The sequence below is a fragment of the Paenibacillus glufosinatiresistens genome, assembly GCF_031470375.1.
Taxonomy (GTDB): domain Bacteria; phylum Bacillota; class Bacilli; order Paenibacillales; family Paenibacillaceae; genus Paenibacillus_AQ; species Paenibacillus_AQ glufosinatiresistens.
In genome coordinates this window covers 1-57,671 of record NZ_JAVFHT010000018.1, presented here as the reverse complement: position 1 = coordinate 57,671, position 57,671 = coordinate 1, and the positions used below count along the sequence as shown (strand labels likewise).

Annotated in this window: 40 protein-coding genes (1 of these 40 running past the window's edge); 31 read left to right on the top strand and 9 right to left on the bottom strand. The window is 57.4% G+C overall.

Features of this window, described 5'->3' with window-relative positions; genetic code table 11:
- From RBI05_RS16090 to RBI05_RS16065, 6 genes are all read left to right on the top strand, one after another.
- A protein-coding gene (locus RBI05_RS16090) for a non-ribosomal peptide synthetase (protein WP_310551835.1) crosses the window boundary here: on the top strand, positions 1-347 show its end. 3,385 nt of this gene lie to the left of the window's left edge; 347 of the gene's 3,732 nt are visible here — the last part of the coding sequence; the start codon falls outside the window, past its left edge; it ends in the stop codon at positions 345-347.
- 25 nt (positions 348-372) lie between these two features.
- On the top strand, positions 373-1,644 hold the full coding sequence (gene fabD, locus RBI05_RS16085) for an ACP S-malonyltransferase (protein WP_310551834.1): 1,272 nt from the start codon (positions 373-375) through the stop codon (positions 1,642-1,644).
- A gap of 14 nt (positions 1,645-1,658) precedes the next feature.
- Entirely contained in the window at positions 1,659-6,443 is a 4,785-nt protein-coding gene (locus tag RBI05_RS16080; RefSeq protein ID WP_310551833.1) for an SDR family NAD(P)-dependent oxidoreductase, read from the top strand.
- Between the two features lie 37 nt (positions 6,444-6,480).
- Entirely contained in the window at positions 6,481-11,343 is a 4,863-nt protein-coding gene (locus RBI05_RS16075; protein ID WP_310551832.1) for an SDR family NAD(P)-dependent oxidoreductase, read from the top strand.
- Positions 11,344-11,355: 12 nt separating this feature from the next.
- A complete protein-coding gene (locus RBI05_RS16070) occupies positions 11,356-22,503 on the top strand; it encodes a non-ribosomal peptide synthetase (RefSeq protein WP_310551831.1) in 11,148 nt (3,715 codons plus the stop codon).
- A gap of 83 nt (positions 22,504-22,586) precedes the next feature.
- Positions 22,587-23,303 carry a thioesterase II family protein gene (locus RBI05_RS16065; RefSeq protein WP_310551830.1) on the top strand — a complete coding sequence of 239 codons (717 nt, stop codon included), beginning with the start codon at positions 22,587-22,589 and terminating at the stop codon, positions 23,301-23,303.
- Positions 23,304-23,368: 65 nt separating this feature from the next.
- On the opposite strand, the gene RBI05_RS16060 is transcribed toward RBI05_RS16065, so the two are convergent.
- Entirely contained in the window at positions 23,369-24,802 is a 1,434-nt protein-coding gene (locus RBI05_RS16060) for a glycoside hydrolase family 1 protein (protein WP_310551829.1), read from the bottom strand.
- Between the two features lie 84 nt (positions 24,803-24,886).
- Positions 24,887-26,284 (bottom strand): aldehyde dehydrogenase, encoded by a 1,398-nt coding sequence (locus RBI05_RS16055; protein ID WP_150456303.1) that lies wholly within the window; start codon positions 26,282-26,284, stop codon positions 24,887-24,889.
- A 259-nt stretch (positions 26,285-26,543) separates the two neighbouring features.
- Between RBI05_RS16055 and RBI05_RS16050 the strand changes: the two genes are divergently transcribed.
- The 12 genes from RBI05_RS16050 to RBI05_RS15995 all read left to right on the top strand — a co-directional run bounded on the left by RBI05_RS16050 (position 26,544) and on the right by RBI05_RS15995 (position 38,180).
- The gene (locus tag RBI05_RS16050) at positions 26,544-26,846 is read left to right on the top strand and encodes a LiaF transmembrane domain-containing protein (protein ID WP_150456302.1); all 303 of its coding nucleotides are present in this window, start codon (positions 26,544-26,546) and stop codon (positions 26,844-26,846) included.
- Positions 26,847-26,912: 66 nt separating this feature from the next.
- On the top strand, positions 26,913-27,590 hold the full coding sequence (locus tag RBI05_RS16045) for a PspA/IM30 family protein (RefSeq protein ID WP_150456301.1): 678 nt from the start codon (positions 26,913-26,915) through the stop codon (positions 27,588-27,590).
- 4 nt (positions 27,591-27,594) lie between these two features.
- On the top strand, positions 27,595-28,080 hold the full coding sequence (locus tag RBI05_RS16040) for a PspC domain-containing protein (RefSeq protein ID WP_150456300.1): 486 nt from the start codon (positions 27,595-27,597) through the stop codon (positions 28,078-28,080).
- 2 nt (positions 28,081-28,082) lie between these two features.
- Positions 28,083-28,796, top strand: a complete 714-nt coding sequence (locus tag RBI05_RS16035) for a PspA/IM30 family protein (protein WP_150456299.1) — start codon at positions 28,083-28,085, stop codon at positions 28,794-28,796.
- Positions 28,797-29,023: 227 nt separating this feature from the next.
- Complete coding sequence (liaF, locus tag RBI05_RS16030; RefSeq protein WP_310551828.1) at positions 29,024-29,671, top strand: cell wall-active antibiotics response protein LiaF; 648 nt, start codon at positions 29,024-29,026, stop codon at positions 29,669-29,671.
- A gap of 32 nt (positions 29,672-29,703) precedes the next feature.
- Positions 29,704-30,801, top strand: a complete 1,098-nt coding sequence (locus tag RBI05_RS16025; RefSeq protein ID WP_310551827.1) for a sensor histidine kinase — start codon at positions 29,704-29,706, stop codon at positions 30,799-30,801.
- A gap of 55 nt (positions 30,802-30,856) precedes the next feature.
- The gene (locus tag RBI05_RS16020) at positions 30,857-31,510 is read left to right on the top strand and encodes a response regulator transcription factor (protein ID WP_150456324.1); all 654 of its coding nucleotides are present in this window, start codon (positions 30,857-30,859) and stop codon (positions 31,508-31,510) included.
- Between the two features lie 111 nt (positions 31,511-31,621).
- The gene (locus RBI05_RS16015; RefSeq protein ID WP_310551826.1) at positions 31,622-32,473 is read left to right on the top strand and encodes a YwmB family TATA-box binding protein; all 852 of its coding nucleotides are present in this window, start codon (positions 31,622-31,624) and stop codon (positions 32,471-32,473) included.
- Positions 32,474-32,668: 195 nt separating this feature from the next.
- Positions 32,669-34,219 carry a glucose-6-phosphate dehydrogenase gene (gene zwf, locus RBI05_RS16010; RefSeq protein ID WP_150456295.1) on the top strand — a complete coding sequence of 517 codons (1,551 nt, stop codon included), beginning with the start codon at positions 32,669-32,671 and terminating at the stop codon, positions 34,217-34,219.
- Between the two features lie 213 nt (positions 34,220-34,432).
- The gene (locus tag RBI05_RS16005; protein ID WP_310551825.1) at positions 34,433-35,353 is read left to right on the top strand and encodes a WD40/YVTN/BNR-like repeat-containing protein; all 921 of its coding nucleotides are present in this window, start codon (positions 34,433-34,435) and stop codon (positions 35,351-35,353) included.
- A 263-nt stretch (positions 35,354-35,616) separates the two neighbouring features.
- Positions 35,617-37,203: a peptide chain release factor 3 gene (locus RBI05_RS16000; RefSeq protein ID WP_310551824.1), complete on the top strand. Its 1,587-nt coding sequence runs from the start codon at positions 35,617-35,619 to the stop codon at positions 37,201-37,203.
- A gap of 86 nt (positions 37,204-37,289) precedes the next feature.
- Positions 37,290-38,180, top strand: a complete 891-nt coding sequence (locus tag RBI05_RS15995; protein WP_310551823.1) for a pentapeptide repeat-containing protein — start codon at positions 37,290-37,292, stop codon at positions 38,178-38,180.
- An 82-nt stretch (positions 38,181-38,262) separates the two neighbouring features.
- Here RBI05_RS15995 and sspI read toward each other — a convergent pair whose 3' ends face one another.
- Positions 38,263-38,499, bottom strand: coding sequence for a small acid-soluble spore protein SspI (gene sspI, locus RBI05_RS15990; protein WP_150456292.1), 237 nt, complete (start codon positions 38,497-38,499; stop codon positions 38,263-38,265).
- A gap of 193 nt (positions 38,500-38,692) precedes the next feature.
- On the opposite strand from sspI, the gene RBI05_RS15985 reads away from it, so the two are divergent.
- The 4 genes from RBI05_RS15985 to RBI05_RS15970 all read left to right on the top strand — a co-directional run bounded on the left by RBI05_RS15985 (position 38,693) and on the right by RBI05_RS15970 (position 42,203).
- Positions 38,693-39,391: a potassium channel family protein gene (locus tag RBI05_RS15985; RefSeq protein WP_150456291.1), complete on the top strand. Its 699-nt coding sequence runs from the start codon at positions 38,693-38,695 to the stop codon at positions 39,389-39,391.
- 68 nt (positions 39,392-39,459) lie between these two features.
- Positions 39,460-40,254: a TrmH family RNA methyltransferase gene (locus tag RBI05_RS15980; protein WP_310551843.1), complete on the top strand. Its 795-nt coding sequence runs from the start codon at positions 39,460-39,462 to the stop codon at positions 40,252-40,254.
- 334 nt (positions 40,255-40,588) lie between these two features.
- Positions 40,589-41,344, top strand: coding sequence for a WG repeat-containing protein (locus RBI05_RS15975; RefSeq protein WP_310551822.1), 756 nt, complete (start codon positions 40,589-40,591; stop codon positions 41,342-41,344).
- Between the two features lie 37 nt (positions 41,345-41,381).
- Positions 41,382-42,203: an acyltransferase domain-containing protein gene (locus RBI05_RS15970; RefSeq protein ID WP_310551821.1), complete on the top strand. Its 822-nt coding sequence runs from the start codon at positions 41,382-41,384 to the stop codon at positions 42,201-42,203.
- A 29-nt stretch (positions 42,204-42,232) separates the two neighbouring features.
- Here RBI05_RS15970 and RBI05_RS15965 read toward each other — a convergent pair whose 3' ends face one another.
- Positions 42,233-42,697 (bottom strand): hypothetical protein, encoded by a 465-nt coding sequence (locus RBI05_RS15965; RefSeq protein ID WP_310551820.1) that lies wholly within the window; start codon positions 42,695-42,697, stop codon positions 42,233-42,235.
- A gap of 145 nt (positions 42,698-42,842) precedes the next feature.
- Here RBI05_RS15965 and RBI05_RS15960 point away from each other — a divergent pair, with 145 nt between their 5' ends.
- Positions 42,843-43,667 carry an MBL fold metallo-hydrolase gene (locus RBI05_RS15960; RefSeq protein ID WP_310551819.1) on the top strand — a complete coding sequence of 275 codons (825 nt, stop codon included), beginning with the start codon at positions 42,843-42,845 and terminating at the stop codon, positions 43,665-43,667.
- Positions 43,668-43,754: 87 nt separating this feature from the next.
- Positions 43,755-46,247: an ATP-dependent helicase gene (locus RBI05_RS15955; RefSeq protein WP_310551818.1), complete on the top strand. Its 2,493-nt coding sequence runs from the start codon at positions 43,755-43,757 to the stop codon at positions 46,245-46,247.
- Positions 46,248-46,505: 258 nt separating this feature from the next.
- On the opposite strand, the gene RBI05_RS15950 is transcribed toward RBI05_RS15955, so the two are convergent.
- Positions 46,506-47,297 carry a class I SAM-dependent methyltransferase gene (locus RBI05_RS15950; protein WP_310551817.1) on the bottom strand — a complete coding sequence of 264 codons (792 nt, stop codon included), beginning with the start codon at positions 47,295-47,297 and terminating at the stop codon, positions 46,506-46,508.
- 131 nt (positions 47,298-47,428) lie between these two features.
- Positions 47,429-48,286 (bottom strand): SDR family oxidoreductase, encoded by an 858-nt coding sequence (locus tag RBI05_RS15945; RefSeq protein WP_310551816.1) that lies wholly within the window; start codon positions 48,284-48,286, stop codon positions 47,429-47,431.
- A 230-nt stretch (positions 48,287-48,516) separates the two neighbouring features.
- Between RBI05_RS15945 and RBI05_RS15940 the strand changes: the two genes are divergently transcribed.
- The 3 genes from RBI05_RS15940 (at position 48,517) to gtfA (ending at position 51,509) form a co-directional block, all read left to right on the top strand.
- Positions 48,517-49,065 carry a TetR/AcrR family transcriptional regulator gene (locus RBI05_RS15940; protein WP_310551815.1) on the top strand — a complete coding sequence of 183 codons (549 nt, stop codon included), beginning with the start codon at positions 48,517-48,519 and terminating at the stop codon, positions 49,063-49,065.
- On the top strand, positions 49,062-49,739 hold the full coding sequence (locus RBI05_RS15935) for a phosphotransferase family protein (RefSeq protein ID WP_310551814.1): 678 nt from the start codon (positions 49,062-49,064) through the stop codon (positions 49,737-49,739). Before RBI05_RS15940 ends, RBI05_RS15935 begins: the two co-directional genes overlap by 4 nt.
- Before the next feature lie 318 nt (positions 49,740-50,057).
- A complete protein-coding gene (gene gtfA / locus RBI05_RS15930) occupies positions 50,058-51,509 on the top strand; it encodes a sucrose phosphorylase (RefSeq protein WP_310551813.1) in 1,452 nt (483 codons plus the stop codon).
- 96 nt (positions 51,510-51,605) lie between these two features.
- On the opposite strand, the gene RBI05_RS15925 is transcribed toward gtfA, so the two are convergent.
- On the bottom strand, positions 51,606-52,184 hold the full coding sequence (locus tag RBI05_RS15925; RefSeq protein ID WP_310551812.1) for a guanylate kinase: 579 nt from the start codon (positions 52,182-52,184) through the stop codon (positions 51,606-51,608).
- Between the two features lie 155 nt (positions 52,185-52,339).
- On the opposite strand from RBI05_RS15925, the gene RBI05_RS15920 reads away from it, so the two are divergent.
- Together RBI05_RS15920 and yunB are read left to right on the top strand one after the other, a co-directional pair.
- Positions 52,340-52,951 carry a TVP38/TMEM64 family protein gene (locus RBI05_RS15920; protein WP_310551811.1) on the top strand — a complete coding sequence of 204 codons (612 nt, stop codon included), beginning with the start codon at positions 52,340-52,342 and terminating at the stop codon, positions 52,949-52,951.
- A 69-nt stretch (positions 52,952-53,020) separates the two neighbouring features.
- A complete protein-coding gene (gene yunB / locus RBI05_RS15915) occupies positions 53,021-54,178 on the top strand; it encodes a sporulation protein YunB (protein WP_310551810.1) in 1,158 nt (385 codons plus the stop codon).
- Between the two features lie 78 nt (positions 54,179-54,256).
- Here the strand turns inward: yunB and RBI05_RS15910 are convergent, their stop codons facing one another.
- Entirely contained in the window at positions 54,257-55,357 is a 1,101-nt protein-coding gene (locus RBI05_RS15910; RefSeq protein WP_150456276.1) for a M23 family metallopeptidase, read from the bottom strand.
- 189 nt (positions 55,358-55,546) lie between these two features.
- Between RBI05_RS15910 and lipA the strand changes: the two genes are divergently transcribed.
- Positions 55,547-56,476, top strand: a complete 930-nt coding sequence (gene lipA / locus RBI05_RS15905) for a lipoyl synthase (RefSeq protein WP_332843012.1) — start codon at positions 55,547-55,549, stop codon at positions 56,474-56,476.
- 39 nt (positions 56,477-56,515) lie between these two features.
- Positions 56,516-57,457 carry a YutD family protein gene (locus RBI05_RS15900; protein ID WP_310551809.1) on the top strand — a complete coding sequence of 314 codons (942 nt, stop codon included), beginning with the start codon at positions 56,516-56,518 and terminating at the stop codon, positions 57,455-57,457.
- A gap of 58 nt (positions 57,458-57,515) precedes the next feature.
- Here the strand turns inward: RBI05_RS15900 and RBI05_RS15895 are convergent.
- A partial coding sequence (locus RBI05_RS15895; protein ID WP_310550946.1) for an IS3 family transposase occupies positions 57,516-57,671 on the bottom strand: 156 nt, incomplete at its 5' end.

Sequence of the window (57,671 nt, the reverse complement as noted above, 5' to 3'; positions counted from 1 at the left end):
GCCAGCTTGAACTGGATTTGAATACATATGGCGAGATCGGAGAGCTGATCTCATCCGTGGGCCATGCCGCGGGCAAGGAAATGCAGGAGGGGGCGTATCCGCTGGCTTCCTTAAAACGACACGCTCACACCGTGGACCGACCGTTCGTGCTGCCTTTGTTTGTTGCAGGGGAAGATTGTCCATTCGCGGTCCGACAGCATTTTGAAATCATATTAAAGTTCCAGCCGCTTGCCGGAGGCTTTCGGTTTGATCTGTACTATCAGGCCGATAAAATCCGCAGGTCGTCCGCTGAGCATTTTTTTGAATTGTACGCTCAAGCCATGGAAATCGTGCTTCGTCCATCCTAAATGACTACAGAGAGGATCGATCAAAATGCAAAAAACCGCTTTATTGTTCCCGGGACAAGGGTCCCAGTATGTGGGGATGGGAAAATCCCTGCATGATCAATACGCTGTTGCAAGAGAGACCTTCGAAGAAGCCCAAGATGTTCTTGGATTCCATTTGGGCCAGCTATGCTTTGAAGGCGATTTGGCCGAACTGACGAAGACGGAGAATACCCAGCCGGCCATTCTGACGGCGAGCGTGGCGGCTTACCGGGTATGCATGCAGGTCTTTAATTTGAAGCCGGACTTCGGGGCGGGTCATAGTCTGGGAGAGTTCTCCGCGCTGGTATGTGCCGGAGCGGTGAGTTTTGCAGATGCCCTGCGATTGGTCAGGCAGCGCGGTCTGCTGATGCAGGAGGCTGCGATGCATGGAGCCGGAAGAATGGTCGCGGTAACCCGGATAAGCGGGGAATTAGCCGAGCAGGTATGCGCGTCGATATCAAGACCGGATCATATCGTAGTGGTATCGAATTACAACGAGAAGCAGCAGACGGTCATATCCGGCCATACGGACGCCGTATCCGAAGCATGCCAAATTTTACAGGCCTATGATGCTGCTCTGATTCCCCTGGAGGTCAGCGCCGCTTTTCACAGTCCGCTGATGGAGAATGCCGCGTCCTCGTTTGAACCATTGCTCCGTACCTTTGCATTTCAGCCGACCGGGTATCCGGTTATCTCCAATGTAACTGCGCAGCCTTATGCGGGTACGGAGAATATAGCGGATCAATTGGCCATGCAGATGACCCATGCTGTCCAGTGGACCCGAACTATGGAGTACCTGGATCATGAGAGGGTCGGACTGGCGCTGGAGCTTGGACCCAAGCAGGTGCTGAAGAAAATGATGCTGAAGCATTCTCCTCAGGTCACTGCTCTCTCTCTCGACTTAAAAACGGACTGGTCCATTCTGGAGAAGTATCTTGCTTCGCAGGAAAAGGCGGTACAAGCCGGTAAACCGTCTTTTCTGGGGAAATGCCTTGCCATTGCCGTAAGTACCCAGAACCGGAATTGGAATCAGGAAGAGTACCAGAAGGGCGTTGTGGAGCCGTACAATCGGATCAAATGGCTGCAGGAGCAGATCGAATCCGGTGCAAGGGAGCTTACGGCAGACGATATGAAGGCGGGAATCGACATGCTGCGATCAGTGTTTGCCACCAAGGGGGTTCCCTCCGCCGAGCAAAACGGCCGTTTTCAGCAGTTGATGGATCAAACAGGGACGAGGGCGGCAGTGGAACCTTTCCTTGCGCCTGTTGAGGCGTTGTAAGGAGGCGAAACCGATTGAAGCCATTATTGGATTTGCAAAAGTTCGAGCTGTCCGGCGGACGGATTAAGACGCATATCAATACCGTAGACCATTCTCTCAAGGATATCGCCATTATCGGAATTCACGGGCAATTTGCCTCGGCGGGGAGTATCCAGGAATTTTGGGAAATGCTGCGGGAGGGCCGGGACGGGATAACCGATTTCCCCATGGAGCGCCAAGCGTACCTAAGCGAATATTTACAGGGCCAGGGACTAAGTGAGCGGATGCTGGAAGATTTGGAGTATCACGCCGGCGGCTACCTGAAGGATATCTCCAGCTTTGATTATGAATTGTTCGGTATCTCTCCCAAGGAAGCCGGGTTAATGGATCCGAATCAAAGGTTATTTCTTCAAGCTGCCTGGGCCGCTCTCGAGGATGCGGGCTACGGGGGGGACAAATGCTCAGGCAGCCAAACCGGGGTGTATGCAGGTCATAATAACGACTTTGGCGAGGATTATAAATCCTTCATTCAGGTTCTGGACCGGGACGCTATGGAAATTTCGGCCATAGGCAATCTGAAATCCATTATTCCGAGCCGGATTTCCTATCTCCTGGATTTGAAGGGACCCAGTTGTGTCGTGGATACGGCCTGTTCCTCTGCACTGGTGGCGGTACATCTGGCTTGCCGGGCCCTCCGCAGCGGGGAGTGCGACATGGCTCTGGCTGGAGGCGTGAAGCTGCATCTGCTCCCTATAAAAAGAACCAACGCCCAGGGAATAGGACTTCATATTGTGAACAATGTCGAGGCCCATGACGGAAAGGCCAAAACCTTTGACGATACCTCGGACGGAACGGGACTGGGAGAAGGTGCGGCGGTGATTGTATTAAAGCCTTTGACCAAGGCGCTGGAAGACAAGGATCACATCTACGCCGTTATCAAAGGAAGCGCAATGAACCAGGACGGCCGCTCAATGGGCATTACTGCGCCGAATTCTTCGGCTCAGGAACAATTAATTATGGAAGCCTGGAAAGATGCCGGGATTGATCCGGAATCGGTCAGTTATATTGAAGCGCACGGGACCGGAACGAAACTGGGCGACCCGATCGAGATTCACGGTATTGAACGAGCCTTTGCCCATTTTACGGACAAGAAACAATTTTGCGCGGTGGGATCGGTCAAAACGAATATCGGGCATCTCGACAATGCCGCCGGTATGGCCGGCTTGCTTAAAGCCGTTCTTGCGCTTAAGCATCGGCAGATCCCCCCGACTTTGCGCTTCAACCAACCGAATCGAAATATTTCGTTCGTGGACTCTCCGGTCTTTGTTGCGGATCAATTGCTCGATTGGGACAGCAGGGAAGGGGCGCGGAGATGCGGCGTCAGTTCCTTCGGCTTGAGCGGGACCAACTGCCATATCGTTCTGGAAGAAGCTCCTGCAAGAGAAGAGAGGATGACAGATAGACGGCCTGTGCCGCCGGTCGTTACGTTTTCCGCGAAATCCCGGGAATCGCTCCGGGAATGGATGGAGAGGTACATAGAGTTCGCCCGGGAGAGATCGGATACGGAGGATTATTCGGATTTTGTGTATTCGGCGAATACGGGCAGAGGCCACTATCGCTGCCGACTGGCCGTTATGTCCCGCGATTGGAGCGAGCTGTGCAGCAGGCTTGAGCTGATCCGTGAACACGGTCTGGTAAGTCAACCGGAAGCCGGCTTGTTCTATGGTGAACACAAAGTGATTCCGGCGCAAAAGACGGAGGCGGCCTCCGGCGAAATTACCAGCAGCCAAGCCGAAGAGCTTAGCGCCAAAGCCAGCCGTGCAGTTGGGACGCTGGCAGCTGACTCCGCTGCCGGGCCGGGCATGCTGCTTGAATTATGCGAAGCCTACGTGCAAGGGGCAGAGGTGGACTGGGAAAGCTTATACCTTCATGGCAGGTATCATAAGATTCCGCTGCCGGTGTATCCCTTCAAGCGAGAATCCTGCTGGGTAAGAGCTTCCCGGCCAGCAGTCCCCGCCCCTCTCTCCAAATCCGCGCTGCTGGATGCGTATCCGCTGCTGGATCATTGTCTGGCAGAATCAAACGGAATGGATATTTATTCAACAACCATTCATGTCAGCGCGCATTGGGTGGTCCGCGATCACAAAATCAAGGGGAACTACGTGCTTCCCGGCACGGCCTATCTGGAGATGGTAAAAGAAATCTGGTCTTACAGGTTTGGTGAACGCCCCTTGTATCTCGCCAATCTCACCTTTGTGTCACCGCTCATTCTGGGAGAGAACGAAAGCAGAGAAGTTCACACCTTATGGAAGACGACGGAGCGGCATATCGAGGTTATAATCTCCAGCCGTGCTGATGAGGAATGGACCGTTCATGCTGAAGGGGTAATCGAGCTTGAACCTTGGTCGCAGGCTGACAAGGCAGAGATTATGGCGAGAGCGGATGCGCAACGGTGGTCTCTTATAGCCCCCAAAGATCAGGCATCGGGAGCAACCGGCGAAATCGCGGTGGGAGGAAGATGGAAGAATGTCCGGGAGCTACGGTCAGACGGACAAGCGCATAAGCTGAATATTGAACTTCCCTCTGAATTCGAGGGGGATATGAAGGCCTACCATCTGCATCCGGCTTTGATCGATTGCGCTGTCAACGGAGCGAATGCCTGGCAGAGCGATGACCTCTATTTGCCCTACCGGTACGGAGCCACGCTTATTCGCGGCAACGCGCCGCAACGGTTTCACAGTTATTTGGTGAGAAAGGACAAACCGTCGGCCCATTCGGAGACGATGGTATTTGATATCGTACTGGCGGACGAGTCCGGTGCCCCCTTTATGACGGTTCAGGATTATACGGTGAAAAAGGTTCATCCGAAGGGGTGGACGTCATCGTCTTTGAGGGAGCCTTCTATGTATTATCGCACGGGATGGGTGCCGGCCCAGTTGGACCGGACAGTGTCTGTCCCTGTTCAGACCGGATATCTCGTATTTCTGGATCATAACGGTTTAGGACGGCAACTGTCCTCCAGACTTCAAGCTGAAGGCGCAGAGATTGTTGAAGTCAGCATCGGCCAGGAGAATCGGGAGATTTCCCGGAACCAGTACTTGATTGACGGCAGCCGGGAGAGTTATGAGCAGCTGATGGCCCGGTTGAAGACCCGGGGACTGCAGGCTATCCTCCATTGTCTGACCTTGGATAAGCTTCCTTGGGCGGAAACTGCACAGGACCTGGAGAAAAAACAGCAGGCCGGTCCGTTCAGCCTGTTCTATATCGCCCGTTCCCTCATTCATAACAAATGGCCCGGGGAGCTGGATTTGTTCCTGATTTCAAATCACGTCAATAACGTTACGGGCGAAGAAGCGGTGCTGAATCCTGCGGGTAAAAGCCTCTTTGCTGCAGGTAAAGTTCTCCAGCAGGAGCATTCCCACTTGAATTGCCGTTGCCTCGATATCGAGCTGGATACCTCGCCGGAGTTGATTCTGGCGGAGCTGGCGCCCCGGCAAAGAGAGCGCGAGGCTGCCTACCGGAGCGGATGCCGCTATGCGGAAGAATTAAGGGAGGCACCGCTTCCCGAAGGAGAAGGTGAACCGCTTCGCTATCATTCCGAAGGGGTCTACGTAATTACCGGAGGCACGGGCGGACTCGGGCTTGAGATCGGCAAGCATATGGCCCGGCAAGCGAATGTTCAATTGGCGCTCATTCACCGATCCTTTTTGCCTGAACCTTCGGAGTGGGAGACCCTCCTTCAGGCAAACAGAGACCGCAGGCTGTGCCCCAAAATTGCTTCGCTTCTGGAAATCCGGCAATATGGCGCTTCGGTTACCTGCATTCAGGCGGATGTTAACGACGAGGAAGCCGTTCAAGCGGCTATAAAGGAAATCCGGCATACGCTGGGACCGATACGCGGAGTGATTCATGCGGCCGGCGTTGCAGGGGACGGATTTCTCTTCAGAAAAGAAGAGCATGCCTTCCGGAGCGTGCATGATACGAAGGTGCAGGGCGCCTGGAACCTGTATCAGGCCACTGTCGACGATGATCTGGACTTCTTTGTCATGTTCTCATCCATTTCTTCTTTGGTGGCGACGCCCGGTCAAGCGGACTATACCGCAGCAAATGCCTATCTGGATACGTTGGCGGCCAATCTGAGGAAGCGGGGCAGGAAGGCCCTCAGCATCAACTGGGGGCCGTGGAAGGAAGTCGGAATGGCAGCCGATCACGAGGTCGATACCGATCAGGGGGCTTTTCGAGGAATCGGTACAAGCTTGGGGGTGTCTGCCTTTGACAAAGCCTTGGACTCCGGGTTGGACCGTCTGGCCGCCGCGGAGCTGAATGACAACCCGCTTGAATCCCTAAGTCAGGATCTGCGGATATCCGAACGGCTAAGCAAAAGACTGACCCGAATGAGAAAGCCGGCTTCCGGCACAAATCCCGGTTCTTCCGGATCGGGTCCGGCTCAAACCGCCATCATCCTCCACGGCAGGGATGCCAGGGATATCAATGAGACGGAACGCGGAATAGCCGAAGCGTGGTCCCGTGTACTAGGCGTATACGAGATGGATTTGTACGACAGCTTCTACAACCTGGGCGGCGATTCCATCATGGCTACCAAGCTGCTGAAGGAGCTGAATGCGCGGTTCTCCGGTGCGATTGATATTTCGGACATCTTCACCTACCCGACGATTGCGGAGCTGGCCCAACTGGTGGATGGAAAGAAGGCTACCCAACCCGCTGCCGCCGGCACACTGGCAGAGATTCTGGACAGACTCTCCAAGGGGGAAATAACCGAGGCAGAGGCCGACGAGTACATGAATCAATTGAATTTCTGAAATAACCATGCACACGAGAGAAAGCGGGGAACAGGCTGTGTCCAAATTAAAAAGCTACATATTAAAGCAAGTTGCCGAGCAGCGGATTCCAAGCGCGGACGCCGAAGCTCTGTTGAAGGAAATCCAGGGAACGCCGCGAAAAGCGGAGGAGGACAGCATCGCTATTATCGGGATGTCCGGTCAGTTCCCGAAAGCAAAGAACCTCGGAGAATTCTGGGAGCATATCAAGGAGGGGGAGAATTGCATCGGCGATTTGTCCGATGAGCGAAAACGCGATATTGAGCATATTATCGGCAATCCTTCTTACTTTGAATTCATTTTGGGCGACGAACCTCCGAAACTGGAGCATCCGGACGACCTGTTTGCAAAAGGAGGGTATCTGGATGAGGTGGACAAGTTTGACGCCGCCTTCTTTGGCATACCGCCCCGTGAAGCCAAATTTATGGACCCCCTGCAGCGCCTCTTTCTAGAGACCGCCTGGGCAGCCATCGAAGACGCCGGTTACGGAGGCAGGAGAATCGTAGGGACGCGAACCGGCGTGTTTGTCGGTAAAGACAACACCAGTACTGCGCTGTATAAATATATTACGGCTCCCGATCCGATGCATCTCACCGGCACCTGGGAAGGGATTCTGGCAAGCCGGATCGCTTATATTTTTAATCTGCAGGGTCCGAGCATGGTCATTGACACGGCTTGTTCCTCTGGTTTGGTGAGCATACATACGGCCTGCCAGTCAATCTTGAACCGAGAGTGCGATATGGCGATCGCCGGAGGAATTGCCCAATCGTTTTTTTATGTGAAGAATGTCAAGGGGCCGATGGATCTGAGCTCGGTAGAGTCTACAGAGGGGCTGGTTCGGACTTTTGATAAAGATTCCAAGGGGACCTTGTGGGGCGAAGGCGTAGGGGCCGTGTTGCTGAAGCCGCTCAAGAAAGCGCTGAAGGATGGCGATCAGATTCATGCCGTGATTAAGGGGAGCGCCATTAACAATGATGGAGCTTCCAACGGTATAACCGCGCCCAGTGCTGCGGCTCAGGAGGACGTTATCGTTCGGGCCTGGCAGCGGGCGGATATCGACCCGGAGACCATCAGCTACGTGGAAGCACACGGAACCGGAACCACATTGGGAGACCCGATCGAGATTAAAGGGTTAACCAATGCCTTCAGTAAATATACGAATAAACGGCAATTTTGCGGGATCGGGTCCGTGAAGACGAATGTTGGACATTTAGTCGCGGCTTCCGGCGTGGCTTCGCTTATGAAGGTAGTTTTGGCGATGAAACATCGGCAAATGCCGCCGACCATCCATTTTGACGAGCCCAATCCGTTTATTAACTTTGCGGAGACGCCGGTCTATGTCAGCGACAGACTGAAAGACTGGGAGAGCGACGGCACGCCGAGAAGAGCCGGCGTAAGCTCCTTCGGATTCAGCGGCACCAACTGCCATCTGGTTCTGGAAGAGGCCCCTGCGGCTAAGCGGGAGCCGGAGTCCGAGGAGTGCGGGCTAACCCACTGCCTCACGATCTCCGCCAAAAGCCGGAATGTCCTGGAGGATTTCCTGCAGCGTTATCTCGATTTTGCACGGACGGAACCGGAGCTGGATCTAGGCGCTCTCTGCTATACGGCGAATACCGGCAGAGGACATTATGCTTACCGGATCGTGCTGATGTTCAAGGATCGTGAGGAATTGGAACAGATGCTCCAGGAACTTGTAGCCGACGGACTGGAGAGGGTCAGCAAAATAGGCGTTCTGTACGGTGCGCATAAGATCGTTCCGGAAATGAAGAAGAACAAACTGGCCCATGAAATCACCGAGGGGGAGAAGAACAAGCTCACCAAGCAGGCAGCCGCGCACCTGGAAGGCTTCATCCAGCTGAAAGATGCGATCAAAGAGCGGGCGCTGAGTGAGATTGGCCGCCTGTATGTGTCGGGAGCGGATGTGGATTGGGACAAGCTGTATGCGGACCTTAGCTGCCGCAGAATCAGTGTTCCCGTGTATCCGTTCGAACGGATCCGCTACTGGGCCGAGCCGAAATTGTCCAAGGTGAGTCTGTCCGCCGCTCCGGCCGGGAGGCTGCATCCGCTCATTCATACGCAGCTGGTGAACACCATGAATCAAAGCGTATACCAGACGCTGTTTACAACGGATACGCAGTGGGTGTTGTCCGACCATAGAATCAAGGGCAAATGCGTAATTCCGGGAACGACTTATCTCGAAATGGCCCGGGCTGTAGGCGAAATTCATTACCCGCAGTCGGCTCTGGAGCTTCGGGACGTCATCTATTTGACGCCGCTTATGGTCCAAGTGGAAGAGACCGCAGAAGTCCATACGATTGTGAGCAAAGAGAAGGGATACTTAGCATTTACTATTGCCAGCAAAACGACGGACGCTGTTCCCGCTTCCGGCGAGGCCCGCTGGTTGATCCATGCGGAAGGGAAGATCGCGTCTATCCGGTCTCAAACGCGTACCCGGAGCGGACTGGAGCAAATCGCCACCGAAGCCAACCGGATGAAAGACCCCGGGACGTTGAATTCTTCCGACAACGTATTTACGTTCGGACCAAGATGGGATAATGTACAGGCCATTTACGAGAGCGGCAACGAGGTTCTTGTCGCTCTGAAGCTGGAGGACTCTCTCCACGGCGATCTGAAGGAGTATGGACTGCATCCCGGGCTGATGGACAATGCGGCCAACATGACCAGTCAGAGCATCGGAGAGGGAACGTATCTTCCTCTGAATTATAAGCGGCTCTCCCTCTACGGCAGAATGCCCGCCGAGTTCTACAGCAGCATTCGCCGAAAAGGCAACGAGGCCGGAAGTCTGGAAACCATCACCTTTGACATCTCCCTGATGGATACAAGCGGAAAGGTATTTGCTGAAATTTCGGATTACACCATTAAAAAGGCGAAAGAATCCCAGCTTGTGTTCAAAGAGCCGACTGCCGAATCGCATTCTATGTACTGCATGGAATGGACCGAGGATTCGTCCCCTTCGATCGAACGGACCGGCCGGACCGGCGCTGTCGTCCTGCTTAAGGGAAATCAGCCGGTATGCGAAGAGCTTGCGGAGCAGTTCAGAAGCCGCCGTCAGCAACTAATTGAAGTGGAACCGGGATTGCGGTATGAGAAGGTAAGCGATAGCCATTACCGGGTCCCCTTCGATGCCGAGGAATTCGACAGGCTGATGAAGGAACTGGCAGATACGCCGGTAAGTCTGGTCGTTCATGCGTTCAGTCTGGACGGAAAAGAAAGCGGAACGGAGATCGAGGACCCCGACGAATGGCTGGGAAGGGAATTATACAGCCTGTTCCATATAACCAAGGGGATGTTGAAGCATAAATGGAAGGGACGGGTTGAGATCGCCCTTCTTGCCCGGCACGTCAACCCGGTTACCGGCAATGAAGACGGTCTTCATCCCACCGCCAAGGCGATGTTCGGATTGGGAACAACCCTCAATCAGGAGTATTCCAACCTGTCCTGCAGATGCATTGATTTCGACCAGGCGACTACGGCGGAAGGGTTGTTCCGCGAACTGTGCCGGAGCGAAGCTCCTTATGAGATCGCGTGCCGGAACGGCAAGAGATACCGGGAAGAGCTGCGCGATTGCCCGGCAGACCCGGACGGACTGGCGGATCTGGAAATCCGGAACAGCGGCGTATACCTCATTACAGGCGGAACGGGCGGGCTCGGCCTGCAGGCTGCCCAATACCTGGCGGGCAAAGGAACAGCCCATATTGCCTTGTTGGCCAGAAGTCCATTGCCTGAACGGAGTCAATGGCAGGCTGTTCTGGATAAGCCGGGAGACGACCCGGCGCGCGCCAAAATTGCGATGCTGCAACATATCGAACAGACAGGATCGACGGTTGAGTTGTGCCAGGCTGATGTCTCGGATTGCGGCGCTTTGTTCCGGACGGTGGCGGAGTTGCGGAGCAAATACGGCCGGATCAACGGGGTTATACATACGGCGGGCGTTGCCGGGGATGGCTTTATTCTGCGCAAAGACATGGACGTATTCCGCAATGTCATCAAACCTAAAATACATGGAACCGTCTACCTGGACCAAGCTTGTGAGCAGGATGATCCGGATTTCTTCGTGCTGTATTCGTCCATTACTTCCGTTACGGGCGGGGTCGGACAGGGAGATTACACGGCGGCGAACGCCTTTCTGAATGCGTATGCGTATGCGATGAGACGGCGGGGACGTAAAGCCCAGTCCATCCTTTGGCCGGCTTGGAGAGAAGTTGGAATGGCCGCAGACTATCAGGTGACCGACGATTATACCTGCTTCGTCTCCATCTCTCCGGAGACCGGAGCCGATCGGTTGGATAAGCTGTTGAGAACTTCCGCTTTGCCGGCCGTTATCCCGGCCGAACTGAACCTTCCCGTGCTTCAGGCAAGCTTGAGCAGCCTAGCGTTGGCCGTCTCTTCCGAGATCCGCTCCAGCATAGACCGAATCGCGAAGGGGGCAGAGGCTCGTGAGGTTGAAGAACAGCGGATGCTCGATTTTGCCGAAATTCACCTCGTTGGCAAGGACGCTGAGGAATACAGCCTGCTGGAACAGCAAGTGGGTCTGTTGTACGGCCAGGTTCTGGGGCTGAGCGAAGTGGATGTATACGAGACCTTCCATGCGCTTGGAGGAGATTCGATTCTTGCGACACAATTGTTGAAGGCCATTGAGCGGTCCTTCCCGGGCATTGTGGATATATCCGATATCTTCACCTATCCAACGGTCATTCAGCTTGCAGGGTTCATGGAGAGAAGAACGGGACAATCCAGCGAGGCGGGCAGGAAAATGCAAAAGGACGAGAATCTGTCCGACGATGAACTTCTGGATATGCTGGATGGTTTGGAGAAGGGGAGCATTTCAGTTCAGGGAGTTCTTAAAAATCTGAATGGGTGAGGATTGGTGACCGTGAGTACCCTATCAAATCTTAAAGAATACATTCTCGGCAGAGTAAAAGACGGCGGGATCGACAAACAGGCAGCTTTTCGCTTGCTGAAGGATTTACAGGGTCTGAATGCCAAGGGCGGGGAAATCGCGGTGATCGGGATGGCCTGCCGGTACCCGGATGCCGATTCCCCCGAGCAATTCTGGAGTAATTTGCGGGCGGGATTGGACAGTGTAGGGGCCTTCCCCGAGAAGAGGAAGAACCAAATAGAACCTTTCCTCCCCCCGCGGGGAGAAGAGGCAGGCTCGCCCTATTTCGAAGCCGGATTTCTGGAGCGAATCGATCAGTTCGATGCGGCTTTCTTTCGTATCGCACCACGCGAAGCTGAACGGATGGACCCTTATCAGAGATTGTTTCTCGAGACGGTGTATCACACTTTCGAGGATGCCGGTTACGGAGGGAACAAGCTGCACGGCTCCGATACGGGCATATTTGTTGGAACCGATCATACGAACAAGGTAAAAGCCGCCTATCTGAACTTCATTCCGCGCCATGACTTCAATGATCTGGTCGGGTCATGGACGAGCATTCTGGCCAGCCGGGTCTCTTATCTGTTGGATCTGAAAGGGCCGAGCATGGTCGTGGATACGGCCTGTTCGTCGGGACTCGTCTCGGTTCATCTGGCATGCAAGGCGTTGCAGAACAAGGAATGCTCCATGGCCGTTGCCGGAGGAATCAACCTGTTCCTGACTCCGATGAATTCGAATCTGGACGATGTCGAAGCGGGAGGAAGCGGTTCGGTTATCCGGGCCTTTGATAAGAGGGCGGAGGGAATCCTATGGGGAGAGGGGGTCAACGCCCTCTTGCTTAAGCCTCTTGAACAAGCGCTGGCCGACGGGGACCATATATACGCTGTCGTCAAGGGAAGCGCAATCAACAACAACGGGGCGACGAACGGGATTACCGCCCCGAGCGCAGAGGCTCAGGAGGAGGTCATCGTCAAAGCGTGGGAGGATGCCGGCATCAATCCGGAAACGCTGAATTATGTAGAGACTTTTGCGGCAGGCACCTTATTGGGCGATTCCATTGAGATCAAAGGACTCTCCAATGCTTTTGCCCGATATACGGATAAGCGGCAGTTCTGCGGAGTGGGCTCCGTTAAACCGAATATCGGACATAATGTAGGGGCTTCCGGCATCAGTTCCGTCATGAAGGTTATTATGGCGATGCAGCACCGGCAGCTTCCGCCGTCGATTCATTTTGATGAACCGAATCCGTTTATTCATTTCTGCGAGTCCCCCCTGTATTTGAACGACAATCTGATTCCGTGGGACGTAGGAGCAATTCCGCGGAGAGCAGGCGTCAGCGCCTTCGGTTTTAGCGGGACCAACTGTCATGTCGTTCTGGAAGAGGCCCCCGGGTTGGAGACGGTTCAGCAGGCGGATGAACCGCACTTATTTACGATGTCCGCCCAGAAGGGCTCGCTCCTGATGAAACTGGCCGATACTTATCTGGAATGGCTGGCCGATGGACAGGACACCCCGATCGGAGATATCTGCTATACGGTAAATACGGGCAGAAAGCACAATGAATGCCGGGCCGCTCTGCTGGTTCGCAATATCGGCGAATTGACGAACGGTCTGCGGGAGCTGCTGCGAGCCGGAAACTGTGCCGAAAGCCATACCCGGCAAGCCGACAAGGCGGCGCAGTACCGTATGGGCCAAGAAGCGGACAAGCTGATTGCAGAGTATGTGAAAGGCGGGAAGAGCGACTCCGATAGGCTGGCACGGCTCGGGACCCTCTACGAGTCGGGAGCCGGTATTGACTGGGAGGCCCTCTATCAGGGAGAGAGCAGAAGAAAGGTAAGTCTTCCCGGCTATCCGTATGAGTCCGTGTCCTATTGGCTGCAGGCTCCGCAGCGGGGGAATGCGGAAGCTGCCGCAGCAAGGCCGTCATTGGAGCTCACCCCGGACATCGGCATGCCGGAGCCCGTCCGGTTGTACGGGGAGCCGGATGAGGCCTTTACGGAGACCCAACATCTTGCCGCCGCCGTATGGGGACAAGTGCTCGGCTACCGCGAGCTGAACATCGATGCGAATTACTATGAGCTGGGGGGGAATTCAATCCAGGCGATGAAGATTACCAATATCGCCGGCACCCGATTGGAGACGGAAATTGCAGCCGCCGATCTTGTTCAATATCCGACGGTTCGCTTGTTCGCTTCTTTGCTGGAGAGCAGACGGGCGGACGGACGAGTCTATACCCCGATTGAACCGGCGCCGTTCCAGGCGGTGTATGAGGTCTCTTCGGCGCAAAAACGAATATATCTGCAAGAGCTTCAGGAGCCGGGGAACACCAGGTACAACCTTCCTCTGGCCTTTATATTGCGGGGCAGCCTCGACGAGAAACGGCTTGAGCGGGCCTTCTCGGACGTAATCCGGCGCCATGAAACGCTGAGGACCTCTTTCCATTTGGAGAATGAAAGGCCGATCCAGCGTATTCATGACGAAGTCGATTTCCGCATTCAGCGTCTTCACGCCGAACCCGGATACGGGCAACCGGATGAAATGATTCGTGCCTTTGTACAACCGTTTGATCTCTCCCAGGCGCCGTTGTTTCGGGCGGCGCTGGCTCCATGGGGTGAGGAGGAACATTTGCTCCTTCTCGATATGCACCATATCGTATCCGACGGAGCTTCTATGGAAATCCTCGTCCGGGAGTTTGCCGGCCGGTATATAGGGAAGTCGGCTTGGCCCGAGCTGCGAGCTCAGTACAAAGATTTTAGCGAATGGCAGAACCGCTATCTCTCCTCGCCGGGGATGCAGGAGAAGGAGGCCTATTGGCTAAGCAAATTCGACGGCGAGCTCCCCGTATTGAATCTGCCGCTCGATTATTCCCGGCCTAAGCGTTTTTCCTTCGAGGGGGATCGCGTCCGCTTCCATACGGACGGCAAGCTGGCCGGGAGGCTGAAACGTCTGGCCGCTGCGGAGAAGACGACTTTATACACGGTTTTGCTGACTGCATTCTATACCCTCCTTCACCGGTACACGGAGCAGGAAGATATCGTCGTCGGCTCTCCGACGGCGGGAAGGCAGCACCCGGATGCCGAGCATCTGATCGGGATGTTTGTCAATACCGTAGCCATTCGCAGCTATCCGTCTGCCCGGAAGACTTTCAGACAGCTGTTGGAGGAAGTAAAGACCAGCGTATGCGAGGCGTTTGAGCACCAGGACTACCAGTTTGAAGCCTTGGTCGATCGCCTGGGCCTCAAAAGGGAGCTGAGCCGCAGCCCTTTATTTGATGTTATGTTTGTTCAGCAGCAAGCGGAGAACCCGGCCTTTGAAGCGGAGAACCTGCGTTTTATCCCTTGTCCGGTTGACTCCCGCACGGCCAAATTCGACCTGGTTCTTCAGACATTAAGCGCGGCGGACGACATTAAGCTGGAACTGGAGTTCTGCAGTCAACTGTTCGCCAGAGAGACTGCCGAGAGAATGGCGGAACATTATATCCAAATCCTGGAGCACATCGCAGCTGACCCGGATGCTGTTCTGTCCGAGATCAGGCTGTTAAGCAGCGGGGAAGAGAAGCAATTGATGGAGGAATTCGCGGGTTCGGCAGCAGGATACGATGCCGGCTTAACGATTCAGCGGCTCTTCGAGCAGCAGGCCGGGCAGGATCCCGGCAGAATCGCGGTCGTCTTCGGGGAACAGCAAATTGCTTATGGGGAGTTGAACGGCAGAGCAAACCGCTTGGCCCGGAGACTGCGGGAGAGAGGCGTGGCCCCGGATCAGATTGTAGCCCTTATGGTCCGCCCATCTATCGAGATGATTGTTGCCATACTGGGGGTTCTGAAGGCGGGGGGCGCTTATCTGCCCATTGATCCCGATTATCCGGATGACCGAATCCGCTATCTGCTGGAGGACAGCCGGGCCCAATGGATGGTTGCGGACGATGAGAAAGCCGGCATTCCGTTCTTTGCGGGAGACCGGATTCTTCTGCAGGATGCTTCTCTCGAAGAACTCGATGAGAGCAACTTGGACAACCTCTCGCAAGCGGGGGATCTGGCTTATATCATCTATACTTCAGGTTCGACGGGCCGGCCGAAGGGCGTAATGATTGAGCACCGCAATCTGGTTCGCCTTCTCTTCAACGACACGCCCGCTTATGACTTCCATCCGGACGATACATGGACTTTATTCCATTCCTATTGCTTTGATTTTTCGGTATGGGAGATCTTCGGGGCCGTGCTGAACGGAGGGAAGTTGGTCATTGTTCCTAAGGGGACGGCAAGAGATCCGAACCGATTTCTCAAATTGTTAGTCGACCAGCAAGTAACGGTGCTGAATCAGACTCCTACCGCTTTCTATCAGTTGACGGAACGGGCTTGCTCCGAGAATCTGCCCTTGAAGCTGAGATATGTTATCTTCGGCGGGGAAGCGCTGGCGCCTGTTCATTTGAGAAAGTGGAAGCAGAGTTATCCCTCTGTCCGGTATATCAACATGTACGGCATTACGGAAACCACGGTACACGTTACATACAAGGAAATCACGCAAGCGGACATCGACAAGAATATCAGCAATATCGGCAGACCGATCCCTACCCTGCGCTGCTACTTGCTGGACCGCAACCGGAAGCCTGTTCCGATTGGCGTTCCCGGCGAAATGTTCGTGGCGGGGGCCGGATTGGCCAGAGGGTACTTGAACCAACCCGATCTGACGAGCGGGCGGTTCGTTGCCGTCGAGGGAATTCCCGAAGAATTGCTCTATGCTTCCGGGGATTTAGCCCGGTGGACACCGGAGGGCAATCTCGAATATCTGGGCCGAATCGATCATCAGGTGAAAATCCGGGGTTACCGGATCGAGCTCGAAGAAATCCAATCCTGTCTTCTTGAGTACGAAGCTGTCATAGAAGCTTATGTGATGGACAGAAGAACGGAGGCCGGGCATCCTTATCTGTGCGCGTACCTGGTCACCGCTCCGGCATTTGAATTGGGAGAGCTTCGCCAATTCGTCTCCGGCAAGCTGCCGGAATATATGATTCCTGCCTATTGGGTCCCCATGGACAAACTGCCGCTGACCTCCAACGGCAAGCTGGATCGCAGCGCGTTGCCCGAACCTGTGGTCCAACCTACGGCGGGCAAGAATGAGCTTCCTTTACAAAATGAGGCCGAACGTCAGCTCGCTGCCGTCTGGAAATCTATTCTGCGCGTAGGGGATGTGGGCCGCAGCGATCATTTCTTTGAGCTTGGCGGAGATTCCATTCAGGCCATTCAAGTTGTCGCCCGTATGAATCAGGCGGGCTACAAGCTGGATACGGGCGATTTGTTCGCCCATCCGACCATTGAAGCGCTGGCGCTCCGCGTTACCCGGCTGGATCAACTGGCAGATCAAGACGCCGCCGCCGGAGACGTAACGCTGACACCGATCCAGCACTGGTTCTTTGAACAGCAGTTTCAAGAGCAGCATCATTGGAACCAGTCGTTTATGCTCTACCGCAGAGAAGGGTTTGATGAGCATGCGCTGAAGAAGGTTCTGCAGCGGATTGCCGAGCATCATGATTCCCTGAGACTTGTGTTCTTCCGATCCGAGGGAGCTTGGAAGGCCCGATACCGGGAGATCACAGAAACGTTATTCGGGTGGACGGCGATGGACATTTCGGATGTGGAGGCGGACACAGGCGCAGACCGGATTCGGGCGGCGATTGAAGAGCAGGCCAACCGGATTCAGCGAAGCAACGATTTGGGCAAGGGGCCACTGCTGCAAGCGGGATTATTCAAAACAGCTTCAGGCGATCATTTGCTTCTGTCGGTCCATCATCTTGTCGTTGACGGAGTCTCCTGGCGGATCCTTTTGGAAGACCTGGAACACGGTTATGAGCAGGCCGCGGAGGGCAAGGCCATCATTTTGGCGCCGAAGACCGATTCCTTTCAGAAGTGGGCCGAAACGCTTCGGCGCTATTCGGCGGACGAAGAAGTCCGGACGCAGGCTGAGTATTGGCAGAGCGTCGAGCAAGCGGGTTGGGATTCCGTTCCTCTGGACAAGCCGGCCGCCGCTGCCGCCGTTCGGACCGGCGGAACAGTAAAGTGCGTACTCGATGAGATAATGACCGGTCAGCTGCTCAAGGAAATTCATCATGTCTACCGGACAGAAATCAACGATATCCTGCTCAGTGCGCTTGGTCTCGCCTTTCACCGGTGGGGCGGGATGAGTCGGATCGGGGTCTGCCTGGAGGGACACGGCAGAGAGGAGATCGGCGAAAGACTCAATATCAGCCGCACCGTAGGCTGGTTCACGACCTTGTATCCCGTAGTAATCGGGGTCGAAGAGGGCAGGGGGCTTCAGGATTATATCCTGGAGACCAGACGCACGCTGCGCAAGGTGCCGCAGCACGGAATCGGGTATGGCTTGTTAAAGTACTCCGGGCAAGATGCCGGTCCGAACGGCGAAGACCGGGGCCGGGAACTGCCGCCCATCGTTTTTAATTACTTGGGTCAGTTCGATGACGGGTCCGGGGATTATCAATTATCGCCGTATTCCACCGGAAATTGGACCAGTCCCGAATCCCAACGAACCGCTGTGCTTGATATTAATGCAAGGGTCACACAGGGGAGCTTGCAGCTTGAGTTCGGATACAGCCGTGAACAGTACGAGGATTCCACCGTGGAGAAGCTGGCGCGGAATTACGAGAACGCGATTCGAGAAATTGTGGAACACTGCCTGAGCCAAGAACCTTCGAAGCGGAGCAGCGCCGATTTATTATTCACGGGACTGACCGCGAGCGAGCTGGAGGACGTGAGCCGCCGGACTGCCGATCTAGGAGAGATCGAAAATATCTTTCCGCTGACTCCGATGCAGAAAGGCATTCTGTTCCATTCCCGTCTGAATCCCCGGAGCGCCGTTTATGTGGAACAGCTGACGTTTGATTTGTCCGGGCAGATCGACCCGGTTCTCCTGGAGCTTGCGGTCAATCACTTCATCTCCCGGCATGACGCGCTTCGAACAGTCTTTATGAACAGCAAGGGAGGGGATTTCCTCCAGGTCGTGCTGAAATCCAGAGAGCTGAAGCTGAACATTCAGGATATCCGGGCTTGTTCGGAGGAGGAGAGAACGAGACGGATCGAGGCATTCAAAGCAAAGGACCGGGAACGGGGATTCTCGCTGGAGTCAGGTCCGTTAATGCGGCTGACGGGTTTTGTGAAGGAAGACTCGCTGCTTCATATGGTGTGGAGTTTCCATCACATTATTATGGATGGCTGGTGCATGCCTCTTCTGTTTCAGGAGGTGTTCTCCATTCTGGAGGCTCAGTCCTCTGGACAGACTCTGGAGACAGAGCAGGGGGCCTCCTATGGGAAATACCTGGAGTGGCTGGGACATCAGCACCCGGAACAGTCCGGCCGGTTCTGGAACGAGTATTTAACCGGATTCGAACAGCCGACGCTCCTTCCGTACACGGCCGGCGGGTCGGGAAGCGGAGATTACCGGTTGGAGGAGCGAACCTTCCGGTTAGGTAAAGAGGAGTCAAGCCGGCTCTCACAATTCGCTTCAAGGAATCGTTCGACATTAAGCACCTTGATTCAGACGGCATGGGGGATCGTCCTGCAGAAGTACAACCAGACGGACGACTGCGTATTTGGGACTGTGGTATCGGGCAGAACGGCAGATGTAGCCGAAATCGGGAAAATGATCGGGTTATTCATCAATACGATTCCGGTTAGAGTTCAAGCGCGGCCGGAGGAGACTTTTGCCGAGTGCGTGGCCCGGCATCAGCAGCTTGCTCTGTCGGCGGTAGAACATCATCACTATCCGCTCTACGAAGTGCAGGCCGGCCACACGCTTAAGCAGGATTTGATTCAGCATCTGCTAGTGTTCGAGAACTATCCGATCAACGAGATGGAGGTGGGAGGCGAAGCCGGCTCGTTAAGACTCGGCAACGTTCACGTTCGGGAGCAGACGAATTACGACTTCAATCTGGTGATCTTCCCGGGTACCGAATTAACCGTGAAATTCTGTTATAACGGGAATGTGTATACGGATGAAGCGATTGCGAGGATTCAGGGGCATTTTGAACAGGTCCTTATGCAGCTGATTCGGAACCCGTCCGTTCGTGTTGCGGAGGTGGAGCTCGCTTCCGCCGATGAGAAGCGGACCCTGTTGCAAACGTTCAATCCCGCTCCTACAGCGTCGGGTCCGATTCAGACGCTTCACCGGCTATTTGAGAAGCAGGCGGAACAGTTCGCCGATAAGCCGGCCGTAGAAACCGGAGAGCAGCGGCTTACCTATGCGCAGCTGAACGCTCGGGCGAACCAGCTTGCCCGTGTGCTGCGGCATAAAGGCGTCGGTCAGGACCAGCTGGTAGGCCTGCTGGTGGAGAGATCGGTGGAGATGATGGTTGGCATCATGGCGATTCTCAAGGCTGGCGGAGCCTACCTGCCCATTGATCCGCACAATCCGGATGAACGGTTGTGTTATTTGCTGGAGGACAGCAAGACTCCAATTATACTGACCCAGACCCGCCACGTCCGGCGTCTGCAGAAGCTGTCATCCTTGAGCCTTATTGATCTGGAAGACGGAGGCCTTTATACCGGCGACAGCACGAACCTCCCGGGAGGAGCGGAACGTGAGAATCTGGCTTATGTGATCTACACCTCGGGTTCAACCGGAAATCCGAAGGGCGTCATGATTGAGCATCATTCCGTTATCAACCGGATCGAATGGATGCACAAGCAGTATCCGATCAGTGCGGATGACGTCATCCTGCAGAAGACACCCTATACTTTTGATGTCTCGGTATGGGAGCTGTTCTGGTGGTTCTTGGCCGGAGCCAAACTGTGCTTTCTGAATCCGGGAGGGGAGAAGAATCCGGCCGATATCGTGGGAGCCGTCAGTAAGCATCAGGTTACCGTGATGCATTTTGTTCCGTCGATGCTGACGCTCTTCCTGGAATATGTGCATGGCCGGGAACTTGGCGGCTTGCTCGCAAGCGTCCGCCGCATCTTTGCCAGCGGAGAGGCGCTCCATATGCGGCAGGTTCAACAGTTTCACCGCATTCTGCATCAGACCAACGGCACACAGCTTCACAATCTGTACGGACCGACGGAAGCGACAGTCGATGTCTCCTATTATGATTGCACGGATCCGGCGCAGAAGGACCTCGTTCCGATCGGCCGACCGATCGACAATATCCGCCTCTATGTTGTGAACAGCCATAACCAGCTTCTTCCGGTCGGAGTAAGCGGTGAATTGTGCATTTCGGGCGCAGGCGTTGCCAGAGGATACCTCAATCGCCCGGAACTGACAGAAGAGAAGTTCGTCCCCGACCCCTTCTGTGAAGGAGAACGGATGTACCGGACCGGTGACTTAGCAAGGTGGATGCCGGATGGCAATATTGAATATTTAGGGCGCATCGATCACCAGGTGAAGATTAGAGGCTACCGGATCGAGCTTGGCGAAATTGAAGCGCAGCTGCTGAAGCATCCTGACATGACCGAAGCTCTGGTCACCGATCGAACGGATTCCGCAGGCGATAAATATCTATGTGCCTATGTCGTGTGCGGACGGGAGATTACCCTCAAGGAATTCAGGGAGTTCTTGGGCAGAAGCCTGATGGAATATATGATTCCCGCCTATTTCATCCGTTTGGAGCGGATGCCGCTAACGTCCAACGGGAAAATATCCAGAAGAGACCTGCCGGCCCCGGAGGCGGAACAAATCACGGGCTCGGAGTACGAGGAGGCCTCGAACCAGGTGGAAGAGAAACTGGTTGCCATCTGGAAAAGGCTGCTGAACCTGAAGAAGCTGAGCGTTCACGACGATTTCTTTGCGCTGGGCGGCAACTCACTGCAGTTAATCAGCCTGGAAGCGGAGATGCACCGAGAGCATTTATATGCCGATCTGACGGATGTCTATCAACACCGAACGATTCGCAGACTGGCGGAATTCCTGGCTTCCAGCGTTCCGGTTAACCCGGAATCGCCGGCGGAGCCGGGGCGGTTCATTACGTATCGCGAGCTTCCGGCAATGGAGAACCCGGAACAGCCGGGCATAGAGATGGCGAGCGCGGAAGGCGCGAGCGATAACCGTCTTTTGCCGGCGGCAGAGAACGGCGGGATGAAGCGTCTGCGGATCCGCCTGCAGAACAAAATCATTTGCTATACGCACAACTCCTATCTGCTCTGTATCCTGCTCGGGTATGATAATATGCTCCCTTGGTTCTATGAGAATTATGTTCAGCTGTATTACAGCCCCAGCAAGCGGCTTCGGATCAAAGATTCCGAGGAAATTTGGCTCGATTTTTACGGAGGCTGGAATGAACCTCGGCGATTCTTCGATTATAAGTACTACCAGAGAGAGTTTCTTGCCGATCAGGATATCATTCGTTTTATCGAAGGACGAATCGACCGGAACCAGTATTTTCACACCTATTTGGACGAGTTCTATACGATTCAGCAAGGCAGGGAGCATTTTGTCCATGATATCTTCGTATACGGTTATGACCGGGAGAAGCGGCTCGTGCATGTTATCGGCTTCAATGCCAAGCGTGAATTTGTGGCCTACGAGCTGGATTACGACCGTTTCCGCACAGCCTTTGAGGAAGGGGTACGGCTATCCAGAACGCTGGACGAGAACGGCGGTGACTATTACGGTCTGGAGATCAAGTGCATCGTAGATGATTCGTATACGCACTCCTACCGGTTGGACCAGCTGCTGGATCAGCTCCACGACTATCTTCATTCGGTCAATACGGCCAGAAAGCGCAAGATTGATGAATATTTGTATTGTCTCAGCGACAATGTGTTCGGGAGGGATACCTACGCCTATATTCTGGATCACCTGAAGCATGTGCGGGAGCAGGAGGGGGTGCCGGATTACCGGGCCTTCCATACGCTCTATGAGCATAAGAAAGGGCTGTCCGAGAGAATCCAGTATTTGGCCGGACTCTATCCGGAACTGCCGCAGTTGAAGCCAATGGCCGAGCAGTTCGAGAAGCTGACACAGTCCTTCAATCTGGCCAGACTGTCTGCACTTCGGTATTTGGTTATTAAAGATATCGGGCTTGTGGACAGCATGATCGCTCTAGTCTCACGCGGCCAAGAGGAAGAAGGCGTTATTCTGACGGAGCTGTACCGTCTGCTGGACGCGTTCCACAAAGAAAGAGCCGTAGCAGCGCTCTAACCCGCAGGAATGACAGCTGCCCCTGCGCCTCGAATACGACTGGAGGGGGGGCAGCTCTCTTGTGTACAAGGAGGACGACCGGAATGACACCCGTTCACTTATTCTGCATTCCCTATGCCGGCGGCTCGGCCGCCAGCTATTACAAATGGAAGAGCCGATTATCGGATCGCCTTCGGCTTCACCCGCTGGAGATGGCAGGGAGGGGTCTGAAGAGCAAGCAGCCTTTCTATGAAAGCTTGGATCATGCGGCTACCGAGCTCTGTGAAGAAGTCATCCGAACGATCGGACAGGAAGAGGAGTATATCCTGTTTGGACACAGCATGGGAAGTTTGCTGGCTTTTGAACTCTACTATAAGTTAAGGTCGGCAGGCTACAAAGAGCCCGTCCACCTGTTTGTATCGGGGGGCAAGGCTCCGCATTTTGATCGCCGTCCAATAGTTCACGACAAGCCGCTTGAGGAATTTAGAGAATATGTGCTTGGATATGACGAGGCTTCCCGGGTTGTATTTGAGGATGAACAGCTGCTGAAGTATTTCGAGCCTGTGCTGAGATCGGACTTCAAGCTGGTCGAGCTGTACCGTTTCTCGGCAAAAGCCCGCAGGGTAGGCTGCCCCATGACCGTGTTCACGGGAACCCGGGATCAGAGCTTGACAAGGGAGGAAGTGCTGGCCTGGAAGGAGCATGGCGGCTGTGGGGTCCGGATTCATTCGGTGGACGGCGGCCACTTCTTCATTAATGATCACAGTGACTCCATTATCCAACAGATTAATGAGGCGGCTAGTCCGCTCGACATCGGATAACGGCTGCTGCCGGCAAAATAAAGCCGCCTTCCCTGGCCGGGAGGCGGCTTTATTGGCGCGCTGCGCTAAGGGCGGCGCTTCAGCGAAGCGCCGTTCGTCCCGATGACTTCTCTGTACCAGTGGAACGATTTCTTGCGGTATCGTTCCAGGGTGCCGGAGCCGTCATCGTGCCGGTCAACATAGATGAAGCCGTAGCGCTTCTTGAGCTGGGCTGTCGAGAAGCTGACGCAGTCAATGCAGCCCCATGCTGTGTAACCCAGGACTTCCACGCCGTCCTGAATGGCTTCCCATACCTGAATCAAATGATCGTTCATATATTCGATCCGGTAATCATCTTCTACCGTCGGCATCCCGTCCTGAACGATCAGCTTGTCGGCTGCTCCCAGTCCGTTCTCTACAATGAAGAGCGGCTTCTGGTAGCGGTCATAGAACTGGTTGAGCGCATACCGCAGACCCTGCGGATCGATCTGCCAGCCCCATTCGCTGGCTTCCAGATACGGATTGGCCACGCCGCCGAAGATGTTGCCTTCTCCCTTCCGGTGCTGGGAGGGGTCGGCGGCCTGACAGATACTCATGTAATAGCTGAACGACAGAAAGTCCACCGTATGCCGCAGCGTCTCTTCGTCGCCGGGCTCCATTGCGATGCGGATGCCGTTCTCGCGGAAGAAGCGCTGCATGTAGCCGGGATAGCGGCCGCGTAAGTGCACGTCGGCAAAGAATTGGTTCTTGTGCTCATATTCCATCGCGGCAATGACATCATCCGGAGCCGGAGTAATGGGGTAAGCAGGCAGGCTGAGCACCATGCAGCCGATCTTCGCATCCGGAATTATTTGGTGACAGAGCTGAACCGCACGGGCGCTGGCCACGAGTTCGTGATGGATAGCCTGGTAGAGATCCTGGCGGCTCAGCCGGTCCTTGGGCGTCGAGATGCCGCCGCTCATGAACGGCGCTTCCAGGATTGAATTGATCTCGTTGAAGGTCAGCCAGTATTTCACTTTCTCCCGGTAGCGAGTGAACACGGTCTCGGCATACCGGGTATAGAAACCGATCATCCTGCGGTTGACCCAGCCGTCATAGGTGCGGGACAGGTGCAGCGGGGTCTCGTAGTGGGAGAGGGTAACCATCGGCTGAATCCCGTATTTCAGACATTCATCGAACAGATCGTCATAGAATTGCAGGCCCGCCTCGTTAGGTTCGGCCTCGTCTCCCTTGGGGAAGATGCGCGACCAGGCGATGGAAGTGCGGAACACCTTGAATCCCATCTCCGCGAGCAGCCGGATGTCTTCCGGGTAACGGTGATAGAAGTCGATAGCAATCAGCTTCATATTCTTTGGGGTGGGCGCTTCGGTAACCGGACCGACAATCCCCTGCGGAGTTACGTCCTGGGTGGACAGTCCTTTGCCCCCTTCCTGATAAGCGCCTTCTACCTGATTCGCAGCGACGGCTCCGCCCCACAGGAAGCCTTCGGGAAAAGCATAAGAAGATTCATTCGCGTGCACAGCGTTCACTCCGTTTCTTAAGAGGATGGTTAGCTATAGACTGGACGAACGGCAAGAACTTCATACGGCCGGCAAGTGCGGCGGCTATTTCAGCAGACGCTTGATCCACTTCAGCTTCTTCGCGCTGTACGGAGGAAAGAGCAGCGGCAGCCCTACCCGGGTGCTTTTGCGCAGTACGCTTCTCTCCCGGGAGAATGTCAGGAAGCTGTAGCGTCCGTGGTATTGTCCCATTCCGGAAGGACCGACTCCGCCGAAGGGCAGCTTCGGATTGGCCAGGTGGGTAATCGTATCGTTGATGCTGACGCCTCCGGATGGCGCGGCGTCCAGAACCCGTTTCTCGGTCTGGCGATTCCCGGTGAAGAGGTAGAGAGCGAGCGGTTTCGGTCTTCGGCGGATTTCGGCCAGCAGCTGGTCCAGATCGGTATAGGTCAGCACAGGCAAAAGGGGGCCAAAAAGCTCGTCCTCCATGGAAGGCGAACGAAAGTCCGCTTCGATCAGGGTCGGACCGATATACCGGGCCTCCCGGTCCGTGTCTCCGCCTGCAAGCACGGCGGAGCGTTCCCGTTCCAGCAGGCCGTTTAGCCGGGTCCAGTGCCGGTCGTTCACAATCCGGCCGAAATCGGGGCTCTGCTCCGGCCGCTCGCCGTAGAATTCCCGGAGGGTCTGCTGAATCCGGGCGATCAATTCGTCCTTGACGGAAGCATGGACGGCAACGTAATCGGGAGCGACGCAGGTCTGGCCGGCGTTGGTCATCTTCCCCCAGACAATCCGCTTGGCGGCGGCATCGAGTCTGGCCGTCTCATCAACGATGGCCGGGCTCTTGCCGCCGAGCTCCAGGGCCACAGGAGTCAGGCGCTTCGCGGCCGCTTGCATGACCACCCGGCCCACCGGCACGCTGCCGGTGAAGAAGATAAAGTCGAACGGCGCATCCAGCAGGGCGGTCACGGTATCCACTCCGCCGCTGACAACCCGGATATAAGCCGGGTCGAACGTCTCTCCGATAAGAGAACCCAGGACCTGCTCGGTGCGGGGCGTCATCTCCGAAGGCTTGAGCACGGCGCAGTTGCCGGCGGCAATCGCTCCGATCAGCGGCTCGATGAGCAGTTGAAACGGATAATTGTAAGGGCCGATAATCAGCGCCGTGCCGTAAGGTTCGTGGCGAATCCGGCTGCTGGAGAGAAAGAGCCGGAGCGGGGTCGCGACCCGGCGGGTTCGGGCCCATTGGGGCAGATGGCGGATCGTATCTCGGATACTGCTTAAGGTAAAGCCGATCTCGGTGGTGTAGGCTTCGAACTCTGATTTGCCAAGGTCCAGCCGCAGCGCCTCCGCCAGATCCCGTTCATGCCGAAGGATGGCCTCGCGCAGCTTCTGAAGCTGCCGGACCCGGAACCCGACGGGCAGAGTCTGCCCCGATTCAAAATACTGCCGATGCTCCTGAAGCATCCGCCCGGTATCCGGGATGCCAATGCCGGCGGAATTCATATCCATCATTCTCCTTGGACGCTGATTCAGCGTCATCATTAGTCTTCACGCTTCAATATAATTCATGGGGGGTTCCGGCGTCCAGCAAGGAAGAGAGCCGCTCTATCGTCCTGGGGGCGCCCCTTCAGGCCGACCCCGGTCCGGCTCCGCCCCCGCCTTAGGTCCAGTCGCAAAAACCGTCCTCGGTCTGTTTTGGAAGAGACGCCTTTCACCTAGAATAAAGACATAAGGAAGACAGCAACGAAAGGCGGTGAGAGACATGAACAAGAATAGAGGTAACGGATTTGCAGTGGTTCTGATCGCGATCGGCGCGATTTTGCTGCTGGGTGCGCTGGGGCCCTTGATTCACGGGTTGTTCCGGCTGGTGTTCCCGATCCTGCTCGTGCTGATTGGGTACTACGCCGTGAACAGAGGCCACAAGCTGATCGGATTCGCAGTGATGTTCGTCGGGATTCTGTCCCTGATTAACAAGCTGGCCTGGCTGATTGGCCCGCTGCTGGGCATTGCGCTGCTGGTATGGGGGATTTCGGTTCTCCGCGGCAGCCGTCCCCGCCGGTACTAAGCGTATACAAGGAAAGATGAATGGTCCCCGGCTCAGCCGGGAGAAGCAAGGAGGGAGCGGCAAAACATGAGCGTGTTTCGACGAATGCGGGATATCACCGTAGCCAATTTGAATGAACGGCTGGAGCAGGCGCAGGACCCGGTCAAGCTGATTGATCAGTTTCTGCATTCGACCCGTCAGGAGATCAGTGAGGTCGAAGCCCTGTACAATCAGTATTCCCAACATACGAAGCAGCTGCAGTCGCAGGTGAATCAGGCGGCGGCGATGCGGGACAAGCGTGAAGAGCAGGCGATGCTTGCCCTGAAGGCGGGCGAGGAGAATCTGGCCAAGCTGGCGCTTCAGGAGAAGATCATCCATGAAGAGAAGCTGGAGCAGTACAGCGGTCTGCTGGATCAGAGCCGACAGTCGCTGATGGAGCTGGAAGGACAATTAAGCGAGCTTAAGCTGGAATACCAGACCGTATACAGCAAGCGCCAATATTATGCGGCCCGGATGGAGAGTCTGCGGCTGCAGCAGCGGATGAATGCCCGCTCCGCCGCCCTCGGCGGGAACGGAGATGTGCCCAAGATGTTCGGCCAGCTGGAAGACCGGCTCGCCGATTGGGAACTGGAAGCCAAGAGCCTGCGCGATCTGCGCCGGATGGGCCAGGAATATGCGACCGCAGCCGGCGAGACGGTAGCGACGGTGCTGGAACGCGAGATGGCGAAGCTGAAGGAGAAACTGAACCGGAATGGAAAGGAGTAGCGCTATGACCCGATTGTACCGATCGAACCGGGACCGGGTAATGACCGGACTTGCCGGGGGATTGGCGGAAATCGTCGGCATGGACTCTACGCTGCTGCGAATTCTGCTGCTCATTGCGATTCCGTTCACGGGCGGCGCCGTCATCCCGGTCTACTTCATCGCCGCACTGATTATTCCGCGGGAGTATCATTACCCCGGCGATCCCTATGCAGGTCCGCCCAGAGGAGACCGTTACGGTTATCCCGGCGGCTACCCGGGCGGCTATCCCGGCGGTTACCCGCACAGCGGCCCCCGCAGCTGCGGAAGCCGCGGACCGGCGGCGCAGCCGGGACCGGGCGGCTACGGCTACAGCCATGCGGGCAGACCGGAGGCGGCCGATTCCACCCTGGATGAAATGATGAAAGACATTGAGAAGAAAGCCCTCCGCAAGGAAGTTGAAGACTTAAAACGCAGATTGGCCCAATATGAGAATTCGAAGGGAGAACGTTAATTATGGGAGTATTTCAACGCATTAAGGATATGACAAAGGCATCGGTCAACGATTTGCTGGATAAAGTGGAAGATCCGATTGTGATGCTGAATCAGTATCTGCGCGACATGGAGGCCGAGATTCATGAAGCCGAGGTGACGGTCGCCAAGCAGATGGCGAATGAGCGCCGGATGAAGCAGCGTGTGGAAGAAGCCGCGAAGCTGGCCGGACAGCGCACGTCGCAGGCCGAACTGGCACTGAAGAACGGCCAGGAGGAAGTCGCGCGGAAGCTGCTGGAAGAGAAGATTTATTTTGACCAGAAGTATGCGGAATACAGTGACCTGCACGTCCAGGCCGATACGCACGCCAAGGAATTGGTGCAGCAGCTTCATGATATGAAGGATGAATTCTACAAGCTGCGCAACAAGCGCAACGAGCTCGTATCCCGCGCCCAGATGGCCAAGGCCAAGAAGCAGATGTCTCAGATCAGCAGCGTGCACAGCATTGAGAGCGGCAGTGCGTCGCTCGGCTTCCACCGGATGGAAGAGAAGATTATGCAGATGGAAGCGGAAGCCGATGTCATGCGTGCCCCGTACCAACCGCAGAGCGCAGCGGCTTACAGCCCGCTGGATGCCCAGAAGCAGCTCAAGGTGGAAGAGCAGCTGAATGCGCTGAAGAATAAGCTCGGCGGCGGCTCCTCCGCTCCGGAAGCCGCTTCGGATAAAGCGGCGGAGTAATCGTCCGAAAGTCGGACGCCGTCCAAGCAATTCGGCAGCGCCGGCCACTAAGGTCCGGGAGCCTGCTGCAAAAAATCGGTTCCAAGCGGAACCCGGGATATGCTATTCTTAAACAGGGAAAGCCATGCGGTATGGACCACATATCGTAATGGCTTTTCCGGCTGTTTGGTCCGGTCGCCATTTGGGACGGGCGGCTATTCACACGACGCGAAGAGGAGGCGGGGGAAATGGAGAAACGGAACCGGATGCTGGCGATCCTGTTCATCGGGGCCGGGGTTCTGCTCATATTCGGCAGATGGCTCGGGTTCCTGTCCATTGTAGCGCTGCTTCTCCTGCTGGCGGGCGTGTACCGGACAACCAACGGCGATGTGAAGAAGGGATACCGGCTGCTCGGAGCAGGCGCTATTCTGCTCGTGCTGGACCATCTTGTCCTGGTTCTGGGCGTGGTGCTGCTCTCGCTTGGCCTGTTCATCGTCCGGTCCCGGCGGCTGATGCAGGGGAGAAGGCATGTCCAGAAGCAGAACTTCTCTTCAGGCTTCGACTGGGACCGCCATCCGTGGATGATGGGCAACCTCAGCGCCTGGCATGTGCTGGGCCAGACCGACATTGACCTGACGCTGGCCATGGCGGAGGAACGCGAGACCGTGATGCTGTTCCAGGGCATCTTCGGCGATACCGATCTGCATCTGGCGGAGGGTTACGGGATCGAGATCGAGGCCTTCGTGCTGTTCGGTTCGATTGATCTGGGGACCCAGCGCGACACGGGGATGATGAACCGGCTGAACTGGAAATCCGCGAATTATGACACGAGCGAATACCGGGTCAAGATTTGTATTTCTTATCTGATGGGCGATCTGGATATTACACTGCCTTGAGACGGCAGGGCGGGAGAGGAGAGCGGTCTGGGATGAACGAACGCAAGCCTTCCAGCATCATATCGCGCAGTATGCGCGAGGGAGCTCTTCTGTCCTTCGCGCTGCTGCTCATTGTGCTGTATATGCTCTATACATACGGTTATTTCAAGCCCTTCGCCGATTGGGAGATCGGCGTCCGCACCGTGGCGGGGCTGCTCCTGCTTCCGCTCGCCGCGGGCGCCGGCTGGGGCTTCTATCAGGGCTTCCGCATGAAGCGGCGGCTGGACCGGCTGAGGGAGACGCTGCTTCTCTGGGAGAAGGGCAATCTGCGGCTGTCCATGCCGCCGCTCGGCGACGATGAGCTGGGCCGGCTCGGCGAACAGCTGGAGACGATCAGCGGCAAATGGGAGGACCAGGTCACGACGCTGCAGCGGCTGTCGACGAACAACGCCCAGCTCGCCGAGCAGGCGCGGATGACGGCCATCGTCGAGGAACGGCAGCGGCTGGCGCGGGAGCTGCACGACGCCGTGTCGCAGCAGCTGTTCGCAATTTCGATGACGGCGACGGCCGTGGGCCGGACGCTGGAGAAGGATTTTGACAAGGCGCAGCGGCAGATTGCTCTGATTGAGGAGATGGCGGCGGTGGCGCAGTCGGAGATGCGGGCGCTGCTGCTGCATCTGCGGCCCGTCTATCTGGACGGGAAGGGGCTGGAGCAGGGCATCCGGGAGCTGATCAAGGAACTGAAGGTCAAGGTGCCGATGGATATTGTATTCGAGATGGATCCGGGCATTCAGCTGCTGAAGGGCGTGGAGAACCACCTGTTCCGGATTGTGCAGGAAGCCATCTCCAATACGCTCAGGCATGCGAAGGCCACCCGGATGGAGATTCGGATTCACCGGCGCGGGGACACGGTGCGGATGACGCTGCGCGACGACGGCGTCGGCTTCGAGCTGGATGAGGAGAAGCAGACTTCCTACGGACTCTCCAACATGCGGGAGCGCATGACGGAGACCGGCGGCTCGATTCAGTTCGTTACCGCGCCCGGACGCGGCACCCGCATCGAAGTCGTCGTTCCTCTGTTGGCCGAAGAGCCGGAGGGAACGGCAGCGCCCGCGGGGGGCGGACGGCTGGAGGAACATGGAGCCCAATAGAGGAAGCGGGACGGACCGGCTGCGGTCAATCAGACAGGGAGGAGACGAGAGAGCGATGGAGAGCGACAAGCTCATCAAAGTGCTGCTGGTGGACGATCACGAGATGGTCCGCATTGGACTGGCGGCGGTGCTGGGCACGGAAGACGGCATCGAGGTGGTCGGCGAAGCGGGCAGCGGCGAGGAAGGCATCCGGCTGGCGCAGGAGTACAAACCGGATGTGGTGCTGATGGACCTGGTGATGGAGGGCATGGACGGCATCGAAACGACGCGGCAGCTGATGAAGCTGTATCCCGAATGCAAGGTGATTGTGCTGACGAGCTATCTGGACGATGAGAAGATGTACCCGGTGATTGAAGCCGGCGCGTTCAGCTATCTGCTCAAAACCTCCCGCGCCGCCGAGGTGGCGGACGCCATCCGGGCCGCAGCACGGGGACAATCCGTGCTGGAATCGCAGGTGGCCTCGAAGATGATGAACCGGTTCCGGCACCATGCCCATGAGGAGATTCCGCTGCATCAGGAGCTGACGGACCGGGAGATGGAAGTGCTGAAGCTGCTGGCCCAGGGCAAGTCCAATCAGGACATTGCGGACCAGCTGATCATCGGCATCAAGACGGTGAAGTTCCATGTCACCAATATTTTGGCCAAACTGAATGTGGAGGACCGCACGCAGGCGGCGATCTACGCTTACAAGAACGGACTGGCGGAGTAAGGAGCCTGTCCGTTTTTCTTTGGCCCCGTCTTACGCGTATGGGGAATAGAATCTCCCAAATTCGGGCATCCTGACTGATAGATTGATAGCAGCGGATGGGGGAGAAGAAGAATGAACAAGGCGGAGCGGAAGGGTAGAGGACGGGAAGCAGGCAGAGGGAAGAACCGGGCGAAGCAGGACCGCAGAAGCGGCGCGGTCCCCGGAGCCGTCTGGCTGATGCTGGCGGTGCTGGTTGCCGCCGCCTTCTGGGGGCTCGGCCCGGGAGGCCGGGCCGGAGCTGCGTCCGGCGGGGCGGAGCGGGAAGCCGCGGGACTCCCGGCGGCTCTGGAGCGGCTTGCGGCGCTCGGCCGCAGCGCGGCGGCGGAGGGCGCTCCGCTCCGCCTTGTGGTGAAATGGCAGGGCGAGTACTCCGGCCCCGCCGGAGACCGGGCCGCCGCTTCCCTGGCGGCGGCGCTGAACCTGCGCCCGCAATCGAGCGGCGAAGAGGACGGACACCGGACGCTGCGCTACAAGGGCGCGGAAGACGGCGTCCGGGTCAGCCTCTTCTGGAGCGAGCTTGCGGGCGGCAGCCATTACGCAATCGTGACGCTGGAGACCCGCGACCTGGCGGCAGCGCCCGGCCTGCCTGCGGCTGCCGCCGAAGCCGGGGCCGCCATGGCCGCAGCCGGCGTCCGGGCCGAGTGGAACGCCGCCATCCAGGGCGAGTCCCGGAAACAGGGGACTCCGGAAGAGGCGGCGGCCGGAGCCGAGGGCGTTCTGGCGAAGCTGCTGCCCGGCTCCGAGGCATTGGAACAGTATGAGGACGCCGCCACGGTCAGCCGTTCCTACCGCGTTCCGGGTCTCGAGCGGACGGTTCCCGGCAGCAAGGGCGAGCTTGCCGCCCAGATCGCCGTTCACCGGAGCAGCGGCGACGGACGGGAGCGCGTCACGATCGGGCTGCCGCTGATTACGGTGGAGTATTGAACCCGGCCGCGGCCGGAGTATCAGCCCAACTATAAGCCGCTATAAGAAAGAGTAATTGAAAAGTACTGAAATCCGACGCAAACTGTCAGGTATCCCATAGCATACACCGGATGATTATGATAAAATGACATCACGCCAGTATGGCGAATGAGAATGGATTTCAATACACTATATTACATAGAGAGATGAGGAGCCATGGCTGATAACGTAACCTTTGACGCACCGCAAGCGCCCGGTGCCGTATTTTTTATTTTTGGCGCCACCGGCGATTTGGCTCGCCGGAAGCTGTTTCCGGCTATTTACAGCCTGTATCGGGAAGGCAAGCTGACAGAGGACTTCGCCGTCATCGGCGTGGCCCGGCGTCCCCGCACTCCGTCCGAATTCCATGAGGATGTGATGGAGAGCATCCGCGAGTTCAGCCGCTACCCTGTGGCGGATGAAGAGGAATGGGCGCGCTTCGTCGATCATTTTGAATACAAATCGCTGGACATTAACAATATCGACGGCTTCCGCGAGCTGCGCGAGCAGACCGAAGCGATCGAGCGCAAGTTCGGAATTGCCGGAGGACGGCTGTTCTACCTGGCGCTGGCGCCGGAGCTGTTCGGCGGCGTCTCCTTCAATCTGAAGGCGGGCGGCATGCTCGACGGTCCGGGCTGGAACCGGCTCGTGATCGAGAAGCCGTTCGGCTACAACCTGGAATCGGCGCGGGAGCTCAACGAGCAGATCAACCAGGTGTTCAAGGAAGAGGAGATCTACCGGATCGACCACTACCTGGGCAAGGAAATGGTGCAGAATATCGAAGTGATTCGCTTCGCCAACGCGTTCTTCGAACCGCTCTGGAACAAGCAGCATATTGCGAACATCCAGATCACGCTCGGGGAGACGGTCGGCGTAGAAGAGCGCGGCGGGTATTACGACCATTCCGGAGCGCTGCGCGATATGGCCCAGAATCATATGCTCCAATTGCTGACCATGATCGCCATGGAGCCGCCGAGCCGCCTGCTGGCGGAGGACATCCGCGACGAGAAGGTGAAGGTGCTCCGTTCCCTGCGGCCGTTCTCGAGCAGCGATGAGGTGCGCAAGAACGTCGTTCGCGGCCAGTACACCCAGGGGCTCTTCAAGGGCAAGACGCTGCCGGCTTACCGGCAGGAGGACAAGGTGAACCCGGAATCGACGACCGAGACGTATTTTGCGGCCCGTGTCTTCGTGGACAACTTCCGCTGGGCGGGCGTGCCGTTCTACATCCGCACCGGCAAGCGTCTTCCGGTCAAGACGACCGAGGTGGTCGTGGAGTTCAAACGGATGCCGACGAATGTGTACCTGGGCCAAAAGCATAATCTCGAGCCGAACCTGCTCGTCATCCGAGTCAACCCGATGGAAGGCATCTATGTGAAGATCAATGCCAAGAAGCCGGGCTCGGAATCCGAGATTCAGCCGCTGGCGATGGATTTCTGCCAGAGCTGCATGGTCGGCATTAACTCGCCGGAAGCTTATGAACGCCTGCTGCACGATGCCGTCCGCGGCGACTCGACCTACTTCACCCGCTGGGATGAAGTCTCATCGGCCTGGTCTTTCGTCGATAAGATCGCCGAGGCCTGGCAGGAGAGCGCCGGCGACCTGGCTTCCTATCCGGCAGGAACCTGGGGCCCTGTGGAAGCGGACCAGCTGCTTGCGCAGGACGGATTTCACTGGTGGCCGGTCAACGGTCAGGAAGAGGATAACGTCGTCTGGCGCGTGAACAGCTGACGGCAGGGCAGCAAGCGAGGATCAACAAGGATAGAAACCGGCACTCAGCAAGCGGAACCAATGACGAAATCAACAAGCGGCCATCTCCCGGAAGGGGGATGGTTTTTTTTGCACAACAGGATTGAGAGAAGATTGACAACCTTTCTTAACCCGCTGCTCCCGGAAATCGCGTAATCTGAGAGAAACCCATATTACGGGAAGGAGAGGCGGCGCATGAAGAAGGGATGTCTGGCTGCGGCGGCGGTGATGCTGCTGACAAGCTGCGGACAAGGAGGGGCGGCGGAGCCCCGGAGGGGAGAAGCGCCGGCCACGCAGCAGGCGGTAAAAATCCGCCAGGCGGCGGCACCGCCAACCTCTGCGGCACCGTCGACCTCTGCGGCTCCGCTGACCTCCGCGATTTCGCCAACCTCTGCGGCTTCCCCGGCACCGCGGTTCGAGGGAGGGAAGCCGGACGCGGAGTTGGCGGAAGCGGACGGCGGCGCGGGGGAGGGCGCTCTGCCGGAGACGGGGTCCGCAGACCCGGTCCGTTCCTTGCGCTGGTCGCTGCCGGACGGGACCGGCTGGCGGCTCGACTCGGCCGGACACGGCATGTTCAGCGCGGACAACAAGCTGTATCGGACCAAGGACGGCGGGGCCTCCTGGCGGCTGACCGCAGATTCGGCCGAAGGCAGTCTGCCGGGCGGACCGGCTTCCGGCCTGATGTTCGTCAGCCCGGATACAGGGTGGATGACGGTCGATACGCCCAGGGAAGGGGTGAGCGGCCTGTACGGCACGCAGGACGGCGGCATCCACTGGGAGCAGGCCAGTCTGGACCTGCCGGCCGGAACGGGCTATACGGAGGAGCTGCCGGTCTTTTTTGGATCAACATCCTATGGTCTGCTTCGGCTTAAGAACGACGGGACCGGGCAAGAGGCGAAGCTGTTCTACCTGACGGCGGACGGCGGAGCGCACTGGGAGGCAGAGACGGAGCGGGAAGGAAGCTTGCGCGAACTGCACTGGCGGGTGACGGACCAGGCTTCAGACAGCGGAGCTCCGGCCTCGGATGCAGAAGGGCAGGAGGGCCAAATATGGACGGTTCAAATTGGCGGGCAAAGCTGGAGCGGCAGCGGGTCAGGCTGGACAGCGGCTGACTGAACTTTTGAATGTTACCGGAAGGTCTCCGGGCGCCCTCCGGGGGGTAGCTAATCCCGGCAAGGATTTGCTATACTGAAAAGGATGCCCGCCTAAGCCGATTAACGGCCGAAGGCAGGGCCAACGTTAACGGCGCCTTGGCCGCCGGAAAGGAACCAGGCGATGAACCGCAGACCGATCTGATAGAGGGCGCCCAAGAACCGGACGTTATCGTACCTGCGCCGCTCTACATTGTTGCCAATACATGAAATGAAGGGAAATGTACAATGAGCCAAGGAATGGACTCCCTGCTGCAGAAGGAAGTGGATAAGCGCAGAACGTTCGCGATTATCTCCCATCCCGATGCCGGCAAAACCACGCTGACCGAGAAGCTGCTGCTCTTCGGCGGCGCCATCCGTCTGGCGGGAACCGTCAAGGCCCGCAAGGCGAGCAAGCACGCCACCAGCGACTGGATGGAGATCGAGAAGCAGCGCGGCATCTCGGTCACCTCTTCCGTCATGCAGTTCGACTACAACGGACACCGCATCAATATTCTGGATACTCCGGGGCACCAGGACTTCTCGGAGGATACGTACCGCACCTTGACGGCCGCCGACAGCGCGGTCATGCTGATCGACGTTGCGAAAGGCGTCGAAGCCCAGACGATCAAGCTGTTCCAGGTATGCGCCAAGCGCGGCATCCCGATCTTCACCTTCATCAACAAGCTGGACCGCGAAGGCCGCAGCCCGTTCGATCTGATGGAGGAGCTGGAGCAGGTGCTGGGCATCCGCTCGGTGCCGATGAACTGGCCGATCGGCTCGGGCCGCGAGCTGAGCGGTGTGTACGACCGGATGAAGAACCAGGTCGAGCTGTTCCAGGGCGACGACCATTCGGTCATCCAGGTGCAGAAGGTGGACGACTACCATGATCCGGTGATCCGGGAAATGGCAGGCGACTACCTGCACGATCAGCTCTGCCAGGACCTCGAGCTCCTGGACGTAGCCGGAGATCCGTTCGACTATGAGAAGGTGCTGCGCGGCGAGCTGACGCCGGTCTTCTTCGGCAGCGCAATCAACAACTTCGGCGTCCAGACGTTCCTGGAGAACTTCCTGCAGCTTGCGCCGAAGCCGGAGCCGCGCAAGAGCACGGCGGGCCCGATTGAGCCGCTCAATGAGAAGTTCACGGGCTATGTCTTCAAAATCCAGGCAAACATGAACCCGGCCCACCGGGACCGGATCGCCTTCCTTCGGATTGTCTCCGGCAAATTCCAGCGGGGCATGAGCGTCAAGCATGTCCGCGCCGGCAAGGAGATTAAGCTGTCGCAGCCGCAGCAGTTCCTGGCCCAGGACCGCGACATCGTCGAGGAGGCGTATCCCGGGGACATTATCGGCCTGTTCGACCCGGGCATCTTCCGGATCGGCGACACGCTGAGCCAGGCGGGGGATATCGAATTCGACGAGCTGCCGACGTTCTCGCCGGAGATTTTTGCCAAAGTCAGCATCAAGAACGCCTTGAAATCGAAGCAGTTCCAGAAGGGCATCGACCAGCTGACGGAGGAGGGCATGATTCAGGTCTTCCGCACGGTCAGCTTCGACGACATTATTCTCGGCGTGGTCGGACAGCTTCAGTTCGAGGTGTTCGAGTACCGGATGAAGGGTGAATACGGCGTCGATGTGCAGCTTCAGCGGATGCCGTACCAGTTCGCGCGCTGGTTCATCGACGAGAGCAAGCCTGACCCGGGCAAGTTCCGGATCAATTCCACGCTGGTTACCGACAAGAAGGGGAACCATGTGGTGCTGTTCGAGAATGAATATGCGATGCGGACGGCGATCGACAAGAACCCGAGTGCGAAGTTTCTCTCGACCGCGCCCTAAGGCGCGGCTGCCGCTGGCGCCTTAGGGCGCCGGCGTTTTTTGTAAGCAGACAGGTGCGATAGACACGGTTAGAGGGGGAAGAAGAAATGAGACTGCCGGAGAATCTGCGGCCGGACTGCGAACGCTGCCTGGGATTATGCTGCGCGGCGCTGCCTTTTGCGCGGTCTGCGGATTTTGCTTTTGACAAAATGGCGGGCGCTCCCTGTCCCCACCTGACGGCCGAATGCCGGTGCGGCATTCATGCGGAGCTGCGGGAGCGGGGGATGAAGGGCTGCACCGTCTACGAATGCTTCGGTGCGGGACAGAAGCTGACCCAGGTCACGTACAAGGGTCGTTCCTGGCAGGACCACCCCGAGCAGCGGGAAGAGATGTTCGCCGTCTTCACGGTCCTGCAGCAGCTTCATGAAATGCTGGCGCTGCTGACGGAAGCGGGCTGGCGCGCGGAGGGCCTTCTCGCGGAAGAAGCGGCCGCAGAGCGGGAGCGGCTGGCGCTGCTGGCAGAGCTTGCGCCTGCGGAGCTGCTGGCGCTTGCAATCGGGCCGCTGCGCGTACAGGTCGGCGGACTGCTGCGCCGGGTCAGCGCTGAGGTGCGGGCCCGGGCCGGCGCCGGCCGGGAGATGAGCGGGCCGCCGCACCGCAGGAGCGGCGCTGCCGCAGCCCGCGGTGCGGCGGGCGGCAAGCGGCCGGGCGGAGGCGGAAGCGCCGCCGGCCGGGACCGGATCGGCGCGAAGCTGCGGGGCGCCGATATGGCCGGGGCGGATCTCCGCGGCACGCTGCTGATCGCCGCCGACCTGCGCGGCGCGAACCTCCGGTCGGCCGATCTGCTGGGGGCCGACCTCCGGGACGCCGACCTGCGCGGCGCGGATCTGCGCGGAGCGCTGTTCCTGACCCAGCCGCAGCTGAACGCCGCCCGGGGAGACGGGGCGGTCCGCCTGCCGGAGCATCTGCGCCGGCCGGACCACTGGCCCTTGGCGTGAAGAATAACCGACTACAGCCCGGCCGGACGACTCGTCCGCCGGGCTGCTGTCTTCCGGGCCTTCTGCTGCCGCCGGCCGCCGGTTATCTCGTCAGCGGACCGGGCTCGATGTCCTTGACCTTCTCCTCCAGCATGGCAAGCACGGTTGCCTGCTTGGGGGGATCGATCTCTTTCCAGATCAGCTCAAAGACGACTCCAAGACCGGGCAGAGCGGCCTCGGGACCGTCTACCGAGCCCTCGATCATCCGGCGCAGATCGGACTGGGACTGACCATGGATCTTGTGGATGACAGCCTGACGCAAATCAAGCGTTACGGACATGGCGGTACCTCCCGGAGATAGGGTCCCGTCCGGCTGCGGCTTGCCGGAGCGCATCGGTACGTGCCGGGATGCGGGGTATCCGCAGGGCGGGCCTTCCGTAATATGCCCTTTGCAACGGCGGCGCATTCAATCGGGGTGGCTCCGTATGCTATACTGTGACCTAGAAGCTCGGACAACGGGAGGATTCACGACAATGGCCAAGAAGCAGTTTGCAATTATCGGCATGGGAAGATTCGGCTCGAGCGTCGCCAAGGCGCTCAGCAGCATGGGGTACGATGTGCTCGCGATTGACGCCGACGAACAGCGGACCCAGGAGATATCCGGCATTGTCACCCATGCCGTGTCGGCCGATTCCACGGATGAGGAAGCGCTGCGCGCGCTCGATATCCATCATTTTGACGTGGTGGTTGTAGCGATTGGAGAGAATATTCAGGCCAGCATTCTGACAACGCTGATTCTGAAGGACCTGGGGGTGCGGACCATTCTGGTCAAGGCCCAGAGCGAGCTGCACGGCAAGGTCGTGGGCAAGATCGGAGCCGACAAGGTCATCTATCCCGAACGGGATATGGGCCTGCGGGTTGCGCATCATCTGGCGTCGCCGAATATCCTCGATTACATTGAATTATCGCCGGATTACAGCATTCTCGATATGAAGGCCGCCGGGTCGCTTCTCGGGCGCAATCTGAAGGAATTGGATATTCGGGCCAAATACGGCTGCAACGTGATGGCGATCCGTCACGGCGACGAGATGAATATTGCGCCGAGGGCCGAGGATCGGCTGCAGGAAGGCGATGTGCTCGTCATTGTCGGGCATAAGGACAATTTGGCGCGGCTTGAGGCGGCTTACAGCCGGGAAGAGCCGGCCCGAAGCGGCTGGAGGAGCCGCTTCTAGACACCGGGGCGGAACCGGCAGCGGCGAGCCGCGAGCGCTAAAATACAGGCGAACGAAAGGTGAAATGGATGGAGATCATGTCGGTACAGAATGCCCGGGTCAAGGAATGGGCGTCGCTGCAGGAGAAGAAACACCGGGACAAGAGCGGCACATATATCATTGAAGGCGTCCATCTGGTGCAGGAGGCGCTGCTGGCGCAGGCGGAGGTGGAGGTGCTGGCCTATTCGGCCGAGACCGGAATGCCCGCCGAGCTGAAGCCGCTGCTTCAGGATGTACCGGGAATGGAAGTCGTCGGCGTGTCGGCGGCGGTCATTGCCAAGTGCAGCAGCACCAATACGCCGCAGCCGGTCTTCGCGGTCGTGCGGAAGGAGCCGCGGGGCGCGGAGGCGCTGCTGGCAATGAAGGACGCCCTGGTCATCGTACTGGACGGCGTGCAGGACCCGGGCAATGTCGGCACCATTATCCGCAGCGCGGACGCGGCCGGCGCTGCCGGCGTCGTGCTGGGGCGCGGCTGTGCCGACCTCTACAACCCGAAGACCATCCGTTCGACGATGGGCTCGCTGTTCCATCTGCCGATTGCCGAGGCGGAGCTGGCGGAGCTGCTGCCCGAGGCGCAGCGGCGCGGAACGCTGCTGCTCAGCACTTCGCTGCAGGGAGCGGAGTCCTGCTACAGCCATGATTTTCGCGGCAGCCAGTGGCTGGTCATCGGCAGCGAAGGACGCGGCATCTCGCCGGAGACGGCGGCGCTGGTGGACAAGAGCCTGCTCATCCCGATGAAAGGCCGGGCCGAATCGCTGAACGCGGCGATGGCGGCGACGATTCTGCTGTTCGAGGGGATGCGGCAGCGGGAGATTGGTCGTTAAATAAACCCGTCCCACCTGAACAGCGAATAGGGTGAGCTTGTAGGATAACCAAGCTAATTACAACGGAAGCAGAGCAGCGCAGACCAACTCAACGGGTAGAGTCTGCGTTTTTTTGCATTCCAACCAAACAAATGAATGTGCATGTTCACCAAGAGTGAATAACAGCAGGAGTGTGAATGGTTAATGAAAAAAATAGGATTAATATTAATTACAGGATGTCTCAGCCTGCTAATCGCAGGAGTCAGCTCTGCGGCGTCTTCAGTTCACCCGATGACCCTGGTTCAGAAATCCGTTGATTTTCGGCCGGTTCTCGCTCAAAGTGACAGTCAGTTCCATGACGGGCTGTTATTCGCAGAACAATCGAACGGATCGTTGGTATACTATAATCAAGCCAACCCGTTCCTTCTTTATTGACCCCTTCGGTAAAGTTATTCATACATTTGATCAAAAGTATGATTCTGAATATGTTTTTATGGACGGATTGGCTTCTGCCTATGAACCGGGAAGCGGAAAAACGGGATTTATTAACTCTTCCGGCCAACTTGTTATTCCTTATCGGTACACCTATGCCAAGGAATTCTCGGAAGAAATGGCATCTGTACAAAATTCCGCCGGGAAGTTTGGGTTTATCGACACCAAAGGAAAAACAGTCATTTCATTTAAGTACAGCAATGCCGGCAACTTCTCCGAAGGACTGGCGGCTGTTCAGAATGCACAGGGGAAGTGGGGATACGTGAACCGGAAAGGAGAACTCGCCGTTCCTTTTCAATTCAGCGCAGCTGGTAATTTCAGTAACGGATTGGCCTATGTGGCGAATTCAAGAGGAAAATACAGCTATATTGACCGTACAGGGACAACGAGAATCGCCTCTCTTTCGTACAGCAGAGTCTTTGATTTTCATGATGGTGTTGCTCTGGTAAGTATGAAAACGAAGACCGGAGCAGAAAAGTTCGGTTATATGAATTCCGGCGGCAAGCTTCTCACCAAGGTGGAATTCGACTATGCCTCTTCCTCTTTCAATGGGAAGGCTGCGGTGGGAGTGAAGTCTATGGATAAAGGAATTGCAGTAATTCTGACAGAGAGTCATTGATATTCCGCTTGTAATTTAACAGGACAGGAGAAGACTAATGGATCTGCAAGAAGTGTGTAACTGTATCTGTCTGCCGGATTCCATGACGAGAAAAGTGCTCGCCTGGGCAGGCCGATTCGACGAGACGGCAGCAGCGCCCTTGTCCAGAGCTCTATATGACCCCGCTGCCTGGGAAGAGGGAGTTAAAGATATAGCTCGGATTCTGGGAGAAGATCCGGATGGGAGCAAAATGCTGAGCTTTATGCTCATGCGTGCAGCAGAGGCCTATAAGGAATATGAACTAAGAGGAATCGGAAAAGAGATTTATACGGATACGATGAAGTTCTGTACCCGATTCGTTGAGGAGCACTACAAGGTCTATGGGACCTATGCGTTCACGTGGGGCTGGTGGTTCCCGAGGCAGATTTCCCTTCGTGAATTCCGAATCGGCGCGCTGGAATATGAGATGACCGAGCAGGAAGACAAGAAAGTGATACATATCCATATCCCTGCGGATGCCGATCCGGGGCGCGAGAGTCTTCGACAGTCCTATGCGGACGCCAGGGCGTTCTTTGCCAACTATTATGCGGAGTATGGAATGTCGGATATGGTGTGCGATTCCTGGCTGCTCTCTCCTGTTCTCGCCAAGCTGCTGCCGGAGAACTCGAAGATCGCCGGCTTTCAGAGAGCATTCGACTTGCTGCGTGTAGATCCTGCCAACGATAGCTCTATCAGATGGGTGTACGGAAGAACGGATATTCCGCTGGACCAACTTCCGGAACATACTTCCTTACAGAAGAAGATGAAAGTTCTGTTGGCGGAAGGCGGCAGCGTGGGCGCAGGCTACGGAAGATTGCAGCCAGACCCTTGGAAGGGATGACAGGCTGCGCCTTCGCCTTGGAACCGTCCTCAGTCGATCGTATAAATCAGCCAGGCCCCGTTCCCGTCGGCGCGGAGAGCGTACAGCATCTTCACCTCATCGACGGTTCCGGTGGAGGCATCCATCCGGCTTCCCGCGACGGTAATATTCCATTGATGATAGTCCGGCACCTCTTCAATGGCCTCCAACTCGGTGAAGCGGTAGCGGAACTGCTCGCTGTAGTAAGACTCCATGTTGTCTGCGAGCGTCTCATTCACGAATCCCGAGCGGAAGCGCGCGTGGTTAAGCTCGGCCAGGGCCGAGAGATTGTTCTTCAGAGCGGCGAGCACCGGGGCGTCCTTCTGCGGAATGGAGCCGGAATAGGCTTGGAAGTCGATCCATATTCCGGATTGAAAAGAAGGCTGAGGCTTGGTCTCTGCACTCGAATCGTTGGAACGGCAGGCGGTCAGAAGAACAATCATCAACAGAATGGGGATTGCTGCAATTCTGGACATAGGCTATCTCCTTTTGTTATCCGATTCCTATATGGTTACGCTTTCTTATATCCAAAAGTTTCCCTTCTTATGGCTTATGGCAGTTGTATGGCAGTTGTATAATGGATACAGATCCGCCCAATACGGAACAGGAGGAGGCCGCACCATGAGAACAGGCCAAGAATTGCAGGAAGAAATCCGCAGGACCGAGGTGCCGCACGGCTGTCTGGCCGTATGGTTCCTGGGGCAGGAGAGCGTTGTGGCAAAAGGGGACGGACTCACGATTTATATCGATCCCTATGTGTCCGAGGACCCCGACCGCACCTTTCCGCCGCCGCTTGAAGCGGAGCGGGTTACAGACGCCGACCTGGTGCTGATTACGCATGAACACAGCGATCATCTGGACAGGAAGGCGATTCCGGTCATCGCCCGCAACAACCCGGAAGCCCGCTTCCTGGCTCCTTCCTGCTGTCGGAAGGAACTGCTGGAGCTTGGCGTGAACCCGGACCGCCTCGAAGCTGCGGTGCCGGACGCCTGGGCCGAGTATGGGCCGAAGCTGCGCATTCACCCGCTGGCTGCGGCCCACGAGAGCCTGGAATACAGTGAAGACGGGCTGCCCCGCTATGTCGGCTACATTCTGGAACTGAACGGCGTGACGCTCTACCATGCCGGCGACACGGTGCTGTTCCCGGAACTGGTGGAGAAGGTCGGCGCGCACCGGATTGATCTGGCGATGCTGCCGATTAACGGACGCGATTATTTCCGCAACAGCCGGGATATTATCGGGAATATGAATTACCGGGAGGCGGCCGAGTTCGCGGCCGTGTCCGGGTTCGATACGGTGGTGCCGCTGCATTATGATCTGTATGCCGGGAATGCGGAGAACCCGGGTTATTTTGTGGACTATATGTACAAGCATTACCCGGAGAACAAGCTGCATGTCATGGCCCGGGGCGAGCGGTTCGTCTACGTGTCGCCGGGAGCGTTCTGAGGACGGGAGACGGCGGGGGTTTACGCAGAGACACAGCGGCGGGTATGATAGAGAACGTGTCTGAGGTCAACGAGAGGACGAAGCATCATGAAGACGGAGCATCGGAGCCGTGACGATAGAAGGCCGGGACACCCGTTTCTGGCCCGCAAAAAACAAGAGCTCGGCGTATCCCTGAACCCGGTTCAGGCCGAAGCTGCGCTGCATACGGAAGGGCCGCTGCTGCTGCTGGCATCGCCGGGCTCGGGCAAGACGACGACGCTGATGATGCGCATCGGCTATCTGATGGAAGAGAAGGGCGTGCATCCGGCCCGCATCAAGGCGGTGACGTTCAGCCGGGCCTCGGCGGCGGATATGAAGGAGCGGTTCGCCGCGCTGTTCCCGCGCCTGGCGCCGCCCGAGTTCTCGACGATCCACAGTCTCGCGTTCGAGGCGGCCCGAAATTACCTCCACCGGACCGGAACGGCGTACACGATCATTGAAGGACGCGTCGAGCCGGAGGAAGAGACGGCGGAAGCCGGAGGTAGCAGCGGGAGCGGCGCCGGACCGGCCGGACCCGGGGAGCTTCCGCTGCATAAACGCATCATCCTGAGAAGGCTGTATGCGGAAGCGGCGAACGGACGGATCACGGACGATCAGCTCGATGAGCTGACGACGTATATCAGCTACATCAAGAACAAAATGATTCCGGAAGAGCGCTGGGCCGATACGCCTTGCGCCGTCCCGGAAGCGGCCGGAATTCTGCGGGCGTACGAAGCGTTCAAGCAGAGCGGGGAGCGGCTGCTGATCGACTACGACGATATGCTGACGATCGGGAACCGGGCGCTGGATGAAGACCCCGAGCTCCTGCGCCGGTTTCAGCGGCGCTACGACTATCTTCTGGCCGATGAGAGCCAGGATACGTCTCTTATTCAGCATGTATTCCTGGAGAAGCTGGCGAGGCCGCACCGCAATCTCTGTCTGGTAGCGGACGACGATCAGTCGATCTACAGCTGGCGGGGCGCCGAGCCGTCTTATCTTCAGCGCTTCGGGCAGCTCTACCCCGACGCGCGGATTCTGTTCATGGAGCAGAATTACCGGTCGGACCGGCGGATTGTGGAGACGGCAGCGTCCTTCATTGCGCGCAACCGGCATCGCTATCCGAAGACGATGTTCACGGACAAGGCGGAAGGGGAATCGGTACGGATCACAGTACTTCCGAGTTACGCCGAACAGGCCCCCGGGCTGGTGGAGCGGATTCGCCGCCTGACGAGCGAGAAGGGGTTCGCGGATGCCGCGGTTCTCTATCGCAACAATGATTCCGCCGTTGCGCTGGTCAACGCCTTCGACCGGGCGGGCATTCCGTTCCGCATGAAGGACACGGACAGCGGGTTCTTCAGGCATTGGGTCGTTGAGGATGTTCTGAATTTCATGAGATTCAGCTTCGCGCCGCACCGGGCTGATCTGCTGGAACGCATTCATCTTCGGCTGAATGCCTATATTACCCGCAAGCAGATGGCGGTGTTGTCGGAGATTCAGACGCCGAGCGGCGTTTCGGTATTCGACACGCTGCTGGAGCAAGTGGAGCTGGCCGATTACCAGCCGAAGCGGATCGAGGAATGCCGCCGCGCCTTCAGCCGGATGTCCGGCATGCCGCCCCGGGAAGTGATCCGGCTGATCCGCCGCGGGCTCGGCTACGAGAAGGCGCTTGAACAGATGTGCGAGAAGCTGGGCTTCCGCCGCGAGACGCTGATCGGCATTCTGAACACGCTGGAAGAGATCGCAGATACACTGGATTCAATGGAGGCGTTCGCCGCCCGGCTGAAGCATCTGGACCGGGTCATGCGGGAAGCCCGTTTCCGCCGTACGGAGGCCGTACTGACGCTCTCGACGCTGCACGGGGCCAAAGGGCTGGAGTTCGATGCCGTCTACATGGTCGATCTGATCGACGGCATTCTCCCGGCGCCGCAGGACCGGCGCGGCACGGAGGAAGAGCGGGAGCTGGCGATGGAGGAATCGGCCCGGCTGTTCTATGTCGGAATGACCCGGGCGAGGAAGCGGCTGGAGCTGCTGACGTACCGGGAGCGGGACGGCGAGCCTGCGGCGGAGTCGCCGTTCCTTGGGGCGCTCCGGCCTCTGCCGGGAGTCGAAGCGAGCGGACCTCCGGTCCGCAGCGGGCAAGCCGGAATCGGACGGGACGGGACCGGACCGGACGGAGGCGCAGTCCGAACGGTTCGCATCGGCGGGAGCGGAGGCGGCTATTCCCGCTCCATTAGCGGAACGGGAGCGGGCGCGCAGCGGATGAGCGGGAGCCGTACCGGCGGACGAGCGGATGGAAGTCCGCGTTCCGCTTCTCCCGGAAGCGGCCGCGCCGGGCATGCGCAGGTAGTGCCGCCCCGGGCAGCCGGGACAGGCGCGCCGGATGCGATCCGCGACCGCTCCGCTCTGGCGAAGGGGGCGGCGGTCCGCCATGCCAAGTTCGGGCGCGGCGTCATTGCCGCTGTAGAGGAGGACCGGCTGACCATTGATTTCAGCGGCGGGGAGAAGAAGCTGCTGATTGCCGCCTGTCTGGAGCTGGGCCTGCTGTCTCCTGCGGGCGGCTAGTCGGGCGGAGAAGGAAGGGGCTATCGGCCGGGAAATAGAGCAGATAAGAACAGAAGAAGCGGCGGGGCCGGTAGCCTCGCCGCTTCTTGTTGTGTCGCCCTGAATCAGCTCGATATCGACCGTCACTCTCCGGGCAGAGGTCTCTTCCTCCTCGATCAGACCGATGACCGTGCGGGCAAGCAGTCCGCCGATGGCGCCGATTGGCTGGCGGATAGCAGTCAAGGCAGCTTAATTTCAGCAACCTCTGCGGAGTTAATTTTACAGCTTTCTAAAGCGGAATATTACCGCAGGGGGCAGTTCATACCAATCAAATTGTTTGCCGCTGTCTTCATCTATTTGGAAAGAGGGTTCTTCCCATCCATCCAGCACAAAACCAGCACTTAAAAACAGCTTTACATAATACGATAAAGGTCGATGGAAAATGAGATGTGATACCGGCTGCCCCTTTATTCCTATGGTCTCGGTCGGCTCCGGGGTCAAGTATTTGGAGATTTGCACACTGTTTCTGGTTACAATCTCTCCATTGATCTCTTCCGTTTCGTGTATCTTCCTTGTGTTCGGCGCTTGAAAACAAGGGTGCGGTATAGAAAATACAAAAACGCCGTTTCTCTTTAACAATTGCTGCAACGCTCTCGTTAAATGGGTTAAATCTGCAATATCCATTAAAGCCATATTGGCTACCGCTCCATCGTATCGTCCAATCCCAAGTTCAATTAATGAATCATAATTCGTAGCATCGACCACTTGATATTGAATTCGGTTCAAGTAATCGGTTGACCTTAACAGGGCTCTCTCGATCATTGTTGCACTATAATCAAAAGCAACAACTTCTGCGCCCAAATCGGCTAATCTCCGTGAGAAATTCCCATTTCCACAAGCCATATCAAGAATAATTTGACCCTCAGTTACCTTTAATAGTTCTTCTGTTGATGGTCGGACAATCTCCCGATGGAATCGGTTACTCTGTTCACCCATGTAATCATCCCAGAACTCTGCAATTCCTTCCCATCTGTTTCGGGATTCATTCGTCCATTCTTTCCACTCGTTCAAATCCCCCGTCCCCTTTCAACGACCATTGAATGGTTCTTCATAGCATCCTAAACGATGAAATCTGCTTACGCAATATGCTAGGTTGGCCCTTTCTTTGCACGAATACACCGGAAACAGCATTCACAGCGCGTCTATAGAGGCAAAGACTCTTTTAAAAAGTCTCTTAGCGTCAACGGAGGTCGCCCAATCAGATCAGTTAAAGCGTTACTGGTTTGCGCAAAGTCCCCGTTACGGCTCGCACGGAATAAACCCAAGGTGATTGCAATGCGCACTTCCGAATAATCTTGGGCAGCCAGATACGCCCGGTAGGCTTCGTCCGTTACGACCTTTCGATAGATAGGCCGGGCGACGATATCCGATATCATCGCCGCAACGCCCTCCATATCAATCGCTTCAGAGGCCGTTAGATTCGGAGATGGCCCATCCCAGTCCTTCTCGGTTAAAATCACTGCAGCAGCTTGGGCCAAATCCGAGTGCGTTGTCCAAGCAATCGGACCATCCTCGGGAACAATCAACTCGCCCGTTTTGACGGCCTCACCTATTAATCCAACCAAGGAGGAGGCGTAAAAACCGTTGCGGAGGGACGTGTGGCGAATACCCGACTCTCTAAGCAAAACTTCTGTCGCTGCATGGTGAACCATAGGCGGAAAATACGATGTCGCAGAAGAGCCCATATGACTCGTGTATAGAACCCGTCCGGCGCCGGATTTCTTTGCTGTGTCAATCGCATTTTGGTGCTGACGGATCCCATCATCTCCCAAAATACCGGTTGAAACAAGGAGCACCTGTGACGCATCTTCAAAAGCATTCAGCAAGCTCTCCGTGTGGGCGAAATCGCCATGACGAACACGTACACCGCGCTCCTTTAAATCCTGCGCCTGGCTGACATCGCGAACACTGACACCAATCCGCTCGGCCGGAATGCGCTTAAGCAACTGCTCGACCACGCCCCTGCCCAACTTCCCGTTCGCTCCGGTAACGATAATCATGTTACTCACCCTTTCTTTTTTGTAAAAAGTTTCTAACTATACGGATTTGTGTAACCATATATCGCATAAGTAAAAGATAAGGGGTTAGTGCCCAGTCAACAATCCGCAAAGGGCCGGTTTTGTTGCGTTCCCGACACAATGGCCGTTTTGTTTATTTTTGAGACCCGAAGAAAGCGTGGTGTAGCATGCCGGTAAATCCAAGCGACCCCCGTGTAAAGAGAACCCGCCAGTTGTTTATTCAAGCCTTTAACGATCTGCTCGACGAAAAGAGAAACATCTATTCTATTTCTGTTCACGACATTGCGAATCGAGCGGCCGTCAACCGCGCAACCTTTTATGCCCATTTTGAAGACAAATTCGCTTTTCTCGCATATTGGATGACAGAGAAGTTTCAACTCATTCTCCAAAAAAGACTGCCGGATGATGCTCCCTTCAATTCGGACAATCTGTATATCCTTGTTCAGACCGTCTTTCAATTCCTGGTACGATTTCGACAGTATCTCACGCCGGGAGACAAACAATTTGAGCCGCTGCTGGAGAATGCCATGCAAAAGGAATTGTATCGTCTCCTGCTCCAATGGCTAAAATCGGGGCCTAAACAGAGGGACCCTCAAGAAAAGCTGGAAGCTACGGCCCTTGTGGTCAGCTGGGGCATATTCGGATCGGCCCTGCAGTGGAGCAGGGAGGTTCAAGACCGCACGCTGGAGTCGATGGTGGAAGAGGTTATCGAAGTGGTAACGGTTAATTTAGGTGTTTTTTGGGAGCAGGCAACCGGATGAGCTTGAAACAACTGAAGGACAGCGGAGTAATGGTCATGGAGGATGTGGGTGAAAATAATTTGGAACAGCAACCGCATCCTGCTCATTTTCTCGAGGCGTCAAGGGAACTAGCAAGACTAAGAGTGAAGGCAACCGCCAACTTAGAAAGAATGCTCCCTAAGAAGATCATTGACACTTACTTCGTTTCAATGGAGAACTTTCTGGAGCTACTTGATGATCTGTTGAAATCCAAAAAGTTAGCAGACACCGAAGTTTTATTAAAACTCAAGAAAGTGTTACCTCGTCATTTAGAAAGACTCTATCAATCGGTACCAACTTCAATAGTACATCATGATTATCATGCAAAGAACCTATTGATTCAAGACAATGGTATCATGCCAATCGATTGGTCCATTGCCTATCTAAGTCCTCATCTTGGAGATCTATATTGCTTGATTACGGAAGCATACGCTTGGAGTAATCTTTCAAGAGAAGAAATGATTTCAGCATACCTTGACGTAACTGATCTTCAAATTGATCATCTAAACTGGCAAGTGCAAATAGGCGGTTTATGTTGGCTGATTAAAACATTACATTGGCTTGTTTATGGTGGTACAGATATAATCCCTGGATCAGAAACTTGGATACCTGATCTGCTGAAGGATATAGAAAATCTATACCTGGAAATTGTATAACTTTTCTTGCATTCCGAGCTTGTGAATTGAAAGCATTTATAGACATATATCATATCCGTGAGACAGTACTTAGACCCCTTTTCGAGGGGTCATTTTCATTTTCAGGAGGGACTTAAGAATGAGGATTATCATGCCCCGCAAGGAATTCCGCAAAAAAACTTGCCCTTATTTATGACACGGTTCACCGTATTATACCCTAATTCGGGGATGGCAATCTATAACAGTTCACTTTTGACCACTATGAATACGATTGACATATATTTTTCTGGAAAGCTAAAATGATAGCGTTACCAGACGACGCAAAGGAGTGAATCGGACATGATCCGGAACGAAATTATGCTCATCACCTATGCCGACAGCATGGGCCGGAACTTGAAGGAGACGGGCGAGCTGCTTCGGGCGCATTTCAGGGGAGCCATCGGGGGCGTGCATCTGCTTCCGTTCTATCCGTCCTCGGCCGACCGCGGATTTGCCCCGATGACGTATCGGGAAGTGGACGCGCCGTTCGGCACCTGGGCCGATGTGGAAGAGCTGTCGCGGGATTTCTACCTGATGTTCGATTTCATGATTAACCATATTTCGCGGAGTTCGGCGTACTTCCAGGACTTCGTGCGCCATAAAGACAGTTCCCCCTACAAAGATCTGTTCATCCGCTACAAGGACTTCTGGCCGGGCGGGGAGCCGACGCAGGCGGATGTCGATCTCATCTATAAGCGGAAGCCCCGCGCGCCTTATATCGAGGTGACCTTCGCGGACGGAACGACGGAGAAGGTCTGGTGCACCTTCGACGAGGAGCAGATCGACCTCCGGCTGGATACAGAGACGGGGCAGCGGTTCGTCCGGGAGAATCTGGAGTTTCTGGCGGGGAAGGGGGCGTCCCTGATCCGGCTGGACGCTTTTGCCTATGCCACCAAGAGGATTGGGACCAACTGCTTCTTCGTGGAACCGGATATCTGGGAGATGCTGGACGGCGCCAAGGATATTCTGAAGCCTTACGGCGTCGATGTGCTGCCGGAAATACACGAGCATTATACGATTCAGACCCGGCTCGCGGAGAAGGAGCATTGGGTATACGATTTTGCCCTGCCGATGCTCGTTCTGCATGCGCTGTACAGCGGCCGCAGCAACCGGCTGATCCGCTGGCTGGAGATTTGCCCCCGCAAGCAGTTCACCACGCTCGACACGCATGACGGAATCGGGGTCGTGGATGTGCGCGACCTGCTGACGGACGAGGAGATTGAAGAGACGAAGAACCAGTTGTTCACGAAGGGTGCCAACGTCAAGAAGGTGTACAATACCGTGGCTTACAACAATCTGGATATTTACCAGCTGAACTGCACGTACTATTCCGCGCTGGGCGACGACGACGACGCTTACGTGCTGGCCCGGGCGATCCAGTTCTTCGCTCCCGGCATTCCGCAGGTCTATTATGTCGGTCTGCTGGCCGGACGCAATGACATCGAGCTGCTGGAGGAGACGAAGGTCGGACGGAACATCAACCGCCACTACTACAGCAAGGAAGAGGTTGCGGACAATCTCGAGCGTCCCGTGCTGAAACGCCTGTTTACGCTGATGCGGTTCCGCAACGCCTATCCGGCGTTCGGCGGTGAAATCGAGATCGCCGGCGGTCAGACGCCGGAAACGCTGGAGATCGTCCGCCGCCAGGGAGACGCCGCCGCCGTGCTGCGCGCCGATCTGGCCGCCCATACGTTCACCGTGACGTACCGGGATGAGGCGACCGGAGAGATGAAGGAGCTGGCGGGAGTATAGAACGGCAAAAACATACAACAAGCGGGCTGTCCTCCAAGGGCAGCCCGCTTGTTGCATCAGGGAGCCTACGAGGCGGAATCTCTCCCGGAGGAATTCCTATCTCCCGTCCTTTCTCCTCGTCGCCTCAATCACCTCACGTACCTCCCGGACCGTATCGGCCAGGTCGCGGCCGTCGCGGTTCCAGACTGCGGCGTCGGCCTCCCGCAGATAAGGCTCGGCGGTCTCCTCCTCCAGCGCTTTGCGGAGACGGCTTGCCGTCTCATCGGCAGAGCCGCCGCGCGCTTCCAGCCGCCGCCGCAGGCTGGCGGGATCGGCCCCGATATAGATCGCGACCGTCTGGAGCGGGAATAGCTTTTTGACGGCGCGGACACCGTTAAGCTCCAGAATGACCACTGCGTCCCGTTCGCCTGCTGCCCGTTCGCTCAGCTCCGCCCGCGGAGTGCCGTAATATTCGCCGTTATAGCGCGTGTACTCGACCAGACCGCCCTGCTCCGCCAGCTGCTGGAAAGCTCCGCGGTCCATGAAATGGTAATGCACCCCGTTCGCCTCGCCGGGGCGCGGCGGCCGGCTCGTCGCCGTGATGATGCGCTCCAAATCGCCGTCTTCCAGCAGCGCGCGCTGAATTTCAGTCTTGCCGGAAGCGGACGGTCCGTATAAAATAAACATCTGACCCATACACACACCTTCTTCATTCTGCGGATAATCCCGTGAATTTTACTTGCTGAAACGCGATATGCTATGATGAATGGATTGGAGATTTGCGGTTGCCGCCCCCCCGTTTACGGGGGGTTTTTATGAATGCAGACCGGCTGGCTGAGGGGAGAGAACCCATGACTGATCTTATTAACGCATGGATTGACGGGCTGCTGCAAGCGCTGGGGCTGACAGGGCCCGCCATCCTGTACATCACGGTGCCGCTGGCATTTCTCCAAAGCCTGGTTGGAATTATACCGCTGCTCGTTCTGATTATGCTGCATGTGTCCGTCTTCGACATTATCGGGGGAATGCTGATCAGTCTGGCCGCGGCGAGCGCCGGAGGGATTGCCGTCTATGCGCTGGGCCGACGCTATCTGTTCCACTGGTTCGACCGGAGATGGGGACGCAGGCTGAAGCGGTATGACAAGTGGCAGCGGTACCTGGAACGCTACGGCATCTGGACCGTGGTGCTGCTGCGGACCGTTCCAATTATTCCGAATAACATGATTAATCTGATGTGCGCCGTCTCGCCGATTCGGGCGCGTTCTTTTGTTTGGGGAACGATTCTTGGCAATTTATCCTTCATTTGGCTGTTCGGTATCCTCACTTCTTCGCTGATTCTTCCTCCCGGGCAGTGGGGCCTTTATTTGACGGGTTACGGGCTTTTTGCGGCCGCGCTGATCGGTATTTTCATCCACCGTCACTGGAGCCACATCCAGGAGGATAAGCGGAGCCGGATGGTCTGATCCGGAGCCTGCCCGAATACCCATACTTATAAGGCGGCTTGACCGCGGGCAGGCGGGAGGACGATAGCAATGGGCAGAGTGAAAAAATGGGGCGGACGCCGATTCCGGCTTCCGCCTCTTGAGGCGTGGCGCCTGCCGGTCCGGCGGCGCAGCCGGGGCGGCGGGTGGAAGCGCAGCGGCCCGCCGGCGAGGAGCGGGACCGTCCGCCTGCTCGCCGCCTGGCTCGGTTCGCCGCGGCGGCGAACGTTCCGGCCGGTCCGAAGCGCCGGTCCGCTGCGGACGGCTCCGGCCGGGCCGGTGCCATCCGTCGTCCCGCGGCGGCGCCTCGCGGCCCGGAGCGCCGCCCCGGTTCGGGCACAGCGCGCCGGAACGGGCGGCCCGGCGAAGCCGCGCCGGCGGCTGCTGCGCATCTTGGTTGTCGTATCGCTGGTGCTGCTCATCGGCGTTCTTCAGGGGCTGCGCTATGTGGAGCGGCATATGAAGCCGCCCATCCTGCATCTGGCCCAGATCCGGGTGAAGCAGATCGCGACGGAGTCCATCAACAAGGCGATAACGTCTCAAGTGGTAACGGGAGGAGATGCCGGCAAGCTGATCGACTGGAAGAGCGACCGGAACGGCAAGATCACCGGCTTCATGCTCAATTATGCCGAGCATATGCGGATTACCTCCGAAGCGGCCGAGGTTATCCAGTCCACCCTGCAAAGTCTGCACAACCGGACCGAGCATATTCCGCTCGGGCAGGCGCTCGGCAGTCCGCTGATCGCTTCGTTCGGGCCCGACATTCCCGTGAAGATCGAGCCGCAGGGAGCGGTCAAGGTAGAGCTGAACACCCGGCAGCAGAATGCGGGCATCAATATGATTCTGGTGGAGGTCTATATTCATATCATCACGGAGGTGGCGGTCGTCATTCCGTTCGATATGGAGCCCCAGACCGTGGACACAGAAATCCCGGTCTCTTACCTCATGGTTGTCGGAGATGTTCCGATGTATTATTACGACAACCAGGGGCGTCCCGTCGGGGAGAACAGCGCCCAGGCCCCGGGCATTGCCCTTCCTGCGCCTTCGGGCGGCAGTGCGGTTCCGGCGGGCGGCGGCGAGGGAAGCGCCGGCAGCGGACGAAGCGGCGAAGGCGGTGGACCGGCTGTAAGCAGTCCTCCGGCTCCGCAGGAACCGGAGGCTTCCGCAGCGGACAGCGGTACAGACACAGGAGCCGGCGGCGGGGAATAGAAGAAGGGGAAGAACCGCAACATACAGGCGGCAGCCCGGACGAACGATGCGTCCGGGCTGCCGCCTGTATTCGGTTCCTCAGCGTTCCGCCATCCGCTGCTGCTTCTTCGTTCTCAGCGCTCTGCGCTCCGTCGTCTCCCACTGGCGCAGCAGCGGGTACGGGTCGAAGGCCCATTCGGACAGGCCGCGGTCCCGGTAGATGCCGTAATGCAGATGCGGAGGGAATTTGCCCTGTGTGCCCGGCTGGCCGTAACCCGAGCTGCCGGCCCAGCCGAGCTGTCGGCCGGGTTCAACGAAGCTGCCGACCTCCAGACTCTTGTCGAAGCCGGAGAGATGGGCGTAATAATGGTACCGGTTCTCAATGTCGCGGATGCCGATCCGCCATCCGCCGAAGCGGTTCCAGCCCTTGGTCTCGACGATGCCGTAGCAGGTGCTGCGGACCGTGACGCCGTAAGGGGTGAACAGATCGGTTCCCTCGTGGATGCGGGCGCCTCCCCAGCTTCTGCCGGTTCCCCAGGTGCTCCGGTAGGAGTAGGTGCTTCCGAGCGGGAGCGGGAAGGCGCTGCCCGAGAGATTCAGGCGGCCATAATGAGCGTAGAGCGATGCGAACTGCGTGACCCGCTGCGTCGCCCGTCCGTTGCGGTAATATTCCCAGACGGCGATCGGGAAATCGCCGTTCGTCGCTCCGTAGCGGCGGATATGGCGGGACAGGCTGTAGAGCACATCGAGGTCGCTCGCAGGATCGGCCCGTCCGTCGCCGGAGCCGTCCAGGCCGAAGCCTCCGAAGAACGCGATGGAGGCGGGCGAGGTGTCGGCCTGATCGGGATTCAGCGGGCCGCACCAGAGCGGCGCCGGAACCGAGATCGCCGTCAGCCGTCCCGGGGAGACGGCAGTCCGCCCGTCGCTTCCGGTCCGCGTCAAGCTGCGTTCGTACTGGTCGAACGCCGCCAGACGGAACCACGGAATGCCGGTAGCGGCCTCCAGCTGGTCGAACAGGGCCTTGCGGGCCCGGAACGGGTCCTCCTTGGCGCTGCCGCGAAGATCGGCCGCCGCCCGGGAGCTGCTTGCCGGACCGGCAGCGGCTGCGGGGGAGGGACAGGCTTCCGTCCACAGAAGCGCCGCCGCGGACAGAGCGATCAGACTGCGCCGCAGCGTGCGGAAGCTTACGGGTAACAACATGGCAGGGTCCTCCTTCTGTCTGGCATCCATTCAGGCGGCCGCCGCGCCCGGCGGCCCGCGTATAGGCATAGGTTGGTTCCGGCGCGCGCTTTTTATCCGTGGACCAAAAAGGAGGCATTTCCCTACAGCCCATGATATAATTGAGGCGATCATGGACCCTTAAGCGACCCGCTTGGATAGGGAAGGCGAATATCAGAGGAATCGGAGGTAAAGACTTTGACCACAAAAGGAACGAAACAGCCGAAGCCGGACTGGATTCGGATCAAGCTGACGACCGGCGACAATTATCAGGAAATCAAGGATATGATGCGGTCCAAGACTTTACATACCGTCTGCGAAGAAGCGCGCTGTCCGAATATTTATGAATGCTGGGCCAACCGGACGGCAACCTTTATGATACTGGGCGATATTTGTACCCGGGCCTGCCGGTTCTGCGCCGTTAATACCGGCCTGCCGACAGAGCTGGATCTGCAGGAGCCCGAGCGCGTGGCCGAAGCCGCCGAGAAGATGGGGCTGCGTCATTGCGTGGTTACAAGCGTGGCCCGGGACGATCTCAAGGACGGCGGCGCTTCCATATTTGCCGCTACGGTTCACGCCATCCGCTCGCGCCTGCCGCTGTGCAGCGTCGAGGTTCTGATTCCCGACTTCCTGGGAGACCGGGACAGTCTGCAGATCGTGATGGAGTCGAAGCCGGACATTCTGAACCACAACATCGAGACGGTGGAACGGCTGTCCGACCGGGTTCGGGCCAAGGCCAAATACCGGCGTTCCCTGGAGCTGCTGCAGCGGGCCAAGGAGATGAAGCCCGAGATCCCAACCAAATCCAGCATTATGCTGGGCGTCGGCGAAGAGTGGGATGAGATTCTTCAGGCGATGGACGATCTGCGGGCGGTGGACTGCGACATCCTGACGCTCGGCCAGTATCTCCAGCCTTCCCCCAAGCATCTGAATGTGGAGAAATACATCTCGCCGGAGGAATTCGCCCGGCTCAAGGAAGAAGGATTGAAGCGCGGCTTCAGCCATGTGGAAGCCGGCCCGCTTGTGCGCAGCTCGTATCATGCGCATGAGCAGGTGAAATCGGCCACCAAGACGCGCGAGGAGCGCGCCGTTCGGGGCTGATGACCCATTTTAGACAGTGGAAAGGCAGGCGAGGCTTGCTTGATCGTTATCGGCGGCAAGGGCTACGAGCTCGTAGCGGATCATAAAGACGGCTGGAATCCGGAGGCGTTTCGCGGGAGATACAGCGAAATTCTGGATCGCTATGATTATATCGTCGGAGACTGGGGTTACAGCCAGCTTCGGCTGAAGGGGTTCTACCGGGACAACCATCCCAAGGCGAACCGGGATACCTCGATTTCGGGATTAATGGACTATATCAATGAATACTGCAATTTCGGCTGTGCCTACTTCGTGCTGCAGAAGCTGAAGGAAGCGCCGGTCGGCCCGGATATTCTCATCAAGGAGCCGGCGGGAGCCGAGCCGGGGATCGGGGCGGCAGCTGCGCCGGAAGCGGCGATCCGCGCCGAGATTCCGCGCGATCTGCTCTCGCGCCAGGCGGCGGCCCAGATTTCCGCTTCCCGGGAGACGCCGGTGCGCGAACTGCGCGAGCATATTACGAAGGAACGGCCGCACAAGGACCGTTCCCGGGAGCAGCGCGGGTCCCAGGGCGGCGCCGGCCGCAGCGGGAACAAGTCCGCGCCGCCGGCGCGCGGTTCCCAGGGAGGAATGAGACCGCCGCGCGGTCAGGGTCAGCCGGGAGGCGGACCGGGGCAGCAGAACCCCCGTCAGGGGCAGGAGCCGCTGACCACCGGCGGACAAGCCGGTCCGGGTCCGGAGGGTTCGGCTGCGGGCAACCGCAAGCCGTTCCAGCGCCGCTCCGGCGGCCAGGACCCGCAGCGCGAGCCGAAGAAGCGCCCGCCGCACCCCGGCGCGGGCAGCCGTGAAGGCTCCCGCGAAGCTTCCGGCGCTGTCGGAGCACCGGGAGCGGGCGAACGGCCCGGCGGACGCGAGCGCGGCGAGCGCAGCAAGCCCGCAGGCGGAGGCGACGCCGCTTCGCAGAACCGGCCGAGAACGCCGGAGACACCGGGAAGCCCGGAATAACAAGCAACCCCCTGCACGCGTGGTCAAGACCCCATTTAGTGGACATTGAAAAAAACACCTAGGTTGCAAGCTGGCGTCGGTACTCTACTGGCGTCAGTTTGTTTAATTTACGCTGTGGTCGTCTTCGGTTGTAAAACCGTATGTATTTCTCGATTCTTCTTTGTGCCTCAGCCATTTTTCGGATATCATAAGGATAGAGTCCTTCCGTTTTGAG

Coding starts and splice junctions, on each gene's coding strand:
- fabD (WP_310551834.1), top strand. CDS start 373: ATGCAAAAAACCGCTTTATTGTTCCCGGGACAAGGGTCCCAGTATGTG.
- RBI05_RS16065 (WP_310551830.1), top strand. CDS start 22,587: ATGACACCCGTTCACTTATTCTGCATTCCCTATGCCGGCGGCTCGGCC.
- RBI05_RS16055 (WP_150456303.1), bottom strand. CDS start 26,284: ATGAATTCCGCCGGCATTGGCATCCCGGATACCGGGCGGATGCTTCAG.
- RBI05_RS16050 (WP_150456302.1), top strand. CDS start 26,544: ATGAACAAGAATAGAGGTAACGGATTTGCAGTGGTTCTGATCGCGATC.
- RBI05_RS16045 (WP_150456301.1), top strand. CDS start 26,913: ATGAGCGTGTTTCGACGAATGCGGGATATCACCGTAGCCAATTTGAAT.
- RBI05_RS16040 (WP_150456300.1), top strand. CDS start 27,595: ATGACCCGATTGTACCGATCGAACCGGGACCGGGTAATGACCGGACTT.
- RBI05_RS16035 (WP_150456299.1), top strand. CDS start 28,083: ATGGGAGTATTTCAACGCATTAAGGATATGACAAAGGCATCGGTCAAC.
- liaF (WP_310551828.1), top strand. CDS start 29,024: ATGGAGAAACGGAACCGGATGCTGGCGATCCTGTTCATCGGGGCCGGG.
- RBI05_RS16025 (WP_310551827.1), top strand. CDS start 29,704: ATGAACGAACGCAAGCCTTCCAGCATCATATCGCGCAGTATGCGCGAG.
- RBI05_RS16020 (WP_150456324.1), top strand. CDS start 30,857: ATGGAGAGCGACAAGCTCATCAAAGTGCTGCTGGTGGACGATCACGAG.
- RBI05_RS16015 (WP_310551826.1), top strand. CDS start 31,622: ATGAACAAGGCGGAGCGGAAGGGTAGAGGACGGGAAGCAGGCAGAGGG.
- zwf (WP_150456295.1), top strand. CDS start 32,669: ATGGCTGATAACGTAACCTTTGACGCACCGCAAGCGCCCGGTGCCGTA.
- RBI05_RS16005 (WP_310551825.1), top strand. CDS start 34,433: ATGAAGAAGGGATGTCTGGCTGCGGCGGCGGTGATGCTGCTGACAAGC.
- RBI05_RS16000 (WP_310551824.1), top strand. CDS start 35,617: ATGAGCCAAGGAATGGACTCCCTGCTGCAGAAGGAAGTGGATAAGCGC.
- RBI05_RS15995 (WP_310551823.1), top strand. CDS start 37,290: ATGAGACTGCCGGAGAATCTGCGGCCGGACTGCGAACGCTGCCTGGGA.
- sspI (WP_150456292.1), bottom strand. CDS start 38,499: ATGTCCGTAACGCTTGATTTGCGTCAGGCTGTCATCCACAAGATCCAT.
- RBI05_RS15985 (WP_150456291.1), top strand. CDS start 38,693: ATGGCCAAGAAGCAGTTTGCAATTATCGGCATGGGAAGATTCGGCTCG.
- RBI05_RS15980 (WP_310551843.1), top strand. CDS start 39,460: ATGGAGATCATGTCGGTACAGAATGCCCGGGTCAAGGAATGGGCGTCG.
- RBI05_RS15975 (WP_310551822.1), top strand. CDS start 40,589: ATGACGGGCTGTTATTCGCAGAACAATCGAACGGATCGTTGGTATACT.
- RBI05_RS15970 (WP_310551821.1), top strand. CDS start 41,382: ATGGATCTGCAAGAAGTGTGTAACTGTATCTGTCTGCCGGATTCCATG.
- RBI05_RS15965 (WP_310551820.1), bottom strand. CDS start 42,697: ATGTCCAGAATTGCAGCAATCCCCATTCTGTTGATGATTGTTCTTCTG.
- RBI05_RS15960 (WP_310551819.1), top strand. CDS start 42,843: ATGAGAACAGGCCAAGAATTGCAGGAAGAAATCCGCAGGACCGAGGTG.
- RBI05_RS15955 (WP_310551818.1), top strand. CDS start 43,755: ATGAAGACGGAGCATCGGAGCCGTGACGATAGAAGGCCGGGACACCCG.
- RBI05_RS15945 (WP_310551816.1), bottom strand. CDS start 48,286: ATGATTATCGTTACCGGAGCGAACGGGAAGTTGGGCAGGGGCGTGGTC.
- RBI05_RS15935 (WP_310551814.1), top strand. CDS start 49,062: ATGAGCTTGAAACAACTGAAGGACAGCGGAGTAATGGTCATGGAGGAT.
- gtfA (WP_310551813.1), top strand. CDS start 50,058: ATGATCCGGAACGAAATTATGCTCATCACCTATGCCGACAGCATGGGC.
- RBI05_RS15925 (WP_310551812.1), bottom strand. CDS start 52,184: ATGGGTCAGATGTTTATTTTATACGGACCGTCCGCTTCCGGCAAGACT.
- RBI05_RS15920 (WP_310551811.1), top strand. CDS start 52,340: ATGACTGATCTTATTAACGCATGGATTGACGGGCTGCTGCAAGCGCTG.
- yunB (WP_310551810.1), top strand. CDS start 53,021: ATGGGCAGAGTGAAAAAATGGGGCGGACGCCGATTCCGGCTTCCGCCT.
- RBI05_RS15910 (WP_150456276.1), bottom strand. CDS start 55,357: ATGTTGTTACCCGTAAGCTTCCGCACGCTGCGGCGCAGTCTGATCGCT.